Raw genomic sequence first — 57671 nt, 5'->3', positions numbered from 1 at the left:
AGGCGAAATCAAACGCTTCTTCGACGAGGAGCCCCTACAAGTAAAAACTCCGCGTAAAGTGGCGCAATTGCCGGTTTCCTTGCCGAAATGTATGATTGGCTTCAAAGAAAAGCAAGTGGGTCTGGAAGGCGAGTCTTTGCTCCGAAACGAAGTGACGACAAAGCTGATGCTTGAGACGCTTATTGGCTCAAGCTCCGCATTGTATCAATCGTTGTACGATCAAAACTTGATTTCCGATTCTTTCGGCCACGAATATAATTCGAGCCGCGACTACGGTTTTTCTGTTATAGGCGGAGATACTCCTGACCCTGATGCATTGATTGAAGGGCTGCGGGTGGGCATCGAGGAAAAAAAGAAATCCGGAATCGATCCATCGGCATTCGAGCGTTCCAAAAGAAAAAAAATCGGCAGTTATTTGCGTATGCTGAACTCCCCCGAATCCATTGCGGGCGAATTTACCCGTTACCGGTTCCGCGACAGCGATTTGTTCGATGTGCTTGCCCTATACGAAAACTGCACGCTTGAAGAGGTTAACGACCGTTTGCGCGAGCATTTCGATTTTGGCCAATTGGCCGTCTCCATCGTGGAGCAAGCGGCAAAGAAATGAAAACGCTGAAGGAAACGACTGTATTGATTACCGGGGGGAGCCGCGGCATCGGCGCAGGCATTGCGAAACGATTTGCCGCGGAAGGGGTCAATATTGTCCTTCATTATTTGGAATCGCATGAACGTGCAAACGAAACGGCGAGAATGTGCATGGCGCTTGGCGCCAATGTGATGACCATTTCTGCCGACCTGCGCTCGAAGGAGCAATTGCTTCGGATGAGGGATAAGCTTGACAGCCATAACATTAAACCGGACATACTCGTCAATAACGGCGGCATTTCGCATTACGGAATGTTGTCGGATGTATCGGAGCAGGAATGGGACGATGTGATGGCTGTTAATTTAAAGGGGATGTTTCTCAGTTCTCAAATTTTTATACCGCATATGATTTCGCAAAAATATGGCCGCATTATCAATGTTTCATCCGTTTGGGGGATATCTGGGGCCGCTTGCGAAGTTCTTTATTCCACCACCAAAGGCGGCATGAACGCATTTACGAAGGCGCTGGCTAAAGAGCTGGCGCCGTCCGGCGTAACCGTCAATGCGGTCGCTCCGGGTGTTGTCGACACGCCTATGATGGACGGATTCAACTCCGAGGAGAAAGCGGCTTTGGAGCAGGAAATACCGGTCGGCCGATTCGGCTCCGCCGATGAAATCGCATCGCTTGTTTATTTTTTGGCATTGCCGGAATCATCTTATATTACAGGTCAAATTATTAGCCCGAACGGGGGCTGGCATACTTAGGAGCCGGCAGAAGCTTGCATCCGTCCGTATAAACTTGTCTCTCCATGTGCAAAATAACGACTGTTGATGATTCTTTTCCACACTACACTAGGAGGCGAAGAGGCATGTCAACTGTCCTTTCAAACTTCACGACATGGAAACATTTTTTGGCGGAGCGCGTATCGCAAGCAAAAGAAATCGGGATGTCTGAAGACACCATTTCTAAACTGGCGTTCGAGATCGGATCTTTCCTCGATGAAAAAGTCGATCCCAAAAATGAAGAGCAGCGTGTTTTGAAGGAATTGTGGGATGTAGGCGACGAATCGGAGAGACAAACTGTGGCAAAACTGATGGTTAGGCTCGCCGAAAAATCGTAGCACTCATAAGTAACAGAAAAGCCTCCTAAGGGGAGGCTTTTCTGCAATGTTTCGCATCGTTGCAGGATTGTGACGAAAATTGTAGAATAGATGATTATGGTATACATAACTTGATTTTTGTTATTATTCTATTTATCATACAAGTTTAGGACGGTGACAGCCTTGGAAACAAAGCAGTGGTACATGGAATACAAAATACATAAGAACCGCCCTGGTCTGCTTGGTGATATTGCTTCTCTGCTTGGTATGCTGGAAGTTAACATCATGACCATTAACGGTGTGGAAGACCGCACTCGCGGCATGCTTTTGCAAACAAACGACGATGAAAAAATCGAGCTGCTCGGCAAAATGCTGCAAAAGGTGGACAACATAACGGTTAACAAGCTGCGCACTCCAACGATCGTGGATATTTTGGCCGTGCGGCATGGACGATATATTGAAAGGGATTCCGACGATCGGAAAACATTCCGTTTTGTAAGGGATGAACTAGGTATTTTGGTCGATTTTCTTGGCGAGGTGTTTAAACGCGACGGTAATCAGGTTATTGGACTAAGAGGAATGCCGAGAGTAGGAAAGACGGAATCCATTATCGCAGGAAGCGTATGCTCCAATAAGCGGTGGACGTTCGTTTCTTCTACTTTGCTTCGTCAAACGGTTCGCAGCCAGTTGAGCGAGGAAGAAATGCAGCCTAACAATATTTATATTATTGACGGGATTGTCAGCACCATTCGTTCCAATGAAAAGCATTATTCGCTGCTGCAGGAAATTATGGCGATGCCATCCACTAAAGTAATCGAGCATCCCGACATTTTCGTGAAGGAATCTCATTATGACTATAGTCATTTCGATATTATTATCGAGCTTCGAAATACGCCGGATGAAGAAATCTCCTACGAATCGTTTACAGCCAACTATACTGACGACTTTTAGAGGAAAGGAGCCCATTCGATGTCTGATTTAGGCGCATTGCTTCGAAAGGCAAGAGAGGAACGCGGTTTATCGCTTGATGAAATACAAGAACTGACCAAAATTAGAAAGCGCTACTTGGAAGCTTTGGAAACGGGTGATCATAGCATTTTGCCCGGCACCTTCTATGTTCGAGCTTTCGTTAAAAACTATTCCGAGGCGGTCGGCCTTGAGCCGGAAGAAGTGCTGCGCCTTTACCAGCATGAGGTTCCGGCCGCTCCGGTATTGGAGCAATCCGCAGAAGCTATTCCCGTCAGGAAACCGAGAAAGGTCAGATCCAGCACTTCCGACCGGTTCGGAAAAATCGGGTTTAGCTTGCTGATGTGGTGTTTTCTCATTTTAATCGTCGTTCTCGTATGGTATTATGCTTTTAGCAAGGATTCGGAAACAACCAAAAAAACCGACGAAACGCCAATTACCGAAAATACGCAGCTTCCGGAGCCAACAAGCGGAGGTTCTACAAGCACGCCTTCTGCATCTGTACCGCCTACGCCAACTCCGTCGACACAAGCGCCTGCTACAGTTACGTTCAGCAGCAAAGTGGGCAAAGCGGATAAATACGATATTGGTCCCCCTGGCGGTGTACATAAGATTGATCTGAAAGTAAGCGGCGGCCGCAACTGGGTTGAAGTGAGAGCCGGCAGCGCTTCTGGGGAAAAGCTTTTTTATACGACCGCTGAAGACGGGGCAATTCAAAGCTACGAGCTTACAACGGAGCCGATTTATATTAACGTAGGCCGTGCCGACTTGGTTGAAGTTTCGGTAGATGGCGTTATCGTTCCGGACGGCGACCGCGCAACTTCCAAAAAGCTGCTGCTTAATCCGCTGCAAGCGGAGGGCGGAGCGGTATCGCCTACACCGACACCTACGCCGGGAACGGAAAATAATGGTGCGGGAGAATCCATTACAAGCGAATAACGATATTTGAAAGCAAGGAGTGTAAGCCATGAGTTCGGAAAGTTTTTTTGATATTGTCTCCAAAGTGGATATGCAGGAATTAGCCAATGCCATTACACAAGCGGAGCGGGAAATCGAAACTCGTTTTGATTTTAAAGGAAGCAAAAGCAGCATTGCGCTGGAGAAAGACGAGCTCGTAGTCGGCTCGGATGACGATTACAAGCTGAAAAGCGTAATTGACATTTTGCAAACCAAAATGATTAAACGCGGTGTCCCGATTAAAAACTTGGATTACGGCAAAGTTGAGGGCGCTTCCGGCGGAACCGTCAAGCAGCGCATCAAGCTGAGACAAGGAATTGAGCAGGACGTCTCCAAAAAAATCAATATTCTGATTCGCGATTCCAAGCTGAAGGTGAAAAGCCAAATTCAGGGTGATCAGATCCGCGTAACAGGAAAAAGCCGCGACGATTTGCAAGCGGTCATCGCTTTGCTTAGAGGTGCGGATTTGCCTGTGGATCTCCAGTTCACCAACTATCGTTAGGTTTCATGGCGAGACCGAAGTGAATTTGGTGCGTCTTAGCGAGTTTGTATTTTTAAAAGAAATAAAGTTTGATTTGATCGGCAAGGAAATTGAAAGTGTAAGTGGAGCGATATGACGGACGCAGCGATATCTACGTGGGCAGATCCATGTATGATGCCCCTGAAATTGATGGTGAAATGTTTATCTCCAATTGTCGTGCTGAAATCGGCTCCATTCAGAAGATGCGTGTAACGCACGCATACGAGTTCGATCTGTCTGGGGAGGGAATTAAGTGAATTTAGCGAATCGAATAACGCTGGCAAGAATCTTCTTAGTACCCGTCATCATGTTTTTCCTGCTTATCAAGCTGGATCTTGGCTCTTTGAGGTTCGCCGATTTTGAGATTACTTACAATCAAATTGTAGCAGCGATCATTTTTATTATCGCGGCAAGCACCGATGGCCTCGACGGTTATATCGCGCGCAAAAACAAAATCGTCACGAATCTTGGAAAGCTGCTCGATCCGCTCGCGGATAAGCTGCTCGTAGCCGCTGTTCTTATTTCTTTGGTCGAAATGGGCAAGCTGAACGCGCTTATCGCGATCATTATTATTAGCCGCGAATTTGCGGTTACCGGACTGAGACAAATTGCCTTGCTGGAAGGGTCCGTTATGGCCGCGAGCGCTTGGGGAAAATGGAAAACGGCGATTCAGATTACAATGATTATCGCGCTGCTTCTCAATAACTTCCCGTTTGTTTTAATCGACGTGCCATTTGACCTGATCGCAAGCTGGGTAGCGGCAGCGATTACCGTTTATTCCGGCATTGATTATTTTGTGAAAAATAAACATCTAATACCTGTAGAATAAACAAAGAGCACTCCTCCGTATGCGGAAGAGTGCTTTTGCCTATCGTAAGAGGATACCCCAAAGGAGGCCGTCATTAGGATGAAAGCGGAAATCATTGCAGTAGGCACGGAATTGCTGCTGGGTCAGATCGTCAATACAAATGCGCAGGCTATATCGGAAAAACTGGCGGAGCTCGGAATTGATGTTTATTTTCAAACGGTAGTCGGCGACAATGCGGCTCGGCTGTTAAACGCAATAGAAGTTGGCAGAAGCCGTGCCGATTTGCTGGTGTTTACGGGAGGACTTGGACCTACACAGGACGATTTGACCAAAGATGTGCTCGCAAGTTATTTGAATCGCAAGCTTGAAATTCATGGACCTTCCATGGAAGCGATTGAAACGTTGTTTTCGTCCAGAGGGATAGAGATGGTGGAGAGCAACAAGCGCCAGGCGAATCTCATTGAAGGCAGCTTGCCGCTTATGAACGAAACGGGACTTGCGGTTGGCAACGCGCTTGCAGCGGATGGCACATATTATATGCTGCTGCCTGGGCCGCCAAAAGAAATGAAGCCGATGCTCGGTGGCCCCGGTCAAGCATGGCTGAGAGAAATTATGGGCGAGGAGCGGCCGCTGTTTTCCCGTTTGCTGAAGTTTGTGGGCATCGGCGAGTCGACTTTGGAGGCGAAGCTGATCGATTTGATTGAAGCGCAGTCCGATCCTACCATTGCGCCCTATGCCAAGGAAGGCGAAGTATCGATTCGAGTCTCGACAAAGGCTAAATCGGCAGAGGAGGCGGGCTCCCGTATTGACGCTACCGTAGCGGATATAAAGCAGCGGGTCGGCGCTCATTTGTATGCCCAGGAGGACGTTCCGATCGAGGTGGCTATCGTTAAGCTGCTTAGAAGCTCAAGACGGCGCATGGCCAGCGCAGAAAGCTGTAGCGGGGGGCTGTTCGCGGAGCTGATTACAAACGTGCCGGGCAGCAGCGGCGAATTTGCCGGAGGAGTCGTCACTTATACCAATGTTATGAAAAACAAGCTGCTTGGCATTCCGATGTCGCAACTGGAGGGCGAGGACGCTCCTGGAGCCATTAGCGAGTCGACCGCGGCTCTTATGGCGGAAAATGTGCGGCAGCTGGCAGACGCTGACTTCGGCGTATCGCTGACGGGTGTTGCAGGTCCGGCTGAATCGGAGGGCAAGCCGGTAGGTCTTGTTTATTTTGCAATTGCGGAGCGGGGAAGAGGGACGGTTGTCCATACGACTCATCTAAGCGGGGGGCGTTCCATGATCCGGCTGCGAGCTGTCAAAGCCGCCATGTTCCGTCTGTGGCAAGCTTTGAAGGACGAATAGTCGTCGCAAAAAATTCGGTGTTCGCTGTTGTCAAATGTCGAAGGGGCGGCTATAATAGGATTAACTATCGGAAGAACCGTGGCGAAGATTACTTTGCTGCGGTTTTTTTATGTCTATATGCCTAAGGAGTGATGTTAGTAAAAAATACGAATGTGTGTTCGAAAAAAAGGTTGGCAACCTGCAAAAAATGAGGTATCATACTAATAGATTAATATTAATCGTGAAGGATGTGGGTAAGTTGGCGGATCGTCGCGCAGCTTTAGATAATGCTCTTCGTCAAATCGAAAAGCAGTTTGGTAAAGGCTCCATTATGAAATTGGGTGAATCGACACATATGCAAGTAGAGACCGTGCCAAGCGGCTCGCTTGCCCTAGATATTGCACTTGGCATTGGCGGATTGCCGCGCGGCCGTGTTATTGAAGTGTACGGACCGGAATCTTCCGGTAAAACGACTGTCGCTCTCCACGCCATTGCGGAAGTTCAGCGTATCGGCGGACAAGCCGCTTTTATTGATGCCGAGCATGCGCTTGATCCTCTCTATGCAAGCAAGCTTGGCGTCAATATCGACGAGTTGCTTCTGTCGCAGCCGGATACGGGCGAGCAGGCGCTTGAAATTGCAGAGGCGCTTGTGCGCAGCGGAGCAGTCGATATTATCGTTATAGACTCTGTAGCGGCGCTAGTGCCTAAGGCAGAGATCGAAGGCGATATGGGTGACTCTCACGTAGGTCTTCAGGCGCGTTTGATGTCTCAAGCTCTTCGTAAGCTATCGGGAGCCATTGCAAAATCGAAGACGATCGCGATCTTCATTAACCAATTGCGCGAGAAAGTTGGCGTGATGTTCGGCAACCCGGAGACGACTCCAGGCGGACGGGCTCTTAAATTCTACTCCAGCGTTAGGCTTGATGTGCGCCGTATTGAGACGCTGAAGCAAGGAAACGATATGGTCGGCAACCGTACGAGAATCAAGGTTGTTAAAAACAAAGTGGCGCCTCCTTTCAAACAAGCGGAAATCGATATTATGTACGGCGAAGGAATTTCCAAAGAGGGCAGCTTGATTGATATCGGCGTTGAAATGGACATTATCCAAAAGAGCGGCGCTTGGTTTTCCTATAATGGCGAGCGTCTTGGACAAGGCCGGGAAAATGCGAAGCAATATTTGAAAGACCATGTTCAAATGTCCGGCGAAATTGAAAAGCTAATCCGTGATGCAAGCAACCTGTCGGCTACGGCCTCTCCGGCCAACTTCTCCAAGGATGACGAAGACGAGGATGAATTTGAAGATCAAGATTAATAGATGGCTTCGCCGCTCTCTTTGAGAGCGGCGAAGCTGTTTTTGCAGGAAGGAATGGCGGGATTGAAGGATGAAGAGCTGGAAGCCTATGGCGAGGGATGGACGATTGAGGCTGTGCGCCGCGATAAAAAGGAGAAGCGTACTTATTTAATTTTTGCCGATTTGGAGGCAGAGTTGCCGCAGATAGCCGTACATGAGGATATTATGATCCGCTTTCGCTTAATGAAGGGGCAATTCGTAACCATTCGGCAAGCTGAAGAAATCCGCATGGAGAACAGCCGGTACTTGGCCTATGCACAGGCTGTGGCGTATTTAGGGGCGAAGCCAAGAACGAGCAAGGCGATCGCGCAATATTTGGCGAGAAAAGAGTTTGAGGAAGAAAGTATTCAATATGCGGTACAGCGTTTAGAAAGCGAACAACTTGTGGATGATGAACAATATGCGCGCCAGTTCGCGGCAAGCCGGATGCAAAGCGGCTTAAAAGGCAGGCTTATGATTAAGCAGGAGCTGCAGCAAAGAGGAGTGCCCAAAGGGATAGCCGCTGAGGCTCTATCCGGGCTGGATCGCGGGAGCGAGCTTCAAGCCGCCATAAAGCTCGCCGAAAAAAAATGTCGCTCCGTAAAAGGCGAAGCCAAACAAAAAAGAATGAAACTAATGGCGTTTTTGCTCAGGAGAGGCTTTCCTGGCGATATCGTCAGAGAGGCGATAAAAGGATTGGACTTACGTTCAGCTGAGCAGAGCGATGAGGAAGATGATGGCGTTTTGCTTGACAACTGATTTTATGTAAAGCTAAAATGAGGTTGTATTCCTTTCTATTTGAATCAGGTTTTCTTCCAAAAGTTGATTCAAAGCGTTTTTTTTCGTCAAAATGGTACACGATGAAACGGTATGGAAACCGGTTAAAAAACCTAATATCATCCCAAGCAATAGCCTTGGTGTATGCAGCAAGGAGGTGAACAAGATGGGAGATGTAAACATCTGGATCTTGATTCTGGTTAGCATCCTTGTTGGCGTAATTTTCTTTGGGATTGGTTATGCTTATCGAAAGTCGATTGCTGAAGCCAAAATTTCTAGCGCTGAGCAAGCCGCTGCTCAAATCGTAGAAAATGCGAAGAAGGAAGCGGAAGCGCAAAAGAAAGAAACGGTGCTTGAGGCAAAGGACGAAGTCCACAAACTACGTGCAGAAGCTGAAAAGGACATCCGCGAGCGGCGCAATGAAGTGCAACGTCTAGAGAGACGCCTGCTACAGAAAGAAGAGTCGCTGGATAAAAAATTAGAGGCGCTAGAACGCAAAGAAGAAACGGTAGCCAACAAGGAGAAAAGAATCGAAGAAACGCAAGAGCAGATTGACTCCATTTACAAGCAGCAGCTTAGCGAGTTGGAACGTATTTCAAGCTTGACGATGGAGGATGCCAAATCCATTATTTTGACCAATGTCGAGCAGGAAGTACGTCACGAAACCGCGCAAATGATCAAAGAGATCGAGCAGCAGGCGAAGGAAGAAGCCGACAAAAAAGCGCGAGACATTATATCGTTAGCGATTCAGCGTTGCGCAGCCGATCATGTGGCCGAGACGACGGTATCCGTTGTAACGTTGCCTAATGAAGAAATGAAAGGCCGTATCATTGGACGCGAAGGCCGTAATATCCGTGCTTTGGAAACATTGACTGGTATCGATCTCATTATCGACGATACACCGGAAGCGGTCATATTGTCTGGCTTTGACCCGATTCGCCGTGAAATTGCCCGAACTTCCTTGGAGAAATTGGTGGCAGACGGTCGTATCCACCCTGCGCGGATTGAAGAAATGGTTGAAAAGTCCCGCAAAGAGATCGACGAGCGCGTTCGCGAATATGGCGAGCAAGCGACGTTTGAGGTTGGCGTTCATGGCTTGCATCCGGATTTGATCAAAATACTTGGACGACTGAAATATCGGACAAGCTATGGTCAAAACGTGCTGAAGCATTCCATGGAAGTGGCGTATTTGACCGGCCTTATGGCTGCAGAGCTAGGGGAAGACATTACTCTGGCGAAGCGAGCGGGATTGCTGCATGATATCGGCAAAGCGCTTGACCACGAGGTGGAAGGCTCTCACGTAGAAATTGGCGTAGAACTCGCCAAAAAATACAAAGAGCATCCGGTCGTTATTAACAGTATCGCTTCTCATCACGGCGATACGGAAGCGACATCCGTTATCGCGATGCTCGTAGGAGCGGCAGACGCTTTGTCGGCTGCGCGTCCGGGAGCTCGCCGGGAAACTCTGGAAACGTATATCAAACGTCTGGAGAAGCTGGAGGCCATTACAGAATCGTTCGACGGCGTCGAGAAGTCGTACGCGATTCAAGCGGGCCGCGAGGTGCGCGTTATGGTTCAACCGGAGAAGATCGACGATACGGAAGCATTCCGTCTTGCTCGCGACATAACGAAAAAAATCGAGAGCGAACTCGATTATCCGGGACATATTAAAGTTACGGTTATTCGTGAAACGAGAGCAGTGGAATACGCAAAATAATAAGATACGCAATTTGGAGAAGTGGCTGCATGTCAGCCACTTTTCTTCATTAATGCGTAAACAAATATAGGCATCAAAAGGATGGGTAACACATGAACGTATTGTTTATCGGCGATATCGTCGGCAATGTGGGGAGAAGCGCGCTAAAACAGGTGTTGCCTTCCCTCAAAGAAAAATATAACCCGCACATTATTCTTGTAAATGGAGAAAATGCGGCTGCGGGAAGAGGCATTACAAAAACGATCGCAAGAGAGTTTTTCGAGTGGGGAGTCCACGGCATTACGATGGGCAACCACACTTGGGACAACAAAGATATTTTTGAGTGGATCGACGATGAGCCGCGGATCGTAAGGCCGGCCAACTTTTCAGATGAAGCGCCAGGCAAAGGCATGGCTTTTATTAAAGCGAACGGCAAAGAGCTGGCTATTATTAATTTGCAAGGCAGAGCTTTCCTGCCGCCAATCGATTGCCCGTTCCGCACGGCGGATGCTTTGATCGAAGAAGCTCGCGATCGGACCAAAGCGATTTTGGTCGATTTTCATGCCGAGGCCACTTCCGAAAAAATCGCGATGGGCTGGTATTTGGATGGAAGAGCTTCAATTGTACTTGGCACTCACACCCATGTTCAAACTAATGATGATACGATTTTGCCGGAAGGTACCGCTTATTTGACGGATGTCGGGATGGTTGGCTCCAAAGAAGGCGTACTTGGCATGGAGCGCGGCGCTGTGCTTCACCGCTTTTTGACGCAATTGCCGGCGCGGTTTGTCGTGGATGAAGGCAAATGGCATCTGCATGGCTTGTTTGCTCAAATCGACGATTCGACGGGCAAAGCGACGAAATTAACAAAAATTAAATTGACCGAAGAAGAATGGCTGCTCATGTAGCGCCGTTTTTTGCCGATAAAAATCAGATAATTCAGAACTGTTAGGAAAGTTGACTTTAGAAAAGCAGGAATCTTTCTCCTTCTCTCGAATAGTATTTTAGAAGTGGAATCCATCCAACATTCCAGGGGAGGTACTTTTTATGGACGTATTAAAGGTATCAGCCAAGTCCAATCCAAATTCCGTTGCAGGCGCGTTGGCGGGAGTTTTACGGGAACGCGGCGGAGCCGAATTGCAAGCCATTGGCGCCGGTGCGCTCAATCAGGCCATTAAAGCAGTAGCGATTGCTCGTGGTTTTGTCGCTCCAAGCGGCGTGGATCTCATTTGTATTCCCGCATTTACGGACATCGTCATTGACGGAGAAGATCGCACAGCCATTAAACTAATCGTCGAACCCCGTTAATGGGACGGCACACGATATCAAGCTGACATCTTTGGCCTGTTTACCCCGTAGACAGGTTTTTTGCTTTGAGAGAACTGGGAAGGAGGCTTCCGTTTGAGGGTTATTGATTTTCATTGCGATGCGTTATATAAAATGTTGAATGACGGAAATTTGGCTTTTGAAAATGGCAGACCGGGCGTGCTCGATGTCACGTATGAGCGGCTGAGAGGATCGGATGCGCTGCTGCAAGTGTTTGCGGTATTTATTTCGAGTGATCGCCCCGACCACGGAACGATTCACCCCATTTTGGAAAGCGTGGATCTGCTGTACGAAAAAGTGCTGGCATGTCCGGACATGCGGCTCATCTTAACGGTTTCCGACTTGGAGGAATGTATTCAAGACGGTAAAACGGGAGCCTTATTGTCGCTCGAAGGAATTGATGGGCTAAGAGGCAGCTTGTCAGCGCTGCGCAATTTGTACAGACTAGGCGTCCGGGCTGCCGGCTTTACATGGAATCATGCCAATTGGGCGGCTGACGGAGTGATGGAGCCGCGAGGCGGCGGCCTCACTGCTCTAGGAAAAATTTTTGTGCGAGAATGCAATGAACTGGGCATTGTGGTTGACGTGTCCCATTTATCGGAGAGAGCGTTTTGGGATATGGCGGCTTTATCGAGCAAACCGATTATCGCCTCCCATTCCAATGCAAGATCGGTTTGCGATCATCCCCGCAATTTGACGGATTTGCAAATTAGGGCGATCGTGGAAGGGAAGGGGAGAATCGGTATTACATATGTTCCCGCTTTTGTCCATTCCAGCGGTAACGCCGCAATTTCCAATCTGATTGCTCATATCGAGCACATTTGCGAACTTGGGGGGGAGCGTCATCTGATGCTTGGCTCCGACTTTGACGGGATTGACAAACATGTGCAAGGTTTGACTCATCCCGGACAAGTATATGCGCTTATCGAAGAGCTTCTGAAAAGGTATTCGCAGGAACAGACGGAAGCTTTTGTATACGGAAATGCGTTATCTTTTTTGAGAGGACAACTCCCTTTGCACTAGCAAAAAGGTTCATCTCTCTTCGATATGATAACCATCTAAACAAACTATCATTTCATCTAAGCGTTTACATCTTGCAAATCGGCAGACTCAATCATAAAATTGTTGTGACTATTAACAATTCTATTATATAATGCACTGAGTGTCGAAAATCATGCACCTTCATGATGCAGAGGAGATGGGCGTTTTGATAAGTCAATTGTCTTGGAAAATTGGCGGACAACAAGGCGAAGGCGTTGAGAGTACCGACCGCATTTTTTCAACCGCGCTTAACCGGCTAGGTTATTATTTATATGGTTATCGTCATTTCTCGTCGCGAATTAAGGGCGGGCATACGAACAATAAAATTCGGATCAGCACGGAGCCGATTCGTGCCATATCCGACGATTTGGATATTTTGGTTGCATTCGATCAAGAAAGCATTGACCTCAATGCGCATGAGCTGCGCCCAGGCGGCGTTGTGGTGGCGGATGCGAAGTTTAATCCCGTTATTCCAGAGGGCATCGATGCTAAATTGTTCCCCGTTCCAATTACGAAAATAGCGGAGGATCTCGGCACGTCCCTTATGAAAAACATGGTTGCCTCCGGCGCGTCTTGGGGGCTGCTTGGTCTGCCTTTGGAAGTATTCAACAAGGCGGTGGAAGAGGAGTTCGGCCGCAAAGGCGCAGCGATCGTGGAGAAAAACATTGAAGCGGTCAAACGCGGCTCGGATTATGTGCTTGAGCTGGCAGGCGGCCCGCTTGACGATTTCAAGCTGAACGAAGCGGATGGCAAGCAGAAGCTGTTTATGATCGGCAACGAGGCGATCGGGCTAGGCAGTCTTGCAGCGGGATGCAGACTCATGTCGGCGTATCCCATTACACCGGCTTCGGAAATTATGGAATACTTGATCAAAAAGCTGCCTAAGTTCGGCGGTACCGTCGTTCAGACGGAAGACGAAATTGCAGCGGTGACGATGGCCATTGGCGCCAACTACGCGGGTGTTCGAACGATGACAGCATCGGCGGGACCTGGCCTCTCTCTAATGATGGAGGCGATTGGCCTTGCCGGCATGACGGAAACTCCGCTTGTTATCGTCAATACGCAGCGCGGCGGCCCTTCTACAGGCTTGCCGACCAAGCAGGAGCAGTCCGACCTGAACGCAATGGTATACGGCACGCATGGAGAAATACCGAAAGTCGTTATTGCTCCCGCGTCCATTGAAGATTGCTTCTACGATATGATTGAGGCGTTTAACCTGTCCGAGCAATTTCAAGTGCCCGTTATCGTTATGACGGATTTGCAATTGTCGCTAGGCAAACAGTCTTGCGAACCGCTTGATTTGCAAAAGATATCGATTGACCGCGGCAAACTTGTGAAGGATGTCCCAGCGCTTGAAGGTCATGAACTGTTTAAGCGTTATGAATTAACAGAAGACGGCGTTTCTCCAAGGGTACTGCCCGGGGAAAAAGGCGGCTTGCATCACGTGACGGGCGTTGAGCATGATGAAGTAGGACGTCCTTCCGAAAACTCCGGCAACCGCAAGCGGATGATGGATAAGCGTCTTCACAAACTGGATGCTTTGAACATAAGAGATGCTATCCGGGTAGACGCTCCGCATGCATCGCCTGATTTGCTTATCGTCGGCATGGGTTCGACAGGCGGCACAATCGATGCGGCAAGAGCTATACTTCAAGAAAGCGGCATCACATCTAATCATGTTACGGTGCGCCAAATTCATCCTTTCCCGACGGACGCGCTGACTCCTTATTTGGAAAAGGCAAAAAAGGTAGTCGTTATCGAAAATAACGCAACCGCGCAGCTTGCTGGACAAATCAAAATGAATGCAGGTTATGCTGACAAAATCAAGAGCCTGCTTAAATATGACGGCAACCCATTCCTTCCGCTTGAAGTATACAAAGCTTGTAAGGAGTTGAGCTAAAAGATGGCAACGTTTAAAGAGTTTCGCAACAATGTAAAGCCAAACTGGTGTCCCGGCTGCGGCGACTTTTCCATTCAAGCGGCCATTCAGCGGGCTGCGGCCAATGTTGGTCTAGAACCGGAGCAACTGGCGGTCATTTCCGGCATCGGCTGTTCCGGCCGAATTTCGGGTTACATTAACGCATATGGCCTGCACGGCATTCATGGCCGCGCGCTGCCGATTGCGCAAGGCGTCAAGCTTGCCAACCGTGAGCTGACCGTTATCGCTTCCGGCGGCGACGGCGACGGCTTTGCGATCGGAATGGGGCATACCGTTCATGCGATCCGCCGAAATCTTAACATTACGTATATCGTAATGGACAATCAAATATACGGTCTGACCAAAGGCCAAACCTCGCCGCGCAGCGCCGAAGGCTTCAAAACGAAGTCTACGCCTGAGGGATCGATTGAGTCGACTTTGTCCCCTCTTGAAATCGCGATGTCGGCAGGGGCAACCTTTGTCGCCCAATCGTTCTCCAGTGATTTGAAGCAATTAACGAGCTTGATCGAGCAAGGCATTCGCCATGAAGGCTTTTCATTAATCAACGTGTTCAGCCCATGCGTCACCTTCAACAAAATCAACACGTATGACTGGTTCAAAGAAAATATCGTCAATTTGGAGCAATTTCCGGATTATGATCCGGCAAACCGCGTAACCGCCATTAATAAAATTATGGAAACAAACGGTTTGCTCACTGGTCTAATTTACCAAAATACGGAGCGCAAGTCGTATGAGGACTTAATTAGCGGATTTAAGCCGGAAGGATTGGCTCAGCAAGATTTGGAATTGACCGAAGAACAGTTCAGCCAGCTTGTAGCAGAATTTAAATAAATGCTATGATAAGAGCATACGGCATAATATGCCGTATGCTTTCTATTTCCACCTAAAACCATACATAGAAAACGGAGAGTGCAACATCATGAGTAAACAGGTGCCGGTAGGCGTATCAGCAAGACACATCCATTTGTCTCAGGAGCATGTTCAAATATTGTTTGGCGCAGCTTATGAGCTGACCGAAATGAAGCCGTTGTCGCAACCAGGGCAATATGCGGCCAATGAAACGGTTGCCGTTGTCGGGCCAAAAGGTTCTTTTGGCAAAGTCCGCATTTTGGGACCCGCTCGTAAAGCAACACAGCTGGAAGTATCCCGCACAGACGCATTTGCGCTTGGCGTGAACCCTCCAGTACGTGAGTCCGGGAATACGGCCGGCTCCGCAGGCATTACGATTCAAGGCCCTGCGGGCGAAGTCGTTATTGAAGAAGGGGTCATTGTGGCGGCGCGTCACATTCATTTCCATACAAGCGACGCCGAGCGTTTTGGCATTGCAGACAAGCAAAAGCTGAAAGTTCGCGTTGGAGGAGAGCGCGGTGTTGTTTTCGAACATGTCGTAGCACGCGTTTCCGAGGACTTTGCTCTGGATATGCATATCGATACGGATGAGGCTAATGCTGCCGGAGTGAAAAACGGCGATTTGGCCGAGATTGTAGAGTAGTGTAGATGTATTGGACGAAGAAGATGAGTCTTCTTGCGCCCGTAAATGTCGATTTATTATTAGATAAATAAGGGTAAAGAATAAAACATGTAAAAAAAAGCTGTATGGCTACTGGGCCATACAGCTTTTTTGCATCCTTTATCGGGAACACCCTGCCACGCAGGCTATTTGATAAGAGACTCCTCCACCTTCACAACCTCGACCCGGTTGGAGAAGAAGGTAGCTCCGCCGCCCATATCGGCAAGGCGCTGCGGAGTCAGAGCATTGACGGCGGAACGGCCGTTTTGCGCGTCATCCCACCACAGCCCTTGCGTAACAAGCACGCCTGGCAGCACATCAAGCCCCAACTTGACGGGGAGCTCGACGGCACCTCTGTCGTTGCGGACGACGACCCGTTCGCCATCGGTCAGCCCAAGCGCAAGCGCATCGGTTTCGTTCATATGGAGAATAGGGCCTTTTTCCAGCTTTTGCAGCTTTAACTGGTTGGCGAAGGTTGAGTTGATGTAGCTATGATTAGGCCCGGTCATAAGCAGAAACGGATAATGCTCAGGCTCCTTTAGAGGAGTGTAGGTCGGAACTGGCGAATGACCCGCCGCTTTCATCGATTTCGAGAACAACTCGATTTTGCCGCTTGGCGTAGGCAGCATCTCCAGCATAGCAATTTTGTTGCCGCCGCCGGCCTTCATCCAATCGTTTTCCATTAATGTCTCAAAGGTTATGCCGCTAAGGAGCGGGTTGCGCTTATTGTTTAGCGCCTCGCGAATCATGTCTTCTTCGCTAATGTTGAACAGCTCGGGTTCAAATCCCATTCGCAAAGCGAGCTCTTTAAACAAGGTGAAATTGGATTTGCTCTCGCCGGCCGGAGGCAAAATAGGTTTGTTGATTTGCAAATAGAAATGCCAATACGATTTGTACAAATCCAAGTTTTCAAAATGGGAGGTGGCGGGCAGCACCAAATCCGCGTATTTGCACGTATCCGTCAAAAACAAGTCGTGAGTTACCGTAAACAAATCGTCCCGAAGCAAGCCTTGTCTTACTTTGACCTGATCCGGTGCGACGATGGCCGGATTGCTGTTGTAAACAAACAGCATTCTAACGGGAGGGTCCAGCTCAAGCAACGCATCGCCGAGCTGATTCATATTGACTTTGCGAACACGCTTGTCCGGCAGCAAATCCTGTCTCTCCAAGGCGCTATTATTGATCGAGGAGTACCAGCTGTTGCCTTTCATTGCGCCGCCGCCCGTCAGCGCCCATTGCCCAGTGAGAGCGGGCAAGCAGGAGATCGTGCGGATAATCATGCCTCCGTTGTCGTGATGCTGAAGTCCATTGCCAATCCGGATAAAAGAAGGAGCGGTTGTGCCGTAAAGCGTAGCCAGCTCTTCAATTTTTTCGGCGGGTATTCCAGTCAGCTCGGATGCTACTTCCGGTGTATAATTTGCCGCTTCAGCCGCCAGCTCTTCGTATCCGATCGTATGGCTAGCGATAAACTCCCCGTCGACAAGTCCGTCGCGTATAAGGACATGCATCATGCCTAGCGCTAGCGCTCCGTCGCTGCCTGGCCGCAATAAAACAAACTCGTCTGCCCAGGAAGAGGTGCGGTTGCGATGAACGTCGATATGAATGATTTTGGCACCCTGTTTGCGGGCCTCGGTAGCCAGCATCGTTTGATGCATGTTTGTCGAGACGATGTTGGCGCCCCATATGAGGAACAGCTTAGAATGTACGGTCGTTTCGGGATCGATGCCGATGGACCCGCCCATCGTGTAGCTGTAGCCTTTGGAGCCCGCCGCGTTGCATATGGTGCGATCCAGCCTGCTTGCTCCAAGCCGGTGGAAGAAGCGGCGATCCATGCCCTCGGCATTCAAAATACCCATATTGCCGTAGAAACTGTAGGGCAGTATAGCCTCTGCTCCGTAAGCAGCGGAAATATGCCGCATTTGCGATACAATCGTTTTGTAAGCCTCATCCCATGTGATGCGCTCAAAATCGAGACTCCCTTTAGGGCCGACTCTGCGAAGCGGATATAAGACGCGGTCGGGATGGTGAACACGATCAGGGAGCTGTCTTACTTTGTTGCAGATCGCTCCTTTGGTTACGGGGTGATCAGGGTCTCCCGTTACCGAAACGGCCTTCCCATCGTTTAAGGTAACATGCAAGCCGCAAGTATCCGGGCAGTCAAAAGGACATACGGAGCGGACGACGCCGTTTGTGGCGAATGGTTTCATAAGGATCAACTCCACTTGTGTTTTCTGGCTGTTTTCATTTTCGGCTGGTTGTTCACATTAGTTCTATTATACCTGCACAGGCCGTTCATTTAAATAATGCGAAGGCGGAACGCCAAACGTTTTCTTGAACATGCGCTGAAAATAAGAAACGTCGGAATAACCCAAGTAGTCGGCAATTTCCGTTATGTTAAGCAGCGATTCCGTCAGCATATAGGCGGCCGTTCTCATTCGGATAGCGTGAACATATTCGCTGATGGTAACGCCAGTGACACGTTTAAATAACGTCGCAGCATGGTTCGGGCTTCGGCCGATAATGTCGCCAAGCAACTCCTTTGTCATTTTGCCGCGATAATGGTCGTGGATATAATTTTTCATTCGTTCCGCATGCTGAAGCGAGAGGCTGGAAGGCTCGCCGCGATCCAGCTCCCGGCCCCATAGGGCAATCGCTTCAAGCAAAGCGGAAGAGGCGCGCAAGCCGGCATATGGAACGGGCTCGCGCCACTCTTTCCAAACGGAGCGTATTTTCTCCAATATAAAATCGTAGCAGCCCGCCTTCGATTTTACGAACTTGCCAGTTTTCATTAGAAGGGGGAGGTCCGCCGTCTCGGGAGCCATAGTAAACTCGATCACAAACTTTTCGTGAAAGACGGTTGGCACGCTTTTGCCATAAAATACGGATCCGGGCGGAATGAGCAAAAAATCTCCTTTTTCCAAAATCGTTTTTTCCCCGCCGATCCAGTAAATGCATTTACCGTACGTGACGATAATAAACTGTGCATTCCCGACGGCGGACATTTTTTGTTCCTGAAACCAGCCCATCCCTTGATGCAGATTCATTTCAACAACCGTCAGCATGTTGCACCCCGAATCATACTATAATGATTCCATCATACTATAGTTCATGTACGTTGTCCCTTTTTTCAACTACAATAAACGAAGCGAGCTATGGAGGGAAACGACAATGAGTTTAACAAAAATCGTATGTACGATGGGGCCGTCCAGCAATTCGGTCTCCATTTTGAAACAAATGATGCAAGAAGGAATGAACGTAGCTAGATTGAATATGGCTCATGGAGAACTAAGCGACCACAGCAACCGGATTGCCTTGATTCGCGAGGCGGCAGCCGAGGCGGGCACCGTAGTGGCGGTTATGATGGATATAAAAGGTCCGGAAATTCGTATCGGCACGCTTGAGGAAAGCAGTTACGAATTAAAAACGGGAGGCAAGCTTACGCTTACGACGCGGCCGGTTGTTGGCACGGGGAGTTGCGTAGGCGTCAGCTACGCCAATTTGCCGAATGTATTGCCAGTAGGAAGCAAGGTGCTGATCGATGACGGTTTGATCGAGCTGTCGGTCGATTCGGTGGAAGCGACGGAAATTCATTGCAGCGTGCTCAATGGCGGGCTTTTGAAGCCTCGCAAGGGAGTCAACTTGCCGGGTATCCGCACAACGCTCCCGGGCGTCACGGACCGCGATATTCATCATATCGCTTTTGGAGTGAAGGAAGGCGTCGATATCATTGCCGTTTCTTTTGTCCGCAAAGCGGAAGATATTTTAAAAGTACGTCAATTGCTTGAAGACGCGGGCGCCAGCCATATTCAGATTATTTCCAAAATTGAGAATGAAGAAGGCGTCGAAAATTTGGATTCCATTATTGAGGTATCCGATGGCATTATGGTGGCGCGCGGAGACCTCGGCGTTGAAATTCCGGCGGAAGACGTTCCTACGATTCAGCGGGAAATGATCCGCAAATGCAATCTCGCGGGCAAACCGGTCATCGTTGCGACGCAGATGCTGGATTCCATGCAAGTCAACCCAAGGCCGACGAGAGCGGAAGTGAGCGACGTGGCAAATGCGGTATTGCAAGGCGCCGATGCCGTTATGCTGTCCGGCGAAACCGCTGCGGGCAAATACCCGTTGGAATCGGTACGTATGATGGCGATGATTGCGGAGAGGGCCGAGTCGACCATCGATTATGCGGAGCTGTTCCAGCTGAAGCTGTCCGTGCCTTCTTCTTCCGTAACGGAAGTGATCAGCCAAGCGGTTGTCAGTTCGTCTCTGCAACTGAATGCAAAAGCGATTTTGACGCCGACCGAAAGCGGCTTTACGGCGCGGATGGTGTCGAAATACCGTCCACAGGCTCCCATTATCGCCATTACGGCGCATGATGAGGTGCTGAAGCGGTTGACGCTAGTGCGAGGAGTCATTCCAGTCAAAGGGGAAGCGACACAATCGACCGACGACATGTTTAAATCGGCCATTCGCAATGCAAGCCGGACGAAGCTGCTGAACAAGGGCGATTATGCCGTTATTTCCGCAGGCGTTCCAAGCGGCCGGGCAGGGGCGACCAACTTGATCCAGATTCACCAAATGGGAGAGTAATAAATGTTGCTTTTTTCAAATTCATGCCCTCTCTCTATTGACAGAAAAGCGATGAGATGCAACAATAGGTGAGGTTGTTTAACAATAGTGATCAAACGATGCTTAACTAATCATGATTCGTATAACCTCACATAACCGCTTAAGGCACAGGGTGGGGGTCTCTACGGGAAGCCTTACTTCCTTGCTACGAATAGCGCAGCTTATTTTAACAATAAGACGCGCTGTCCGTAGCTTTTTTGCGTCCGGAGCAAAGAAACGGGGCATGGACGTTAAGAGATGAGAAGAAAGGAATGAAATGATGAAATATATTACATCGGTTTTTATTGGGGCGGCAAGTTACGGGATTTTATCGACCTTTGTTGTACTCGCGTATGACAAGGGCTATACATTGGGTGAAGTAGTTGGCACTCAGCTTTTAGTTGGTTTTGTTTTGTCATGGTTGTTCGCTGCTTTTATGGAGCGTAAAAATGCAAAAAAGCAAGCGGCAAGCGAGAGTGGGGCATCTAAGACGGTCGCGGCCAAAAGCGGCGCTTTGACTTGGAAGCAAAGACTGTTTCTGATGGCTTCGGGTTTGCCGACAGCGATTACCGGTTTGGTTTATTATGAGTCGCTTCGGTATATTCCGGCTTCTCTGGCGATATTGCTGCTGTTCCAATTTACGTGGATCGGCGTCCTGATTCAAGCTGTTAGAGAGAAAAAACGGCCTAACCGCATTATCTATACAACGCTAGCGATTTTGCTTGGCGGAACGTTGCTTGCAGCAGGCATTATCGAGCAGGGGACGGACAAATTCCATATTTGGGGCATTGTTCTTGGTTTCCTCGCCGCGATTAGCTATTCGATGTTTATTTTGTTCAGCGGCAAAGCGGTTCCTGAAGCAAATGCGGCAACACGAAGCAAATGGATGGTTACCGGCGGCATGCTGTTAGTGTTCATATTGTTTCCGCCACAGTTTTTGTGGAACGGGGAAATTTTCAGCGAGTTGTTTATTTACGGCGCTTTGCTGGGATTGTTCGGAGCGTTTATTCCGCCGCTGCTGTTCGCTTACGGCGTTCCGCATATCGGCGAAGGAATGGCGGGCATTTTGGGAGCGGCCGAGCTTCCGGTTGCGGTTCTGCTTTCTTCTATCGTGCTGCATGAAGAAGTGTCCTGGCTGCAATGGGTTGGCGTAGCGATTGTTCTTGTCGGCGTAGCTTACCCGGAAGTGCTTAAAATGATGAAGCGAAACAATAGAACGTTATCGGCACACGGCGGAGTATAAGCTGGTAAAGTTTAATTTATAGCTGTTTTGTTCCTTTCATCCTTCCATGGAATGGCATTATACTGATGATGTCGGGCCGACGGAATACGTGAAGGAAAGGAGCTGATCCGAGTGATTCACAACCTAGAGGTGGTCTCCGTTTAACGGAGACCGCATGAAAGAAGAGGCCCCCGGGCCTCTTTTTATTTTCTGCTGAACAACAAATGATTGTCGTTTGATAGGGTTTTCATTATAATGGAAAGTGACGCTTCATAAGAAGCACGGGGACCACCCCAACAATAATCCTAGAAAGGGAGGCGCTAAACATGCAAAAGGCATTTAACGCAATGATGAATTTGACGCAAGAAGCAAGCCAAGTAAAACGTTTAAACATATTCGAGGAGGACCTATACCGTGAATTACAAAAATGGAAGAGACGTGCTTCCCCCTAGTCTCCTGTTGGAGCTGCAAAAATATATTCAAGGCGATTTGATCTATATTCCTAAACCGTCCAACCAGCGCGCAAGCTGGGGCGAAGTCAGCGGAACACGGAAGCTGCTGGCAGACCGCAACAAAGAAATTTTCCAGCATTACAGCAACGGAGCGACCGTGGCGGAACTGGAACGCAAATACCACTTGTCAAGCGAAAGCATTCGCAAAATTATTGTGAAGGCCCGTTAAGATGGCAAGGCTGATACGGAAAAATAAAGAAGAACCTCCCTGCTTGCAAAGCGAGCGGACGGAGGTTCTTCTTTTTTATTCGTTATGAATTAATGAAGGGAGGAAGTCGGCAGCGGAAGTTTCGTTCTTGGATATTTATAATCGTCTCTGAAGCACTCTGTATCTGTATCGTATGCGGATTGCGAGAGGCGATGCGACACTTCGAAGATCGGCAGGTCAGGGTTCACATGAAGAGCGGAACCATAAAAAGAACAGCCTTCGAAATGGAAATCCAAAGTCGTAATGATAATGACGCAGTTGGTAAAACTGCAATTTTTAAAACTGAATCCGTCAAACGCAATCGTTTCGTTGTTGAAATTTTCGTTCATGATCAATCTCACAGGGCAGCGCTCCTTTGCTAGATATAGGCGACATGACTATCATCCTACCAGATCGGAGACGCAATGTTTGTCACAACGTGACTGTCAGCAACGAAAACTTATCGACATCTCTCCCAATCCTCATCTGCAAGTGAACGATCGATGGCGACACCTGCCTCATAGCCGTCGCTGGCGGCTCCAACGAGCCCGGAAAAACCAGTTCGGGCGTCTCCGATGACATATAATCCTCTTACCGCCGTTTCGCCATGTCCGTTCACGATGGGCAGCCCTTTGTCGTCTAAGCGAAGTCCGACATCGTTAAGCAAATGGGAGGCAGGATGCTCACAGGGAAAGGCAACAAAACCTCCAGACCGAGGAAACGACTGTCCATTCTGAAGAATGACGGCTTCCAAAGTCCCGTTGTTACACTGAATTCGCTCAATAGGATCCTCTTCCACCCGAATCGCTCTCAACTGGAGCTCCCGACGTTCAGAAAGGGACAAGAGCGAAGCTTCTCCGTTTGTAAAAGCGATTAAATCGCGGCTCCAGGTGTACATTTTTTTGATAGAGGAAAAGATCGTTCTTGCGCTGCCGATGACGGCAAGCGGCATATGGCGATGCTCCCAGCCGTCGCAATATGGGCACGGAAAAAGCGAAATTCCGTATGCTTCTTGCAATCCGGGAATTGGTGGGAGGCTGTCCTTGACGCCGGTCGCCAAAATAAGTTTGCGGCTGCGGTATGTGTTGCCTTCAGCATCAACCGCAATAAACGATTCATGTTCAATTTTAATTGCGGCAGCGATCCCTTTTTGAAAGGATATCCCCTCGTATTTAAGCAACTCCAACTGCGCAAGCTCTCGCAGCTCGATGGGCGGCGTTCCGTCTCTGGTCAAATAACCGTGAGAGCTGCGCGATATGCCGTTTCGCGGTTTACCTTCGTCTAGAACAACAACGGAGCGCGTTGAGCGTGCAAGGACCAGTGCCGCGCTCAGGCCCGCTGGTCCTCCTCCGGCTATGAGGACATCGCAGATGATCATAGGACTTACGCCCCTCCCTTCAAAATAGTGCTGTACCATAGGACAGAAACCGCTGTTATAATTGGACTAGCATGGAAATGGATAGAATGAACATTATTATGGCAGTTGGAGTTGATCGTTATGCCTGACAACGGATTGGAACGGTTTCATCCTGTACTGGCCGCTTGGTTCCGCGAAACGTTCGGAGAGCCGACGGATGTTCAACAGCAAGCATGGGCTTCAATAATAGAAGGGAAACATACGCTAATTGCCGCTCCGACAGGCTCAGGCAAGACGCTAGCTGCCTTGCTGCCTTGTGTGAACGCTATTATGAAGAAGAAGCTGGATTCGGCGGATTGGACAAAAGGCGTTCGACTTTTATACATAACCCCGTTAAAAGCGTTGAACAACGACGTTCAGCATCATATAGTGACGTTTATGGAGCGGTTGGAAGCTGCGGCGCTTGCAATGGGCGCAAAATGGCCGGGGCTAAAAAGCGCCGTCCGGACGGGAGATACTTCCGCTTCCAAAAGAGCCTCCATGGTGAAAAATCCCCCGGACATGCTTGTCACGACGCCGGAGTCGCTTTTTATTTTGCTCACTTCAGAACAAGGGCGCGGCATGCTGCGGCATGTTGAGCACATCATCGTGGACGAGATACATGATCTGGCGGCGGACAAGCGCGGCTCGCATTTGTCACTGTCATTAGAAAGGCTTGAGCGGCTGACGGAGCGACCCGTCCAGCGGATAGGCGTATCTGCGACGCAGAAGCCGCTGTGGCGGGTAGGCTATTTTTTGGGCGGATGGATGAAGGCGGAGTCTAGTGAGTCGGAAACGTTTTCCGCAGAGGGCAGTAGGGAAGGTCCCGCGGAAGAGGAGCATTCGCTTGGATTTCAAAGGCGTCCCGTTCATATTGTAGAAAGTTTGATGCAAAAGAAAATGAGCGTATCGGTTACGATGCCGGACACGAGCGTACCAGTGCAATCGCGGGAGGCGGTTTGGTTTCCTATTTTGAAACGAATCGTCGATTTAATGGAAGGCTGCAAGTCAGCGCTTCTGTTTGTGAATAGCCGCCGATTATGCGAACGGTTAGTGCTGCGGCTAAACGACTATACGGGCACTGAAATGGCGAGAGCCCATCACGGAAGCATGGCTAAGGAGAAGCGGCTCGAAGTAGAGGACATGCTCAAAAACGGCGAGCTGCGCTGTCTTGTTGCCACCTCGTCGCTGGAGCTCGGCATCGATGTGGGCCACATCGATCTAGTGCTGCAAATCGATTCGCCGCTGGAAGCTGCCTCCGGCATCCAGAGAATCGGACGCGCCGGCCATTCTGTAGGGGATATTTCTAAAGGCGTTATTATTATTCGGCAGCGGGGAGCGCTCCCGGAAGCGGCCGTTCTAGGCGGGTTGATTGCCAAGCGGGAAATCGAACCGATTGTCATTCCGGATTGTCCGCTTGACGTGTTGTCACAGCAAACAATTGCGATTATCGCTTCGGAATCGATGTTCGTTGACGATTTGTATGCTTTGTTGATCGGAAGCGACAGTTTCCGTTCGCTCAGTCTTCCGTCACTGCGCAGCATGCTGGCCGTATTAACAGGGCTGTATCCTTTTTCCAGAGCCATATTGGATTGGGACAGAGCAACGGACTATTTGACAAGGAGGGGGAATACGGCGATCGCCGCCATGACAGGGGCAGGCACGATACCATCTTCCTCCGAATACCCCGTACATCATATTGAGAGCCGCACCCATCTGGGCGAAGTAGACGAAGAGTTTGTCCATGAAAGCCGGGTAGGGGATGTTTTTTTGCTCGGCACAACCTCGTGGATGATTAGAAAAATCGAAAAGGATCGGGTTTATGTAACGGAAGCATCCAACAGCTTCAGTGAAATTCCGTTTTGGAGAAACGAAGGGCTAGGACGCTCACTTGGGCTTGGCATGAAAATAGGCGATTTTTTGGAGCAGCTGCGGGACAAGCTGGAGCTTGACAAAGCGCCTGACAGGGTGCGGTCGCGTCAGTGGAGCGGCTTTGGAGCTTCGGGCAAAGGGGACGGTCTGGTTCAGGACAAGGTGGAGGAAGCGACGTTGTGGTTAGGCAACGATTATGGCCTCGACGAATACACTTCCGGGGAGCTCATTGGCTATGCCGCCTCCCAGCATGCCTTCAGCGAGCTGCCGACCGCGCGGCAAATAGTGGTGGAGTATTACCGCGATATGATGAACCAAACCCATGTCATTTTGCTTAATCCTTATGGAAAACGGGTAAATCGGACATGGCTGCTGGCCATTCAAAGACAGTTCGAAACGGTCCTTCCCTATTCATTATATGGCAACGCCAAAGACAACGGAATTGAGTTTGTGCTGCCGGAGTGGGATGCGTCATGGCTGAAAACGCTTTGGGACGTAACGCCGGGCAATGTAGAGCCGCTGCTCACGGAAGCGGTGACAGGGTCCCCGCTGCTTGCGATCGCATTCCGCAGAATTGCTGAGACATCGCTGCTACTGGCAAGAAGCTTTACCCGCGTGCCGACATGGCAGAAGCGGCTTCGAAGCGAGGAATTGCTGCGTGAATCGTTGCCCTATGCGGAATCGTTTCCGTTTTTGACGGAGGCGATGAAGGAGTGTCTTTATCGGTATTTGGATTTGGAATCTCTGAAGTCGGTTTTGAACTCTATCCGAAGCGGAGACATCAAAATCGTCGTGCGGGAGACGGAGTATCCATCTCCGATGGCTACGCAGTTTTTGGCCGATTATGTCAGCATGCGAATGTATGAAGGCGATGGGCTCGACGCCGCAACAAAGGCGGGACTGCTGCATATGAGCAAGGAGCTTGCTGCCGAGCTGTTCGGAAAAGAGGCGGTAAGCGGCGGAGTGTCCAGCGGGGTAATGAAGCAGATGGAAGACCGGCTTGAGGAGCGCATAAAGCCGGCTCAATCCGCGGAGCAATTATGGGCGAGGCTGAAACGGGGCGGAGATGCCAGTACCAGTGAGCTGATGAAGGAAAACGGAGAAGCGGCGGAGGCTTGGCTGAAAGAGCTTGAACAAGCTGGCCGCGTCAAAGGAATCGATGTTCGTAGGCCTGGTACGCTTGAGCAAGTGAAGCGGTGGATTGCTTCGGACGAAGCGGAACTTTACGCTGGTTTTCCTAGAGAGGCTGCGTCGGTCGTCTTTGTAGCAGGCCGCTTTGCCGAAGGCAGAATGTCGTATACGGAGGTCGAGTTATGTGAGCGGTATCCCTTTCTTTCTTTAAACGAGGCAAAAGAAATAACAGATCGTCTGCTTGAGTCGGGTCTTATCCAGCAAGCGCCGTTTGCGGCTTATCCAGAAGAACGGATTTGGACCGCCAGCAAAGTGGCATCCCAAATGATACGGCTTTCAATCGGAGAGGCAAGGAGCCATGCGGCTGCCTCCATTAAGCCCGGGCAATGGTGCAATGATTTGGCTAAGCGTCAGCATGCGCTAAGCGATGGCCGGCTAAAGGGGAGGGAAGGGCTGCTCGTCGTGATCGGCCGACTTCAAGGATTGTTTTTTCCAGCGGCTCATTGGGAAAGCTTTCTTCTTCCTTCCAGATTAACGGATTATCGAAAAGAGGATTTGGACGCCTTATGCGCAGCGGGAGAGATCGTTTGGCTCGGCAGCCGGACTCCCGGTCAAAAGGAAGGGAAGATCGCTTTTTTCCTCTCTTCGAGTACAGAGCTTATTTCACCGTATGTCGAAAAACCGCTCAAAGAGCAATTGAAACATTCTGAGCTGCTTGCTTTGCTAAAGGCGGGTGGGGCAAGCTTCCTGACCGGGCTAAGCCGACAATACGGCAAGCCGCCAAGCGAAACGATGAGTGACTTGCTCGATCTGGTCTGGGAAGGCCATGCCTCTAACGACCAGTTTGCTCCGCTCCGCTTAAGTGTTGCGAAACGGGGACATGATATGGCGAAATTGGGGTCTGGATTTGGCAGATGGTATTGGACAGGGACGCTTGGCGCCGCCTCCATTCATGCTGAAGCGGATACGGATTATGCGGGGCGGGAGCCAGCTTCAGGGGGCGCTCCTCAAATGCCTCGCTCCTCTTATTGGATTCATCAGCTGCTGGACTGTTACGGCATTGTCACGAAGGAACTGGTGACGGTCTTTACGCCGTTTCGATGGGAAGAAGTTCTTCCGGTTTTAAACAAGCTGGAGGAGTGGGGAACGGTTACTCGCGGGGTGTTTGTTGAAGGGGCAGCTTCGATGCAATTTACAACGCCGGAAATCGCCGGTCAGTGGAGCGCTCAGCCGGACGGGCAGGATGACCCGCCAGTCACGGTGCTTCCGGCTCAAGATCCGGCCAATCCTTATGGATTATTTATTGATTGGCCTTCGCGGGCAGCGTCAGGGGGCAATATTTCTTTTGCGCGCAAGCCAGGCAGCTATGTGGTGCTTAAAGGCGGAGAATGGCTTTATTGGATCGAAGGTAACGGGAAAAAAGTATATGATTTGTCTGACCTTCCTCAAGCGGAAGGGCAGGATCCGAAGCGAGCCGCGAATTTGCGGGCGATGTTTGGCACTATTTTGCGTCAGCAAGGTTTGACTAAAATTGTAGTGGAACGATGGAATGGAGAGCCTGCTGCAAGCTCTGCGGCGGCAAGCCTGCTGACGGGAATAGGGGCGGAGCGGGACCGCAGCTCTTATGTTTTGTGGATGAGCAAGCTTTAAAATTGGAAGGATATCCTCTAACTTGGCGGATATCCTTTTTTTGTTGTGCCGTCGAAACGGAAGGGGAAGGCGACGCTTATTCGGCAACCTTTTGCGGCAAAATAAGGTGTTTGAATCGGCAGTGAGGAGAAGCTTGACATAATAGATGTTCCCGATTAATATATTTAAATAGTTTAAATATATAGTACTGAAGTATATATTACTAAAGCATTTACTGCTAAAGTATATAGTACTAAAGCAAAGTGAAACGGGGGTGTCCTCTTCATGCCAACGCTCTTCAGTCGTTTCCAGCGCTCGGTGACGATGCTTAACCGACTATTCGCTTCGGAGCTTTTGGAACGGTTGCCTGCGCAAATAACCGGAACTCAAATGTATATGCTTCATTATATCTGGGTGAGTAAAAGATGCCGGATTACGGAACTAGCGGAGAAACTCGATGTGAAGCCGAGCGCGGTGACGGTTATGATTGATCGGTTGGCGAAATCAGGTTACGTTCAGCGCGTACACGATTCGGCTGATCGAAGAGTGATTTGGGTAGAGCTGACGGAAGCGGGCCTTGTCATTTTGGAGGAGGCTCAAAGCTTGCGCGAGGAAATTATCGGGGCTTATATGGAACGTCTCGAACCGGAAGAGGGACGGATTGCAACCGAAGTGTTAGAGAAAATGGTCCTCATAGCACAGCAGCAAAAAGAGAAATAGGACCCTATTTGTTAAAGGAGAAGAAACCCATGGAACATTTATCGCACAAACGAAAACTTACAATCATGATGGCTATTATTATGGCGATGTTTTTTTCGGCCATTAACCAAACGATCGTAAGTACAGCTATGCCGCGCATTATTGCCGAGCTTGGCGGTATGGAATATTACAGCTGGGTGATCACGATTTATATGCTGACGTCCACGCTGTCGACCGTTCTGGTCGGCAAACTATCGGATATTTACGGGCGCAAGCCGTTTATGCTGATCGGGATTGTCATATTTATGATCGGTGCGTTTATGACCGGTTTGTCAAAAGATATTATTGAATTGATTTCTTATCGCGGTGTTCAAGGGATTGGCGCAGGCATTATTATGGCTTCCGTATTTACCGCAGTAGGGGATTTGTTCTCCCCTCGCGAACGCGGAAAGTGGACTGGTGTCATGATGGCCGTATTTGGCTTCTCCAGCGTACTCGGTCCAACACTTGGCGGATGGTTAATCGACAACTTCGCGTGGAAATGGCTGTTCTGGGTGTTTTTGCCGATCGGCGTTATCGCCTTTTTTATGATTTTGTTCTTGTTCCCGAAGGTCGAAAGAAGGCCTGCCGAAAAAATCGATTATTTAGGCTCGCTGTTTCTCAGCCTGACGATTATCGCATTGCTGCTAGGCTTTTCGTGGGCCGGCACACAATATGAATGGGGATCGCCTGAAATATTAGGCTTGTTCGCAGCAGCGATCGTCTTTTTGCTGATCTTCTTGTTTGTGGAGACAAAAGCGACGAGTCCCGTACTTCCTTTATCCTTGTTCAAAAATGATATTGTCACCATCTCGAACGCAATCGGCTTTATTATGAATGCGGGCATGATGGGCGCGCTTATTTATTTGCAGTTTTATGTACAGGGCGTTGAAGGGATATCGGCTACCCATGCGGGCTATGTCACGATGCCGATGTCGATTGCGATGGTAATTATGAGTACGGTTATCGGCCGTTCCATTTCGAAAACGGGCAAATATAAGCGTTATGCGATACTTGGACTGCCGATTATGATTGCTGGCATGCTGATCATGGCGTTTATGAACAGCGTTTGGCTCGCGGTTTTGGCGATGGTTGTGTTCGGTATTGGCCTTGGCGTGGGCATGCCTGTATTTTCGCTTACGGTGCAAAATGCGGTCAAGCCGGCCGATCTAGGCGTTGCCACTGCGTCTTCGCAGCTTTTCCGCAACCTGGGCGGCACAATCGGCATTGCGGTCATGGGAACGATCATGCAATCGAGCCTTGCTAAAAATATGGAGAAGGAAGCGGCGTCCGGCGAAGGCTTTGATTTTGACAAAGTCGATCCGGAGCTGGCTAAAAAGCTGGAAGCTTTCCAAAACCCGGAAATGCTTCTGAGTCAAGATAAGCTGGAGCAAATTAAGATGTCGCTGCCGGAAGACGTTCAGCCTCTAATTACGAACCTGATCGATACGCTGCGTCATGCGCTGAGCGCATCGCTTACAACTGTGTTTTTGGCGGGTACCGCACTGGTCGCAGTCGCTTTGGTGCTTTCCTTCTTCCTGAGAGAAATCCCGCTACGCACATCCAATCAAACGCCGGAGCCCGCAAAAGAAGAAGCATAAATTATTGATTCTATTTATGAGTAGAATAGCATTCAAAAAGCCGTACCTAAAGGTGCGGCTTTTTGAATGAAGAAATAAAAATAAGAACACTTGTTTGTATTGGAGATTGATGGTAAAATGATAGAGGCTGAATTGAACCGGCTAATGAACGACTGCCTTTTAAGCAGTTTCAGCAAAGGACGGTGCAAAGTGAAAACGACGGCAAGTTGTGATTTGGATCATATTTTAACCTATATCCATCAGCATCTTTATGAACCGCTTACGCTCGCTGGACTGGCTGCCAAGGCGGCTTACAGTCCCTATCATTTTACCCGCCTGTTTAAATTGCGGATGGGCATTTCCCCTTTGTATTACATTTCCGCATTGCGGCTGCAGAAGGCAAAGGACTTATTACTGAGAACAAACTATAGCGTTAGAGATATCGGAATGGAAATCGGTCAGCAAAGTCTAGGCACCTTTACGACTAGGTTTACGGAACGTGTCGGCATGACGCCGACCCAATTTCGTAATTCCGGGGGAGAGGCCAGCCGTCAGCTTGAAGCGCTCCGGCATCTCGAAAATTGGCAGCCTCCCAGCCACTCGCACCCATATAATACTACCATTAGAGGCACAGTTCGTTCCGACTATCCGCTTCATGGCGTCGTATTAATCGGACTGTTTCCCAAGCCGATCCCCGAAGGTTTCCCGTTATATGGCACATTAATTTCTTCACTTGGCGATTTTGAACTTGATAATGTAGAACCCGGTATTTATTACATAATGGCAACGACGATATCTTGGGGAACAGGGGCTATGGACATGCTTTTGCCTCAAGAAACGTTAAGAACCAGAAGCAGGGAGCCTTTCATTGTAACGTCCGACCGCGAGGCTCAGCATGTGGATGTCTCCCTGTTTCCGCCTAGCCTCAGCGATCCCCCGATTCTCATTTCGCTTCCTCTCTTAATGAACCAATTTTTGGAGAGATTTGACGGCGGACAAAACATGTTGCAAAAAGGATAATGCCTAAATCATCTTCTTGTATTGAGTTGAACGGCATTTAACGCTTATAATATAGCGAGTAAAGTATCGACTCTAACAGAAAAGGTGTTTTTCATGAGCATATTAAATGTAGAACGGTTAAGCCACGGCTTTGGAGACCGCGCCATCTTCAACGACGTATCCTTCCGCTTGCTGAAAGGCGAGCATATCGGCCTTATAGGGGCCAACGGCGAAGGCAAGTCCACTTTTATGAACATTATTACCGGGAAGCTTCAGCCTGACGACGGCAAAGTGGAATGGTCCAAGCGGGTTCGCGTCGGCTATTTGGATCAGCATGCCGTATTGTCGAAAGGCATGACGATGCGCGATGTTTTGAAGGGTGCATTTCAGTACTTGTTTGATTTGGAGCAGGAAATGAATGAAATGTACGGCAAAATGGGCGACGTTTCTCCGGAAGAGCTGGAGAAGCTGCTCGAGGATGTCGGCACCATTCAAGATACGCTTACCAATCAAGACTTTTATTTAATTGATGCAAAGATCGACGAAACGGCAAGAGGTCTCGGTTTGACCGACGTTGGCCTTGACAAGGACGTTCACGATTTGAGCGGCGGCCAGCGGACGAAAGTGCTTCTCGCGAAGCTGCTGCTTGAAAAGCCAGATATTCTGTTGCTTGACGAGCCGACGAACTATTTGGACGAAGTTCATATTGAATGGCTGAAGCGGTACTTGCTAGAGTACGAAAATGCGTTTATTTTGATTTCTCATGATATTCCTTTCTTGAACAGCGTCATTAACTTGATTTATCATATGGAAAATCAAGAGTTGACACGTTATGTAGGCGATTATGATCATTTCTTGCAAGTGCATGAAATGAAAAAGCAGCAACTGGAATCGGCTTACAAGCGCCAACAGCAAGAAATTGCTGATCTTAAAGATTTTGTAGCCCGCAATAAAGCGAGCGTTGCTACCCGGAATATGGCAATGTCGAGGCAGAAAAAGCTGGACAAGATGGACGTCATTGAGCTGGCCAAGGAGAAACCGAAGCCGCAATTCAATTTCAAGGAAGGCCGGACGTCCGGCAGAGCCATCTTTGAAGCAACTGACCTTGTAATCGGTTATTCCGAGCCATTATCGCGTCCACTCAACCTTAAGATGGAGCGCGGGCAAAAAATCGCCCTTGTTGGTGCCAATGGTATCGGTAAGACGACGCTGCTGCGCAGCATTTTGGGCGAAATACCGGCCGTGTCCGGTTCAGTGGAATTGGGCGACAACTTGGAGATCGTTTATTTTGTCCAAGAGGCGAAAGATGCCAACTACAATACTTGTATCGAAGAGATTTGGAAAGAGTTCCCTTCGTTTACGCAATTTGAAGTTCGGGCAGCGCTTGCGAGATGCGGATTGACGACCAAACATATCGAAAGCAAAATTACGGTTTTGAGCGGCGGCGAAAAAGCTAAAGTACGCTTGTGCAAGCTAATTAACCGCGAGTCAAATTTACTGGTGCTTGACGAGCCTACCAACCATTTGGACGTAGATGCCAAAGAAGAATTAAAGCGGGCGCTGAAAGCCTATAAAGGCAGCATTTTGCTCATTTCTCACGAACCGGAATTTTATCTGGATGTAGTGACTGAGACTTGGAACTGCGAGTCTTGGACGACAAAAGTATTTTAATTGTAATGATAAGGAAAGCCTATTTCGCTCTTTGATGCGAATAGGCTTTTTCTATTTCCAAAAAATGATTGGTTCTATATAATGGAGGAAGCATGACTTTTGTCATATTTTTCAAAAATGGAATAGAGCATTGGGGGTGAACTGACTAATCGGACGAAGAAATGGTTATAAGTTAAGGGGCGAATGCAAGCAGCATCAGCAAAGATACTAGTATAAAAGTATGAGCCGGATAACGGAAGCAGATGGAAAATGAATGATATAAAAAGCGATATTAAAAAGAGAGAAAATATAAATCTCGAATGGAAAAAATACCCTGTTTGTTTTTATTTACTCTAGTTACGAGATACTTAAAAACCATGGGAAAGATATAAGGTGATTAGACCCGCCGCGGAAAGGCCAGTTTCATTAATGGGAGCATGAGAACTAGGAGCCGGCAGCCAGCGGAGGCGGTCGGTCTTGTCGGAGGTTGCAAATCATGGGGGCTTGGGGATTTGGGGTTTTTGAAGATGACTTTACTATGGATATAAAAGACGAGTTTGAGACGTATATTGGGGAGGGCGTAGGGACAGATCAAGCGGTTGCTAGGCTACTTAGAAAATTTTCGGAAGAAATAAACGATGAGGATGACTCCCCTTTGTTTTATTTTGCGCTCGCTTCTATTTTAATGAATCGAAATGAGCTGCCAGAGTCCATCCAACAAGAGGCGCTTACACATATTGTTCAGAAAACCAACTTGAGAAAATGGAAAGAGTCAAGTTTTATAGAATATTTTTTTAGAAAGCTGACTTTGAAATCGTTAAAAAAACAGTTGGAGAAAACAACGGTTCATTCAAGCAATGGGTCTATTGATGAGGCAGATTTGCTCCACCCGCGGTTTTTGCCCCAAAACAAAAAATATTCCGTTTACCGGCTGTTGGATGAAAAAACGGGTCAGCCCTATTATGTCGGGAGAACGATTCATCCGGAGCTGAGATCGGTTTATTTTCAGCAAAACCCTTTGCGTAAATAATCGTTGAATCTAGCCGCCTAATGCGGCTTTTCTTTTTATAGATAATGTTAAAACTCTACTTTTTCTTGGATAGTTTCTTAAACAAATAAACGATTGGAAACCACAAAATTATGCCGTGTATAAGTCCCATTAACGAAGAAGTCAAAATGCAGACTGGAGCGGTTATCAAACCTGCTTTAATGCCGCTAGCAACAATCTCATCACCGTTTTGAACAACGACTTTATCCGTAAAGAAAGAAGCAATCAGCAGTCCAATTCCGAGAATGGTACCAAAAATAGTATAAATGAAAACGGTTTTTCGTATGACTTTTTTCAACATTTCAAATGCTGACTCCATTCTTTATGACGCCTGAGTTTGGCGTTCGTACTTACCATAACAATGCGGCAACATCAGTTTAACATAAGCTTTTTATAAAAAGTGCATGCTTCATTCATATGGGTTATAATTCCACTACATAGAAGAACAGCAATTAAAGAAAATAAGCATAACAATCAAACAAGACAGGTGATGGAATTGAACGCAAAGAAGGCGGCAGCGGAAAAAGCGGTTGAATTTATTAAAAACGGCATGGTCGTAGGATTAGGAACAGGCTCGACCTCCACCTATGCCATACATCGGATTGCAGAGCGTATCGCTGAGGAAGGGCTCCAGATTAGTGCGGTAGCCAGTTCGGCGAGTTCCGAACGTTTGGCGGTGCAGCTTGGCATTCCAATAGTGCCCTTTTCGAAAGTTGAAACGATCGACGTTACGATTGATGGGGCTGATGAAATCGATGGCCATTTTAATGCGATAAAAGGTGGCGGCGGGGCGCTGCTTCGGGAAAAAATATTGGCGGCACACAGCCGGAAATGGATCGTCATTGTCGATGAATCGAAGGTGGTGCCAGTGCTCGGACATTTCCCGCTGCCGATTGAAACGGTACCGTTTGCCATTGAACTCACTTTGCTGGCTGTTAAACGTCTCAGTTTTGAAGCTGCTGTCCGAAAGGTAGAGGGACTTCCTTTCCTTACGGATAACGGAAACTATATTTTGGACTGTGCAGGCGGACCCATTACGAATCCAGGCGATCTGGCAAGTCGGTTAAAAACGATACCTGGAATCGTGGAGACGGGACTGTTTGTGGGCATGACGGATACGGTTGTTGTAGGGAAAGAAGACGGTACCGTTATCTTTTTATAACTAAACAAGTATAGAAGAAAGCGATCAGTTGCAGCCAAGGAGGATCTAATGCCAAATAACTATTACATGATAACGGGAACGTCGCGGGGAATCGGCGAGCAGTTGGCGGTTATGCTTTTGGAAAGAGGCTGCTTTGTGTATGGTATTGCAAGAGGTCAATCGGCTTTGCTGAGCACATACGACAGATACATCTCCATTTCATTCGATTTAAGCAAAAGTCAAGGAATAGAAGAGATGCTTAAAGGCATTATTGGCCAAATTGATTTTGCAGAAACGGAAATGATAGCTTTAATTAACAATGCAGCGATGGTAGAGCCGCTAGGGGCAATTGAAAATGCGAAGGAAGAAGAAATAAATCAAAGCTTGCAAATCAGCTTAAACGCTCCAATCGCTTTAACTTCGAGCTTTATCAAGTTTACAGAGCAATCGGCAGCAGGCATAAGAAGAAAGGTCGTTTCCATTTCGTCGGGTTCAGCTAAGTATGCGGCGCCTGGTATGAGCGTGTATTGCACGGCTAAAGCCGGAATAAACATGTTTACGCAGTGTGTCGGGTTAGAGCAAGCCGGACGTCCATATCCGGTCGAAGTCATTGCTGTAGATCCCGGAATGGTGGAAACGGATATGCAGCTGACTGCAAGAGGGAAAAGCGGCTTTGAGCTGGCCGGATGGTTTAAACAAGCCCATGAAACGGGACAACTGCAGTCTGTCCAACAGGTTGCCAAACAACTGCTTCATATAATTGATCTCAAGCAGCAGCCGGGGGAGCTTCTTCATGTTGAGCGGTTCGCCGAGGGGGATGCCGGACTTGGAGTTTTTTAGAACGGATAATGATGGGCATATTGCCAAAGCGAAGCGGCTCTTGTATACGCAATTGTTTAAACCGATTCATCCCTCTGCCGTTCGTCAATTGAGGCAGGAAGAGTATGGTGCCGAGCATTATTTTGTCTGCTCCCTAGATCAAGAAATTATCGCGGTAATGGTTTTAACGGTTGAAGGAGACGGAGCGGAGCTGCATCATGCCATTACCGACAAAAAGTATCGAAGCCGTGGAGTTGGCAAAAGGCTTTGGGAACAAGTCAGGCAATTTGCGGAGGGAGAAGGTTTTTGTTCCGTTGAGCTGTATTCCAGAAACACGGCTATCGAATTTTGGCAGTCTATCGGATTTTATCCGCTAACGGAGGAATGGCTGGAGATCGAGCCTTTTTTAAGACACAGCATTCGCCACAAAAAAATGGCTATTCAATTCACTCCAATCTGTGAAAGCGGTGAACCTGGTTGATGATGGCAGAAAACAAACATATTGTATTTGATTTTGACGGCACATTAGTCGATTCGATTGAAGCTATTGTACTTTCCTATAATGATCTTGCAGACCTCTATCGGTTTCAGAAAATAAATCGGGACGATTATCCCGTCTTCATCCGGCTTCCGATTCGGGAAAGGCTGAAAGTGCTGGGGGTTCAACTGCATCGTTTTTTGCTGTTCAGGAAACTAACTAAACAATTTAAAGTGCAGTACCGCCAGCATCTGGGAGGAATCGTTTTTTACGATGGGATGCTGGATGTGCTGCTGGAGCTGAAAGCGCGTGGGTATGTCTTATCCATTATCAGCTCAAATGCGGAAACGAATATTCGATTATTTTTAGAACAAAACGAAGTGAACCTGTTTGACCATGTTATAGAGTCTAATGGGCTGTTTGGCAAACATCAAACGATCAAGCAATATATGAGGAAGCATAGGGTATCAAGCCGGGATATGGTTTATTTGGGAGATGAAGTGCGAGATATCGAGGCGTGCAGAAAAATGGGCGTCAAAATCATTGCGGTCGCTTGGGGGCTTGATCACGAGGACCTTTTAAAAGGAGAAAAGCCCGATTGTTTAATCCATCGGCCGCTTGATATTTTATCGAACATTTAGCGATATGGAAAGGATTGCTTATATGATTAATTACAGTGAGGACAAGCTCCAGCAAGCTAAAGATGTTGCGGAAGTATTTCGCCGTTCCACGATAAAGCGGCCGGTGGATGATGTGGAGCGGATTCAAACGATGATCGACCATTCGGATATTTTGATTTCGGCATGGCATGAAGGAAGGATGGTTGGGGTAGCGCGGGCGATAACCGATTATTCGTATTGCTGTTATTTATCCGATCTTGCGGTCGATCAAGCTTACCAGAAGCATGGAATAGGGAGGGAGCTTGTTCGTAGAGTGCAGGCCATCATTGGGGAGCAATGTTCGCTTGTGCTGCTGTCCGCACCTGGAGCTGTCGACTATTATCCTCGAATCGGATTTGAACGGGCGGAGCAAGCTTTTGTCATTAGACGGAAGAAATAGTTCCACAAAGGAACGATTAAATTAGCTAAGAAGCACAACAAATGTTGTGCTTTTTTTATTGCTTGCTTGGCTCGCTGTGCAAACGATGTGATACACAAATGCTTTTATATGAGTATTATTTAATATTTATATGTTGCACATATTTTATTTATGTGTCATATTTATTTATATAATACACACTAATTAAATTCTAAAAGGCGGGGTCATTATGATGGAAATCGGAATCGGTATTAGCGGAACAGGAAGAATCGGCAGACTGCTTATACGCAGAGCTTTTTCGGACAATAGAAACGGCTATCGGGTACTAGCGGTTAATTCTACGTATCCCGTCGACACGATTGCTCATTTATTAAAATATGACACCGTACATGGAACATGGGACGCGGATGTATCCGTTCAAGACGGCAAGTTGGTCATTAACGGACATCGAATCCATTATTTGATGGAGAGAGATCCTGCGCTTCTCCCATGGAAACAGCTAGGCGTAAAGTTGGCTATAGATGCAACCGGCAAGTTCAATCATCGCGAAGGCGCTTCCAAACATTTGGCGGCTGGTGCGGACAAAGTAATTCTTACTGCTCCTGGCAAGGACGTCGACCTGACGGTTGTGATGGGCGTCAACGATCATCTTTACAATCCGGCCCAGCATAATATTGTTTCTGCTGCTTCTTGTACGACCAACTGCGTCGCTCCCGTGCTATCCGTTTTGGATCAAGAGTTTGGCGTTAAGCAAGGCTGGATGACGACGGTTCATTCTTATACGAGCGACCAGAATCATATGGATAATCCGCATAAAGATTTGCGCAGAGCCAGAGCGTGCGGGCAATCGATAGTTCCTACCTCTACAGGCGTTGGGAAAGCGCTTGTCGATGTACTTCCTCATCTTGCTCCGGTTGTACAAGGGATTTCGTTAAGGGTGCCGACACCTAATGTTTCGCTTGTTGATCTGACTGCGCAACTGATGAGAACGCCAAACGTGGATGAAGTCAAGCAAGCTTTTACGGCTGCGGCTGAGGCACGTCTCAGTTGCTACATGGAAGTTGTCGACGCGCCTCTTGTTTCGTCCGATTATATTGGAAATTCGCATTCAGCTGTTATCGATGGCCTCTCCATCATGGCAAGCGGCGATCAAGTGAAAGTGCTGGCTTGGTACGATAATGAATGGGCCTATTCTTGCCGAGTGATGGATCTTGCGAATCGGATAGGCGCAGCTGGTCTGCAAGCGGTTAAAGAAACGGTGTTTGCTGGTTAGAGACGATTAATAATAATAGAAATATAGTTGTTTTCAAAAGAAAACAATAACTGCACCCTACTTTTGTCTAAGCGAACCGGATTAGTTCGTTTTAGACGGACAGGGGTGCATTTTTTATTTTCAGAATCTATGTAGGAATGATATAATTTTACCAAAATATGAAATTCTATCTGATTGTCATCGAATATCATTAAGTTGATGTCAGATCGTTAGTAAGCGAGGGTCTTCCGAATGGTTACCGATTCCGAAAAATATCCGATAGGATCGTTTCAAGCCAACTTTCAGCCGACCTTGCAGGAGCGGCAAGATGATATTGATCAGATTTCCGAACTAGTCGTACATTTAAAAGAAGCCGTTTATTCGTTTCACCCTGACGATTGGCAAAAATCTTATCGCGATGGAGGATGGACTATTCATCAGATCGTCCATCATCTGGCGGATAACGATATGAATGCTTATCTTCGGTTCAAGCGGGCATTAACGGAACAGAATCCCATTGCCGCTTCTTATCGCGAGGAGTTATGGGCGGAGCTTGCCGATTATAGCGATGTGCCTCTCCAGTTATCTATTTCGTTGCTGGAGGCGCTTCACAAACGGTTTTATGTTCTGCTTGCCAGCTTGCAGCCTGAGCAATTTAGCAAAACGCTGGTTACTTCGGCTTTAGGAAGCATTACGCTGGATATTGCCCTGCAACGGTTTATTTGGCATCATCGGCATCATTTGGCTCATATCGTATCAGTCAAGGAGCGCTACAGCTTATAAAACATGAAAGGAGCAAGAAAAATGCCCACCATTGTGAAGGCGGAGGCTGCCGACTTGGAACAGATTTTGAACTTGCAGCATCTTGCTTACCGGAGCGAAGCGGAAATCTATTCTGATTTTACGATACAGCCTTTGACGCAAACGTTGGACCAAATAGAAGAAGAGTTTTTGCAGTGGCACTTCTATAAGGTTGAGCTAGACGGAAAGCTTGTAGGGTCAGTCCGCGCGCAAATGAAGGAAGGGACTGTTGCTATCGGCAAGCTGATCGTGGACCCAAGCTATCAAAATCAAGGCTTCGGAACAGCGCTAATGACATATGCGGAGCAACAATTTGAAGCGGCGGAACGTTTTGAATTATTTACAGGCAGCAAAAGCATTCGCAATTTAAGCTTGTATAATAAATTAGGGTATTTACCATTTTATGAAAAACAAATTAATGAACAGCTGTCTTTAGTATTTTTACAAAAGAAGCGAGCAACGAAGAGGAGCAATGAGGATGACGCTGCAATATAAAAGGCTGAATGCAGAAGTAGATGAAATTCCTTATGGATTACTAGAGCTGGCGGACCCGTCCAAGTCGATGGTCGAGGACTATATCCGGCGAGGACAATGTTATTTGGCTTTTTTGGAAAAAGAACGGGTGGGTCAATTTGTTTTACTCCACACACATCCCAAAACGATAGAAATTGTCAATATTTCCGTGGAGGAAAGCTTTCAGGGGAGAGGGTTTGGCAAAGAGCTTGTTCTGAAAGCCATTGAAACGGCTAAACAGCTTGGAGCGCGATCTATAGAAATCGGTACAGGAAATTCGAGCATTCAGCAGCTCCGCTTGTATCAAAAATGCGGATTTCGGATAGCAAGCATCGACCATGATTTTTTTGTCCGTCATTATGAGGAGGAAATAATCGAGGATGGAATCGCTTGCCGCGATATGATCCGGCTAAGGCTCGATATTTTTTAAGGGGATTTGGGTTTGTAAATGAACAGGAGGGATGAAGCGATGTATGAATACATTTTTGTCGACACCTCTTTGGGAGGATTTTTTACCGAGGCTACGCATCGAGAAACGATTGAGCAATACGCCAAGGAAGGATGGCGGTTAGTTCAAGTTTTGCCTACGGAATATAATGGCCATGGTAAGCCTACCTATTATGAAATCATTTTTGAAAGACCCGTTAATGGTGATTCGACAACCACATAATAGACAGCACAGGAGGAATCGACCCGATGATTACAATAAGAACGATTTTGACTCATGAGACGGAGCCGTTTTGGAATTTGCGCCTGGAAGCTTTGAAGTCGAATCCGGAAGCTTTTGGCAGCACATACGAGGATGCGGCCGCCGCATCTCAGGAGACCATTCAAAGCAGGCTAACGTCGAATGAAAACCAGTATGTGCTGGGAGCCTTTGCTGAACATGACCAACTTGTTGGAATGGGCGGTTTCTTACGAAAAACAAACACAAAAGAGAGACATAAAAGCTTTGTATGGGGCATGTATGTGACGCCCTCCCACCGAAAACAGGGCATCGCCCGGTTATTGCTCCAGGAAATGATAAATCGCTCCTTTCCCATGGAGGGTCTGGAGCAAATTCAATTATCCGTCGTCACTTCCAATGTGGATGCGCGCAGTCTCTATCTATCTTTAGGTTTTGAACCATTTGGATTGGAACGGGAAGCGCTGAAGCATCGCGGAGTCGCTTACGACGAAGAGCATATGGTGTATTGGGTGAGAGGAAAACAGGATGATCATTTGGATTAATGGAGCGTTTGGTTCAGGCAAAACGGGGACCGCTTATGAGCTTCATAGACGATTGCCAAACTCCTTTGTATACGATCCCGAAAATGTAGGGTTTTTTTTGAGAAAACATATACCGAGGACGATGATAGGCGATGACTTTCAGCAGCTTCAAGCTTGGAGGTCATGCAATTTTTCTATTCTAAAAATGATTGCCGAGGGGGCGGAAGGACCAATCATTGTGCCAATGACCGTCGTCGATCCATTGTTTTTTGACGAAATTGTAGGGGAATTGCGCAGAGCGGGCATTGAGGTCAATCATTATGCGCTTTGCGCATCCAAGGAAGTATTGCTGGGCCGCTTAAAGAAACGGTTTGATGGACCGGAATCATGGGCGGCCAAACAAATCGACCGCTGTATGGAAGGGCTGTCCAAAGAGGTATTCAGACTTCATATCAATACGGACCATCTATCGATTGACCAAGTTGTTGAACACATTGCGGGACATGCTGGATTGGAGCTTTTGCCGGATAAAAGAAGCGAAGCCCGCAAATTGATAGATAGACTCTGGACTCAACTGAAGCAAATCCGCTTTTAGCTAGATTCGTTTATACAAGTGCATAACTTTTAGGAGGCCGTATACGTATGATATTGGAAGTTGCCGTTTTAAATATAAAAGCGGGAATGACGACACAATTTGAGGCCAATTTTAAAAGGGCGTCCGCTCTTATTTCTAGTATGAAGGGGTATATCAAGCATGAGCTTAAGCGTTGTTTAGAAAACGATCACCGCTATTTATTGCACGTGGAGTGGGAAACGTTGGAGGACCATACGGAAGGCTTTAGGCAATCCCCGGAATACTTGGAATGGAAGGCGCTGCTGCATCACTTTTATGATCCATTTCCACTCGTTGAGCATTATGAAGTCGTCATGTAAGGCCTGAAATGGGAGACAAAACATCATAGAGCACTTACACCTGAACATTTTATGGATTATATATTAAATAATTTATGGATAAAAAAGGATTATTAAAATATAATTAAGGGGAGCTCTGCGAGTGGTTACTGATTTAAATGTCATTATTGAGAAGGATTTAAGATTTAGAAACAAGCTGTTAATTACGGGGTTAACCGTTATATTGTTTTTAACTCTATTTTCTTATAGCGGAGTGGAAATAAACTCATCTGTGCTTCTTAACATAGGTTTAGAGATTTTTGGATGTGCGGGCATTATTTTTTGGTTTGTCGCTAAAAAAAGCGATCGTTTATTAAGATGGGTCATTGTCACTTTCGCCGCGCTTGTGATGCTAAGCATGACGATTGTTTTACCTGATTTTTCTAACTTTAATATCGCGTATCTCATTTTAGCTTTTGGAGCCTTTTATAAAGATATAAAGGTTTATGTTTATTCCTTTGTTTTGGGTACGGCGCTTGCTTTCCATCTGTTGCTCAATGAGCAGGACGTGATGGACGTATCCAATTCAAAACAAGCGCTGTCTTATGACATGACTGGCATTTTCATAAATTTGGCTCTGTATTATTTAGTGGTCGGCGTCATGTTGTTTTTTTTAGTTTTTAGCGACAAATTATTTACTAAAAATTCTTTTGCCGTATATATGAGAACAGAGGAACTATCCGTTGATTTGGAACAAAAAAATCGAAAGATTTCTTATGGTGTCGAACATATTAGCAGCAACTCCAATAAGATTGATGAAATTAGTCAAATACATAGTCAATCCTTCGAAGACATGACAGTTGCCTTCAGAGAGCTCGGCACTGCCGCAAATGAACAATCGCAATCGATCAATGTGGTCAATGAGTCCATGATGGATGGACGGGCTCATTTAAAGAACCTCAAAGCCTATTTGGACCGTCTAGACTCGCATATGGGAATTACTCAGGAGGAGAGCAGCAGGGGCAAAGGGCTTATTGATGTGATGGGCGACAATATGGGGGGACTTGGCGAAAGTTTTCAAATGTTAAGCCATGATGTAGCCACACTGCAAAGCGATTTAGGTAAGTTGTCAAAGGGCAATTTGGAAATCCAATCGATTGCAAAATCTACGAATGTATTGGCTATTAATGCTAGTATTGAAGCCGCTAGAGCCGGACAAGCGGGCAGGGGATTTGCAATCGTGGCGGAAGAGGTTAGAAAACTGGCTTATGAGACCGATACTCTATCCAAATCTATTGTGGAGAGCGTCGCCTATATTTCTCAAAACTCTTTAAGAACAAGCAAATCGTTGGACGAGAATTATGGAAAAGTAAAAGAGGTTTTGCACTTAGTGATCACGACTACAGAGTCTTTTGATTCCGTTCGATCATTTGTCGGGGAGCTCAGACTTATGCTTACGGAAATGAATCAATCTGTAGACGTAATAAATGGCAAGGTTGACCAGACTAGTGAATCTTTAAAATCGTTCCTGGATACGGTGGAACTTAATACGGCAACTGTAGAGGAAGTATTGTCCACCGTAGAAATGTTATCGGAGCAAAACAAGCAAGTAGCTGCTGGAATTGCAAGTGTAGCTGAATCTGCGAGAACTTTGACGTCATCTTAGGAGGAACCCGATGAAAAAAATGTTGTTATCCACCACGAGTTTGCTGCTGGTTGCAAGTCTTGCTGTGCTAGGAGATTCTCCGGTTCAGGCGGGTAAGGAAAATCATCATCCTCCGGCCTGCAACAAGCCCTTCAGCACCATACAAAATCCTGAAAGCTTGTTCACCGTCTTTGATCCTGGGCTCGCCAATGAGCACTTTAAAGCGATGGATGCCATTATGCCTTATCATATTATTAAGTCTGGCAATCATTCGCCTCAGCCAAAGGTCAAGCTGAATAAAGGGCTGCTAAACACTCGGTATACATTTAACGGAACGACAGCTGCCGTTTCAAGCTTGCTTGACCGGACGAACACCAACGCCTTTATCGTTTCCAAAAAAGGCAAGATCGTCGCGGAGCAATATTTTAACGGATATAACGCGTGTTCTACGATTACTTCATGGTCAATTGCCAAATCGTTCCTGTCCGTCGCTTTAGGCGTGGCAGTGGAAGAGGGCAGCATTTCAAGCCTAAACGATTTGGTGACGAAATACGTTCCATCGCTAGAGTCCTCCGGCTATAACGGGGTTACGATTAAGCAGGTTTTGGAAATGTCCTCCGGAGTCAAATTTAATGAGGATTATACCGACTTAAACTCCGATATTAATTTTCTGATCCCTTATATGGTGTTGGATAACGGAAGTGTGGATGAATTTACAGCTGCATTGCCAAACGAAGCTCCGGCGGGGATTCACAAATATAAGTCGATTGATACACAAGTGATTGGTATGATTATTAAAGGCGCAACAGGAATGAATGCTTCCAAATACATAGAACAAAAAATTTGGAAACCGTCGGAAATGTCGGCGGATGCTTTCTGGAATACAGATTTAAGAGGCAATGAAATCTCTTTTGCGATGCTGAATGCCAAACCGAGAGACTATTTGAAATTTGGACAATTGATGCTGGACGGTGGAGAGTACAAGGGGAAGCAACTAGTTTCAGAGGAATGGATTGAACAATCGGTTACTCCTGGCCGTCCGGAATTGTATCCGGGCAATGCCGATCCGTATTTTGGCTACGGTTATCAGTGGTGGATTCCAAATGGAGCCGATTACGGCGAAGAATTTGTAGCTATTGGAATTTACGGACAGTACATTTATATAAATGAGGAAGAAGATATCGTCATTGTGAAGTTTTCGTCAGACCCTGCCATTATAATGAACGACGCGGAAGTGGTGGAAGCCTTTCGAGCCATTGCCAAAAAGAGCTAGCCATGATGGCTAGTTATGATGGAATGAGGTGGGAGGAGCCACAGGTTCCTTCCGCCAAAGGACAAGAAAACGGAATCTATTTTGGAATGGAAGCGGAGAAAGTAAAAGTATGAAGTTTATTTGGAGCTGGATCCCTTATTTGCTTTGGTTTGTGATGACGGTTGTGTTGATAGAAACAGACTTCCTGACGCGGCCGTTACCTTTTTTTCTGTATGGCTTATACTCCATTGTAGTCGCTCTCTTTTTGGAGATTATAAGAAACCGAGTGACGCAAAGGTACATACGTTTGCACAGCTGGAGAATTTTGCTTTATTTCTCGATTAATATCGCGATAGGCATCCCATTAAAGGTTATTTTGTTCTACACCAGCCTTCCTTCGCATGCCAATTTGTATTATATGTACGGATTGCGTTCGGCGGAGCTTATCGCTGACCAACAATATGGGCTGCTCCTTTATGCATGCGCCTGGTTTGCAGCCAATATGATTTTGCTTAAACCGGCACGGCTTAGTACGGCAGCATTGTTCGTCGCCAGTCCGATTATTTTATATATCACATCAGTGTTATGCGCTCCTCTGCTCTTTCAGTTATTGTTCCGTTGATGACGGGGATAGAAAGGTAGGTCCATTCATGATTCGAGTATGCGAAGCAAGCGAGCTTGAAACTATTTGCGAAATTATTAACGATGCAGCCGTCGCTTATAAAGGAATTATTCCAAGCGATCGGTATCACGAGCCCTATATGCCGATGAAGGAACTGGAGTCGGAAATAAGGGACGGGGTTGAATTTTGGGGATGTAGCGATGAGTCCGGTGAATTGATCGGCGTGATGGGTTTGCAGGATAAAGGAGAAGTTTGCTTAATCCGGCATGCTTATGTTAAAACGAAAATAAGAAACCGGGGCATAGGCGGAAAGCTGCTATCCCATTTGGCGCAGGCGACTGACAAACCGATTCTAATCGGGACGTGGGCTTCGGCAAGCTGGGCGATCAGATTTTATGAGAAGCATGGATTCGAGCTTGTCTCGGCGGAAGAGAAAGAACGGCTGTTGCGTCTCTATTGGAACGTGCCGGATCGCCAAATCGAGCTTTCCGTTGTTCTCCGAAATGGTGTCAAAGTGAATGGATGATTAATCGAAATCGAGGTGCTTTATGCCTTTTCAAGCTTTAGTGGAGACATTCCGGCAAAACGGCAACGAACAGAATGCGAAAAAAATGGACGCCTACATGAAAAACCATTTTGTTCATTTAGGAATAAAGGCGCCAATACGCAGACAATTGACAAAAGAGTTTGTGAAGGAACACCCCTTTCAAAAAGAATGGGTATCTACTTTATGGGAGCTGCCGGAGAGGGAGTTCCAGCATGTGGCGACCGATTGGCTCTGCCTTGGTCAGGTGAAAAAATCGCTGACAGCCGATGATTTGCCGCTGCTTGAGCGGCTTATTACGACTAAATCATGGTGGGATACTGTAGATGCCTTAGCGGCACACCCAGTGGGAGCCATTTTCCGCAGTGACGAACAAGCACGCGACGAATATGTCAAGCGATGGAACGAATCCGACAATATGTGGTTGAATCGGACAGCCATTCTTTTTCAGCTGCATTATAAAAAAGAAACGGACGAGTCCCTTCTGTACAGCACGATTGCGAGGCATATGGATTCCAAGCAGTTTTTTCATCAAAAAGCGATTGGATGGGCGCTGCGTGAATATGCAAAAGTGAATCCGCAATCGGTAATAGCGTTTGTTGAAGCTAATCCGCTGAAGCCGCTTAGCCGGAGAGAGGCGCTCAAACATCTGAAACAAAAGGTATCAGAATAAAGCAATTAGGAATGAAACGTCACGGGTTTGGCCTGTCCAAAAGGCTTTTGTTTCGGTTATAATGAGTGAGGAAAGTAAAAAGAAGAAAGTGGGAGCAGCATGGGTCGTAAATGGAACAATATTAAAGAAAAGAAAGCGTCCAAGGACGCCAATACAAGTCGTATATACGCCAAATTTGGCGTTGAAATTTATGTAGCGGCGAAGAAGGGCGAGCCGGACCCGGAATCGAACCGCGCGCTAAAAGTTGTTTTGGAGCGTGCCAAAACATACAATGTGCCTAAAGCGATCATTGATCGCGCCATCGACAAGGCAAAAGGCAGCGGAGATGAAAACTATCAAGAGCTTCGTTATGAGGGATTTGGTCCTAACGGCGCGATGGTGATCGTCGATACGTTGACCAACAATGTAAACCGTACGGCTCCCGCCGTTCGTTCGGCGTTTAATAAAGCTGGTGGCAGCATGGGCGTAAGCGGCTCTGTCGCATACATGTTTGACGCAACGGCCGTTTTCGGTCTTACTGGCAAATCTCTTGACGAGGTGATGGAGATTATGCTGGAAGCCGACGTGGGTGTGCGCGATATTGTGGAAGAGGACGAGTCGGTTATCGTATACGCGGAACCGGATCAATTCCATGCCGTGCAAGAAGCGTTCAAAGGAGCGGGCATTACTGAATTTACAGTGGCCGAGCTGACGATGCTGGCTCAAAACGATGTTGAGCTGTCTGGCGACAGCGTTGCTCAATTTGAGAAGCTGATCGACGCATTGGAAGATTTAGAGGATGTTCAGCAGGTTTACCATAATGTAGAGCTGCCGGAGTAACGCATACAAATGAAAACAAAAAGCCGCGACTGTAGAAGCCGCGGCTTTTTGTATAGGAGGAGGCTGGAGGGATGAAGGCCATATTGCAGCAATCGCAGTCGAAAACTCTTTATATCGGCGAAACCGAGGAGCCAAGTTCGGCATTCGGCGACCTTGTGGTACGCGTAAAGGCGACTGCGCTGAACCGTGCCGATTTGCTTCAAAAGCGCGGGCTATATCCGCCGCCGCCCGGAGCTTCTCCTTTGCTCGGCCTTGAAATGGCGGGCATTGTCGAGGAAGGGAGCGGCCCGTGGAAACCGGGCGACCGCGTCATGGCTTTACTGCCAGGCGGAGGTTATGCGGAGCGGGTCAGACTTCCGGCAGGCATGGCGATGGCCATTCCGGAAGGGCTATCCTTTGCGGAAGCGGCGGCCATTCCGGAAGTTTTTTTGACGGCCTATTTAAATTTGTTTTGTCTCGGTGGATTGGAAGCTGGGCACCGTGTGTTGATTCACGCTGGAGCAAGCGGAGTAGGGACGGCGGCTATCCAATTGGCAAAAGATGCGGGCTGTTTCGTCGTAGCGACGGCTGGCACAGAGAAAAAAAGAGCGGCTTGTCTTCAACTAGGCGCCGATTTGGTGCTGGATTACCGAAAGGGGCCGTTTCTGCCGGAGGTGCTTGACGCAACATGCGGCCAAGGCGTCCAACTCGTTTTTGATGTTATTGGGGCGGCTTATTGGGAGCAGAACATCGCGGCGCTTGCGGTGGACGGCAAATTAATCGTCGCGGGTTTGCTGGGCGGCGGAAAAGCGGAGGGGCTTCATTTAGGCCACTTGTTGTCCAAGCGGCTGCAAATTATCGGAACAGCACTGCGCAATTTGCCGCAAGAGCGCAAAGAAAAACTGACCGCGTCGTTTGCCGCTGAACAATTGCCAAAATTTATGTCAGGCAAACTTCATCCCGTCATCGATTCCATTTGGCATTGGAGCGAGGGCGAAGGGGCGCATCGCAAAATGGAGGAGAACCTTAATATTGGAAAAATCGTCTTGACCTTAGATTAACTCCAACCCACAGCCTTATTGGTGACATGCAAGCTGTCACTAATAGGCTGATATACTGAGCTTGACCTAAAGGAGGACTTCTCGCTTGAAACGATCGGATCGGCAAATGGCCATTGTTATGGCGCTCCAGCAAAGAGCGGAGACGGCGCAATCGTTGGCGGAGAAGCTGGAAGTATCGAGGCGAACGATTCTTCGCGACATGCAGTCGCTTGCCGAAATGGGCATTCCTATTTATGCGTTGTCCGGCCCTGCGGGCGGCTACCGACTAATGGAAGGCTATACGCTTCCTCCTCTGCAACTGGATGCCGAAGAAGCGCTTACCGTACTTTTTGCGCTAAACGCGCTGACCAAGCTTTCGGATTCGCCATTTCAGCAAGCTCGCTGGACCGCCGCCGACAAAATAAGGGCCGCGCTTCCGAAGGGAGTGCTGGCAAAGGTGGAGCCGCTGCTCACACATCTGGAAATCGAAATTCCCGATCGGCTGCAAAAGTCGCCATTTCTCGAGAAGCTGATCCAGTCTGCCGCTTCTTCAGCTTGGCTGCGCGTCTTGTACCGTTCGGAGCGGCAACAACGTTGGCTTAGGCTAAAGCCGCATAGAGTGTATACGGCGCATGGCTTTTGGTATTGCGAAGCTTTTTCAGCGGAACATGGCGAGGACCGCAGCTTTCGAGTCGACCGCATTCGGGAATTGGAGCTTGCTGTGGAGCCCGAACACGAGATTTCGGTACCGCCGGGTGAGCATTCGTCTGGCAGAGTAAGCTCAGAGGATAGAATCAGCATCGTAGCCAAATTGACCTACCGGGGAGCGCTGCTCGCCGAGCAGGATTTTCATTTCGGTCATCTTGTATCCCAACTGGACGATACGGAATGGGAGCTTCGATTTTTATGCCCGGCAAGCGAGTGGAAATGGACCGTCTCCTTTTTTTATTCGCTTGGAATGGAAGCTCTTGTGTTAGAACCGCAGTCGCTTAGAGATGAGCTGTACGCCATGGGAGAGAAGCTGAAAGATCGTTATGCAAAGAGCTAGTCTGCTCCACAAATAAGGTTGGAGGGTGATGGAATGGAGTCAAAGGAAAGGTTTGAGCGCGCGCGTACCTTCATTTACGAAAATGCTCGGCTCATTGACCGAAAAAGGTTTGCTTATTTATTTGAGGGAGGAAAAGCGGAGGATGTATGGTCTGCGCTGGGCTCTTATCAAAACAAGGATGGCGGCATTGGGCATGCATTCGAGCCGGACATTCGATGCCCGCAAAGTCAGCCTGTACCGACGGAAATGGCTTTGCATGTGATGGATGAGACAGGCCGATTCGATCCCCACTTGATGTCAGGCATTTTATCTTATTTAAAATCGATCACTTTGCCGGACGGCGGTTTTCCGTTTGCTTTTCGCAGCTTGATGGAATATCCGCATGCTCCTTGGTGGAAGACAGAGGATGATGGAGCGCCTTCGATTAATCCGACCGGAAACATATTGGGATTATTGCTGAAAAACGGCTATTTAGCGGAGTTGTCTGAAGAAGAATGGTTTTCCAAATCGATGAAGTTTATGTGGAAGGCTATGTTAGAGAGCGAGCTGAACGGATATCACGATGGCATTCAATGGATACACTTTTTGCAGTTTGCGCCGGAGACGGAGCATACAACTGAACTAAAGGGGAAACTGGATGAATGGCTCGCATCACCAGGCGTGATCGAACGCAACCCGCATGCGGAAGGATATGTTCATAAAGTGCTGGATTGGATAACGGACGAGGGCAGCTACGCGATCAAGTTTGTTGCGCCAGAAGAGCTGAATGCCCATTTGGATGAACTGGTTTTACAGCAGCAGGAAGATGGAGGCTGGCCGATTAGTTTCCCGGCTGTGAGCCGGCTTGGCGAGCTGGAATGGCGGGGAGCGGTAACCGTGGAACGGCTGAAAACGCTGAAGGCGTTCGGTAAAATGTAGTTTACAACAAATTGATGCAAATCTTTAGCATATTCCTTCATTTTCCGTTGCCCTCTTTTGGTTTAAAATAGGCTTATTCGAACGAGCAGCATATACATAAGAGGGAGCGAGAGCCATGGACTATAAATTTCCTATTGGGAAATTCGAGCATGACGGCAGTATAACAGCGGAACAAAGGGAGAAATGGATCCGCGATATTGCCGAATTACCGGCCAAGCTCCGTGCGGCCGTTGCCGAAATGACGGAGGAGCAGCTCTTGACGCCATATCGCGATGGAGGCTGGACGGTTCGCCAAGTGGTGCATCATGTCGCGGACAGCCATTTGAACAGCTATACCCGCTTCAAGCTGGCCTTAACGGAAGAGCATCCGGCAATCAGACCTTATTATGAGGATCGTTGGGCAGAGCTTCCTGACACGTTCCAAGAACCGATTGAAACGTCGCTTGATCTTCTGGACGCCCTTCACCGGAGATGGATTGCATTATTGTCTGCGATGACGGAAACGCAATTTGCAAAAACCTTTTTTCACCCCGAATCAAAAGAAATCGTTCGGCTCGATACGAACCTCGGCATTTATTCTTGGCACGGAAGACATCATTTGGCTCATATCACCTCTTTAAAAGACAGAATGAACTGGACTTAGCCGAAATGGAGTCAAAAAACCTCGCAGTACGCATCGTCACAATGCGTCTTGCGAGGTTTTATGTTCATTATTTGAAGGTTGCAAGCCAATTGGTCAAGTTGACAATTTCCTCTTCGGTTAGCTTGCCTTCAAATGCGGGCATTCCGCCGCCGCCCTTCGTAATCTTTTTGTAAATCTCTTCACGGGACAACACGGAGCCTACCGTTTTGAGGGCTGGTCCCATCCCTCCTTGATAATCAGTTCCATGACACCCCATACAATTGCTTTTGTAAACGGACTCCGCTTTGGCTGTATCTACGGGAGTGTTCGGAATTTCAACCGGTGCAGGATTTTCCGCTGTCGGCGCTTTTTCCGGTAGTTGGAAAAGAAGGAGATATACCGCCAGCAATCCTGCCAGACCCACTGCGCCTGCCATGATCCATTTCAATTTGCCCACTCTCCTTTCCTTTGTTTTCAAATTGTAAGCCAACCGGCCCGGTCATGCATGACTCCTTCGGGCTATTCGGCATGGGAAACGATGACAATCCTTTAACATTTTGACCCGGAGTGTGACAAATAATCATAATATTTGATAAAATGCCACGAAATCTCATGTTGCCGCTAGACGGAGCAATTCATCATCTATTAGAATAAATTTCTAACATAATTGAAAGGCGGGAAGAGAGATGAAAGAATTGGTTAGCGGTTGGAGAATCATTGAGGGAGCGCTTGATGCAACCCCTGAAGAGGTTGACATGGATTCCTCGCAATTAAACAAGCTTGACGGACACCTCGGACTTTTGATGCAAGAACAAAAAATTCAAGCCGGAGGCTATTTGATTGCCCGACACGGAAAAATTGTCGCGTGGCGAACAATGGGTCCGTTAACGGGAACAACGGGCGAAGGAGAGCTGCTGCCGGACTCCATTCGAAAGCTGTCCTCCATTACAAAGTCGTTTACCGCTGTAGCCATCGCCAAGCTGATTGAAGACGGAAAAATGTATATCGATCAGCCGGTGTCCACTATTTTAGACGAATTCAACAATCCGACTCATGGCGACATTACCATTTTTCATCTCCTCACCCATACTTCAGGTATTATGCCCGTGCCCGGATATTTTAATGAGCCTTATCCGCGAGAAAAAGGGGGGGCAACAGGAACGGACGGATGGATCCGCAAAGTGCTGCAAGGTCCGCTCGTTTGCCAACCGGGAGCGGCATACAATTATTCGACGGAAGGATTCAAGCTGCTGGGTGAAATCATTAGCCGTGTCTCTGGACAAAAATATGAGGAATTTATTACAGAAAGCATTTTGAAGCCCCTTGAAATGCGTCGAACCTTCTTCGATGTGCCCCCGCATTTACACTCTGAAGTGTTGACCGTAGATCAACACGATCTAAATATGATAAACAGCCTACATGAGGATGGAACCGAAAATCCGCCGCGTTCCGGTTCTGGGTTATATGCTTCTATGTACGACCTTTGGAAATTTGGCCAAATGCTGCTGAATGGCGGGACTTTCGAAGGCGCGCGCATTCTGGGCCGGAAAACGGTCGAGTTGTTCACAAAGCGCCATCTATTTAACATTCCCGCTTATCACTGGGGTAGCAAAATAAAAGATAAAGGTCATGCGCTCGGGCTTGATCTTGCCATTGACCATTTATCTTTTGAATCGATTGGCACGTTCCAATTGGAGGGCGCCGGCCGGACTGCATTTTTTGTCGACCCTGTCGAAAAACTAGTCGTTATCTTTTTTGTTCCGTCCGTGTATTCATGGGTACCGCGATCGGTACTGGGCACTAAACAAATTATTTGGTCAAGCTTAAAATAACCACATAGATGAAACAACAAAAAACTCGCCGCTTAAGCGAGTTTTTTTGCTTCTTCAATAAGGGGAGCAAGCGGCGCCTCATCCATATGAGGCAATATGATGTTAGTCCCCGCCGCTGCGGTTATCAAACGTAAAGCCGGGAAATTTGACCACCGGCGATTTTTCCTTGTGAAGATGATCCATCCATTCCGAACTTGCGTTGACGTTTGATTGAACCAGCTCTGGCGGTGTCAGCGCCATCCATTGATTTAACGATACATCCTGGAAACGATCGCTTTTGAACATTTCCAAAAACCATAGTGTATCGGTTCCTGTGTTTTGAATGTAATGGCCAAAAGCAAAAGGCACATAACCGACGTCGCCTGCCCGCACATCAAATGTTCTTGCATTTCCTTCGCCGCCAAACACCGTCATCCGGCCTTGGCCTGTCAAAAAGTATTGCCATTCGTCATTATTGGGATGCCAGTGAAGCTCTCTCATCCCTCCGGGTTTAATTTCGACGAGCGCGGCCGCAATCTTTTTGGAAATGGGGAAGTTGGTGGAATCGACAATGCGCACGCTCCCGCCGGACGTTTGGATGGGTGGTTGAGCTAGCAATTTGTGGGCAAAAGGAAATGGGATGGTTCCGTAAGGGGAAGGAACGGCATCAGTAGAGACGGGACCCGGCACTGTGGATTGATAAATGTAAACTTGTTCTTTGGGTATATTCGCAAAGGCGGCCTCAGGGACGCCAAAGTTGGCAGATAACACTTCCTTAGGCGTATGAGCGATCCAATCGGTGATAGAGAGCGTGTTTAAATCCGAAAAGCGGCCGTCGTCAAACACGAGCAAAAATTCACAACCGCCTTCAAGTCCTTGAATGGAATGGGGGATGCCGGGAGGAAAATACCATAAATCGCCGGGGCCGACATCGGCTATAAAGTTCCGGCCATTTTGATCCACTGCTGTAATGCGCGCTTTGCCTACAAGCATATAGGACCATTCCGCCTGCTGGTGCCAATGCAGTTCTCTGACTCCCCCCGGGGTCAAGCTCATATTTACGCCAGCGAGAGTAGTGGCGATTGGCAATTCTCTTACCGTCACTTCCCGTGACCAACCGCCGTGGCTTAGCACCATATGGGCATCCGAAAACGAAAAACGCATATTCGGGATAAGCCCGTTGTCCGTTATAGGCGGCACAAGCATATCCGGGTTTTGAATATCTCTCAAAATATCGCGCGGTCCAAGGTCGACGCCTCCGGCTCCGTCGCTTCTAATGGGCTGAGGAACGCGCTGGGCGCCTGCACCGCTCGCAGATTCTGGTTGTTGCCCCATCTAGTACCCTCCATTCGGTCTTTTGTAAGGAAATGAAATCCACGACTTGCGGAACCAATTCTTGCAGTTTCCGTATTGTTATGAAAGGGTATAATGAATTAGAATCCGTTTTTCAATTTAAGCTAGAAATGGATAGGGAGAGGGTCAATATGAAAAAGATTGCTGCCGTTTTATTTTTTGTTATGACGTTAGGATTGGCATCCGGCTGCGGAATTTTGGATGGAGCTCAACAAAGCGTAAATTTCGCAACCGAGACGACCAATTACATGAATAGCTTGACGACTTTCGGCCAAGACATGAACGGTCTTGCAGAACAAGCGCTTACTGATATTGAGGCACGTACCGATTTGAAGGCGCGGCTGGTGGAGCTGAAAGAACAAGTTGTCCAATATGCAGACATTCAAGTGCCGGACTACGCTAAGGATTTGCACGGTTCTATCGTTCAATATAATGAGAAGCTCCAGCAGGGGCTCGATCAAGCCCTAACTAATATTGAGCAAGGAAGAGCGGCGTTCGAATCGACCGGCATTCCGGATACGATAACGAAAATCAACGACCTGCTTGGACAAATCAACCAATTGGGCGGCTAATTAAATTAATAGAATATTCAAAGGTTGATAACCTTGTACGATCCCGATACAATGTATGTTTGGAGGCTTAATAGCCTCCATTATTTTTTTGCAGGGAGAGTGCAACAGTTTTGTCATCATTGTCTCATACATCAGCTTCGCTTTCTTCGAAAACCCGTTTATTTACGCTGCTGCTTGTTGTCGTTGTTGCGGGACTAAGCCAAGGACTTTTGCTTCCGCTTTTGTCCATTATGCTGGAGAAGTCGGGCGTTTCTTCGGATTTAAACGGCATCAATTCTGCGGCTATGTACATCGGCATTTTTTGCACGATGTTTTTTATTGAGAAGCCGGTTGCTAGATTTGGATACAAAAAGGTCATTATTGCGGGAATATCGCTAGTAACCTTGTCTACGCTGCTGTTTCCGCTTACTCATTCTTTGACCGTCTGGTTTGTGCTTCGGCTGCTTGTGGGGGTAGGGGATAGCGCGCTTCATTACGCAACACAATTGTGGATTGTCAGTTCAAGTCCCGCCGACCGCCGCGGCAAATTTATTTCCCTTTACGGAATGTCTTATGGACTAGGCTTCAGTTTAGGACCGCTTGGCATTAATTTGATGCCATATGGAAGGGCCGTGCCGTTTTTAGTGACAAGCGCCTTTTTTATTTTGGTGTTGTTGCTTGTGCTGCGGATGAAAAATGAATATCCAGAACGGATTTCCCGAGAAGCTGCTGCGGAGAACCGGTATGTTAAGACGTATCGGATCGCATGGTTTGTGCTTATCCCCGGCTTTTTGTACGGCCTTATGGAAGCGTCCATGAACAGCAATTTCCCGTTATACGGCCTTCATATAGGGCTTGATCAGCACTGGATTTCGTTGTTGCTGCTGTCGTTTGGCATTGGTAGCTTGCTGCTGCAGCTTCCGCTTGGCATCCTGAGCGACCGAATTGGACGGAAGCCTATATTAATGGCTTGCGGTATTATAGGAGCTGCCGTCTTTTTCTACATTCCCCATGCGGGTGACAATGTCATGCTTTTATTCCTTTGTTTTATCGTAGCTGGCGGCATGGTGGGGTCCTTCTTTTCCCTTGGACTTGCTTATGCGGCCGATATTTTGCCAAGACCGATTTTGCCGGCGGCAAATGTCATTGCGTCGATTCATTTCAGCATCGGCAGCATTGCCGGACCGACCGTGGGCGGCTTCGGAATCGCCTACATTTCGTATGACAGCATCTTTTTACTTTTGAGCGGCGCATTTTTATTATTTGCTTTGCTTGGTCTTGCCTTCCGTCCGAAAAAAGGGGAAAGCGCCGCAGCCTGATTGGAGTAACCGACTAAAGAGCTTTAACCGTCATGATATTAAAATAGCGAAAAGCCCGCCGAATGAGAGTCATTTGGCGGGCTTTTAAGTATGTGCAGGCAAATGGTATACATACCTTAACGCCGCAAGACGACTCGGGCTCGGCTACTCCATAAGGCCAACTTCTATGCAAAGTTCGACGAGCTTGTGTACGCCGTCATATTGAGCGCGGTTGCGCTCGTTTATGGAGACCAGAGCTTGCTCCGCTACTTCCTTCGCTTTATCCACGTTATGGTGCTCAACCGCTTTTACAATATCTCGTATGCTTTCTAAAAAATACACCGTTCTGCGCAATGTTCGAATAAGCAAAATTTGACGAATGTGAACAGAGGTGAACATCCGGTAGCCATTGTCGGCATCGCGCTCGGGCTGAATGAGCCCTTCCTTTTCCCAATGGCGAATGGCGGACGCTTGCACCCCAGTATAAGCAGAGGCTTCGCCGATGTTCATTTTTATTTTCTTTTTCCCGTGGAAATGGGGGAGATCAGGCTCTTGCAGCAATTTCATCGTTTGGTCCGCTACCGTTTTTTCATGATGGAGAGCCGCCTGCTCCTGGTTGACCAGCCAAAAAGCGGCGTTCCGGTCTCCGGCTTGCACATATTTAAGAACTTGGCATGTTAGACTGACGCCAAATCCGATAAACATAGTCCGCAAGCAGCGAAAATAAGCAAGATGGACGGAGGTGTATAGCCGATAGCCGTTCGGAGCGCGTTCCGGGGCGGGAATCACTCCCCAAGATTCATAATGGCGCAGTGCGCTTGTACTAATGTGAAGCTCTCTTGCAATGTCAATCGGCTTGTAATAGCGCAACGTTTCAACCGCCCTCCGTCAAAAGTGA

60 protein-coding genes and 1 pseudogene (1 of these 61 cut by a window edge) are annotated in these 57671 nt (G+C 47.9%); 53 read left to right on the top strand and 8 right to left on the bottom strand.

The window, feature by feature from the left end:
* The 18 genes and pseudogenes from yfmH to ACFQZE_RS05770 form a co-directional block, all read left to right on the top strand.
* Window positions 1-607, top strand: partial view of an EF-P 5-aminopentanol modification-associated protein YfmH gene (yfmH, locus tag ACFQZE_RS05855; protein ID WP_379354606.1) — the 3' end only. Its footprint begins 683 nt before the window's first position; only the last 607 of its 1290 coding nucleotides appear in the window; the start codon falls outside the window, past its left edge; the stop codon is at window positions 605-607.
* Window positions 604-1350, top strand: coding sequence for an elongation factor P 5-aminopentanone reductase (ymfI, locus tag ACFQZE_RS05850; RefSeq protein WP_379354604.1), 747 nt, complete (start codon window positions 604-606; stop codon window positions 1348-1350). Before yfmH ends, ymfI begins: the two co-directional genes overlap by 4 nt.
* 104 nt (window positions 1351-1454) lie before the next feature.
* Entirely contained in the window at window positions 1455-1706 is a 252-nt protein-coding gene (locus ACFQZE_RS05845; RefSeq protein ID WP_379354602.1) for a DUF3243 domain-containing protein, read from the top strand.
* Between the two features lie 162 nt (window positions 1707-1868).
* Window positions 1869-2636: a DUF3388 domain-containing protein gene (locus ACFQZE_RS05840; protein WP_379354600.1), complete on the top strand. Its 768-nt coding sequence runs from the start codon at window positions 1869-1871 to the stop codon at window positions 2634-2636.
* Window positions 2637-2654: 18 nt separating this feature from the next.
* Window positions 2655-3590, top strand: coding sequence for a helix-turn-helix domain-containing protein (locus ACFQZE_RS05835; RefSeq protein WP_379354598.1), 936 nt, complete (start codon window positions 2655-2657; stop codon window positions 3588-3590).
* 28 nt (window positions 3591-3618) lie between these two features.
* Window positions 3619-4110, top strand: a complete 492-nt coding sequence (locus ACFQZE_RS05830; RefSeq protein WP_379354596.1) for a YajQ family cyclic di-GMP-binding protein — start codon at window positions 3619-3621, stop codon at window positions 4108-4110.
* Between the two features lie 101 nt (window positions 4111-4211).
* Window positions 4212-4385: pseudogene (locus ACFQZE_RS05825) on the top strand (30S ribosomal protein S12 methylthiotransferase RimO); the annotation flags it as partial.
* Window positions 4382-4957 (top strand): CDP-diacylglycerol--glycerol-3-phosphate 3-phosphatidyltransferase, encoded by a 576-nt coding sequence (pgsA, locus tag ACFQZE_RS05820; RefSeq protein ID WP_379354594.1) that lies wholly within the window; start codon window positions 4382-4384, stop codon window positions 4955-4957. The pseudogene ACFQZE_RS05825 and the gene pgsA, both read left to right, overlap by 4 nt.
* Before the next feature lie 78 nt (window positions 4958-5035).
* Window positions 5036-6286, top strand: a complete 1251-nt coding sequence (locus tag ACFQZE_RS05815; protein ID WP_379354592.1) for a competence/damage-inducible protein A — start codon at window positions 5036-5038, stop codon at window positions 6284-6286.
* Between the two features lie 238 nt (window positions 6287-6524).
* Entirely contained in the window at window positions 6525-7577 is a 1053-nt protein-coding gene (gene recA / locus ACFQZE_RS05810; protein ID WP_379354590.1) for a recombinase RecA, read from the top strand.
* 3 nt (window positions 7578-7580) lie between these two features.
* Window positions 7581-8354: a regulatory protein RecX gene (locus ACFQZE_RS05805; RefSeq protein ID WP_379354588.1), complete on the top strand. Its 774-nt coding sequence runs from the start codon at window positions 7581-7583 to the stop codon at window positions 8352-8354.
* Between the two features lie 184 nt (window positions 8355-8538).
* Complete coding sequence (gene rny / locus ACFQZE_RS05800) at window positions 8539-10089, top strand: ribonuclease Y (protein ID WP_379354586.1); 1551 nt, start codon at window positions 8539-8541, stop codon at window positions 10087-10089.
* Between the two features lie 92 nt (window positions 10090-10181).
* Window positions 10182-10976, top strand: a complete 795-nt coding sequence (locus ACFQZE_RS05795) for a TIGR00282 family metallophosphoesterase (RefSeq protein WP_379354584.1) — start codon at window positions 10182-10184, stop codon at window positions 10974-10976.
* A gap of 139 nt (window positions 10977-11115) precedes the next feature.
* Window positions 11116-11376 carry a stage V sporulation protein S gene (locus ACFQZE_RS05790; RefSeq protein WP_006036664.1) on the top strand — a complete coding sequence of 87 codons (261 nt, stop codon included), beginning with the start codon at window positions 11116-11118 and terminating at the stop codon, window positions 11374-11376.
* 93 nt (window positions 11377-11469) lie between these two features.
* The gene (locus tag ACFQZE_RS05785; RefSeq protein WP_379354582.1) at window positions 11470-12417 is read left to right on the top strand and encodes a dipeptidase; all 948 of its coding nucleotides are present in this window, start codon (window positions 11470-11472) and stop codon (window positions 12415-12417) included.
* Window positions 12418-12601: 184 nt separating this feature from the next.
* Complete coding sequence (locus tag ACFQZE_RS05780; RefSeq protein ID WP_379354580.1) at window positions 12602-14335, top strand: 2-oxoacid:acceptor oxidoreductase subunit alpha; 1734 nt, start codon at window positions 12602-12604, stop codon at window positions 14333-14335.
* Window positions 14336-14338: 3 nt separating this feature from the next.
* Window positions 14339-15205 carry a 2-oxoacid:ferredoxin oxidoreductase subunit beta gene (locus ACFQZE_RS05775; RefSeq protein WP_379354578.1) on the top strand — a complete coding sequence of 289 codons (867 nt, stop codon included), beginning with the start codon at window positions 14339-14341 and terminating at the stop codon, window positions 15203-15205.
* 88 nt (window positions 15206-15293) lie between these two features.
* Complete coding sequence (locus ACFQZE_RS05770; protein WP_379354576.1) at window positions 15294-15866, top strand: phosphate propanoyltransferase; 573 nt, start codon at window positions 15294-15296, stop codon at window positions 15864-15866.
* A 164-nt stretch (window positions 15867-16030) separates the two neighbouring features.
* Here the strand turns inward: ACFQZE_RS05770 and ACFQZE_RS05765 are convergent, their stop codons facing one another.
* Both ACFQZE_RS05765 and ACFQZE_RS05760 read right to left on the bottom strand, forming a co-directional pair.
* Window positions 16031-18091 (bottom strand): molybdopterin-containing oxidoreductase family protein, encoded by a 2061-nt coding sequence (locus tag ACFQZE_RS05765; protein WP_379354574.1) that lies wholly within the window; start codon window positions 18089-18091, stop codon window positions 16031-16033.
* Between the two features lie 66 nt (window positions 18092-18157).
* Window positions 18158-18946: a helix-turn-helix domain-containing protein gene (locus ACFQZE_RS05760; RefSeq protein ID WP_379354572.1), complete on the bottom strand. Its 789-nt coding sequence runs from the start codon at window positions 18944-18946 to the stop codon at window positions 18158-18160.
* A gap of 106 nt (window positions 18947-19052) precedes the next feature.
* Between ACFQZE_RS05760 and pyk the strand changes: the two genes are divergently transcribed.
* The 3 genes from pyk (at window position 19053) to ACFQZE_RS05745 (ending at window position 22395) form a co-directional block, all read left to right on the top strand.
* Window positions 19053-20474, top strand: coding sequence for a pyruvate kinase (gene pyk, locus ACFQZE_RS05755; protein WP_379354570.1), 1422 nt, complete (start codon window positions 19053-19055; stop codon window positions 20472-20474).
* 295 nt (window positions 20475-20769) lie between these two features.
* Window positions 20770-21735: an EamA family transporter gene (locus ACFQZE_RS05750; protein ID WP_379354568.1), complete on the top strand. Its 966-nt coding sequence runs from the start codon at window positions 20770-20772 to the stop codon at window positions 21733-21735.
* Window positions 21736-22128: 393 nt separating this feature from the next.
* Complete coding sequence (locus ACFQZE_RS05745; protein WP_379354566.1) at window positions 22129-22395, top strand: CD3324 family protein; 267 nt, start codon at window positions 22129-22131, stop codon at window positions 22393-22395.
* A gap of 89 nt (window positions 22396-22484) precedes the next feature.
* Here the strand turns inward: ACFQZE_RS05745 and ACFQZE_RS05740 are convergent, their stop codons facing one another.
* Together ACFQZE_RS05740 and ACFQZE_RS05735 are read right to left on the bottom strand one after the other, a co-directional pair.
* Entirely contained in the window at window positions 22485-22775 is a 291-nt protein-coding gene (locus tag ACFQZE_RS05740; RefSeq protein ID WP_379354564.1) for a hypothetical protein, read from the bottom strand.
* A 98-nt stretch (window positions 22776-22873) separates the two neighbouring features.
* Window positions 22874-23791, bottom strand: coding sequence for an NAD(P)/FAD-dependent oxidoreductase (locus ACFQZE_RS05735; protein WP_379354562.1), 918 nt, complete (start codon window positions 23789-23791; stop codon window positions 22874-22876).
* Between the two features lie 120 nt (window positions 23792-23911).
* On the opposite strand from ACFQZE_RS05735, the gene ACFQZE_RS05730 reads away from it, so the two are divergent.
* The 6 genes from ACFQZE_RS05730 (at window position 23912) to ACFQZE_RS05705 (ending at window position 34438) form a co-directional block, all read left to right on the top strand.
* Window positions 23912-28462: a DEAD/DEAH box helicase gene (locus ACFQZE_RS05730; RefSeq protein WP_379354560.1), complete on the top strand. Its 4551-nt coding sequence runs from the start codon at window positions 23912-23914 to the stop codon at window positions 28460-28462.
* A gap of 264 nt (window positions 28463-28726) precedes the next feature.
* Window positions 28727-29161: a MarR family winged helix-turn-helix transcriptional regulator gene (locus ACFQZE_RS05725; protein ID WP_379354558.1), complete on the top strand. Its 435-nt coding sequence runs from the start codon at window positions 28727-28729 to the stop codon at window positions 29159-29161.
* A 29-nt stretch (window positions 29162-29190) separates the two neighbouring features.
* Window positions 29191-30780, top strand: a complete 1590-nt coding sequence (locus tag ACFQZE_RS05720; RefSeq protein ID WP_379354556.1) for an MDR family MFS transporter — start codon at window positions 29191-29193, stop codon at window positions 30778-30780.
* A 117-nt stretch (window positions 30781-30897) separates the two neighbouring features.
* Complete coding sequence (locus ACFQZE_RS05715) at window positions 30898-31779, top strand: helix-turn-helix transcriptional regulator (RefSeq protein WP_379354554.1); 882 nt, start codon at window positions 30898-30900, stop codon at window positions 31777-31779.
* Between the two features lie 93 nt (window positions 31780-31872).
* Window positions 31873-33429, top strand: coding sequence for an ABC-F family ATP-binding cassette domain-containing protein (locus tag ACFQZE_RS05710; RefSeq protein ID WP_379354552.1), 1557 nt, complete (start codon window positions 31873-31875; stop codon window positions 33427-33429).
* A gap of 475 nt (window positions 33430-33904) precedes the next feature.
* The gene (locus ACFQZE_RS05705) at window positions 33905-34438 is read left to right on the top strand and encodes a hypothetical protein (protein WP_379354550.1); all 534 of its coding nucleotides are present in this window, start codon (window positions 33905-33907) and stop codon (window positions 34436-34438) included.
* A gap of 55 nt (window positions 34439-34493) precedes the next feature.
* Here ACFQZE_RS05705 and ACFQZE_RS05700 read toward each other — a convergent pair whose 3' ends face one another.
* The gene (locus tag ACFQZE_RS05700) at window positions 34494-34775 is read right to left on the bottom strand and encodes a hypothetical protein (RefSeq protein WP_379354548.1); all 282 of its coding nucleotides are present in this window, start codon (window positions 34773-34775) and stop codon (window positions 34494-34496) included.
* Between the two features lie 177 nt (window positions 34776-34952).
* On the opposite strand from ACFQZE_RS05700, the gene rpiA reads away from it, so the two are divergent.
* From rpiA to ACFQZE_RS05585, 23 genes are all read left to right on the top strand, one after another.
* Window positions 34953-35618, top strand: coding sequence for a ribose-5-phosphate isomerase RpiA (gene rpiA, locus ACFQZE_RS05695; RefSeq protein ID WP_379354546.1), 666 nt, complete (start codon window positions 34953-34955; stop codon window positions 35616-35618).
* A 48-nt stretch (window positions 35619-35666) separates the two neighbouring features.
* The gene (locus ACFQZE_RS05690; RefSeq protein WP_379354544.1) at window positions 35667-36437 is read left to right on the top strand and encodes an SDR family NAD(P)-dependent oxidoreductase; all 771 of its coding nucleotides are present in this window, start codon (window positions 35667-35669) and stop codon (window positions 36435-36437) included.
* The gene (locus tag ACFQZE_RS05685; protein WP_379354542.1) at window positions 36424-36897 is read left to right on the top strand and encodes a GNAT family N-acetyltransferase; all 474 of its coding nucleotides are present in this window, start codon (window positions 36424-36426) and stop codon (window positions 36895-36897) included. The genes ACFQZE_RS05690 and ACFQZE_RS05685 overlap by 14 nt, the downstream gene beginning before the upstream one ends.
* Window positions 36897-37535, top strand: coding sequence for an HAD-IA family hydrolase (locus ACFQZE_RS05680; RefSeq protein ID WP_379354540.1), 639 nt, complete (start codon window positions 36897-36899; stop codon window positions 37533-37535). Before ACFQZE_RS05685 ends, ACFQZE_RS05680 begins: the two co-directional genes overlap by 1 nt.
* A 22-nt stretch (window positions 37536-37557) precedes the next feature.
* Window positions 37558-37953 carry a GNAT family N-acetyltransferase gene (locus ACFQZE_RS05675; RefSeq protein WP_379354538.1) on the top strand — a complete coding sequence of 132 codons (396 nt, stop codon included), beginning with the start codon at window positions 37558-37560 and terminating at the stop codon, window positions 37951-37953.
* 211 nt (window positions 37954-38164) lie between these two features.
* On the top strand, window positions 38165-39205 hold the full coding sequence (gene gap, locus ACFQZE_RS05670) for a type I glyceraldehyde-3-phosphate dehydrogenase (protein WP_379355526.1): 1041 nt from the start codon (window positions 38165-38167) through the stop codon (window positions 39203-39205).
* Window positions 39206-39436: 231 nt separating this feature from the next.
* The gene (locus ACFQZE_RS05665; RefSeq protein WP_379354536.1) at window positions 39437-39967 is read left to right on the top strand and encodes a YfiT family bacillithiol transferase; all 531 of its coding nucleotides are present in this window, start codon (window positions 39437-39439) and stop codon (window positions 39965-39967) included.
* A 21-nt stretch (window positions 39968-39988) separates the two neighbouring features.
* Entirely contained in the window at window positions 39989-40480 is a 492-nt protein-coding gene (locus tag ACFQZE_RS05660; RefSeq protein WP_379354534.1) for a GNAT family N-acetyltransferase, read from the top strand.
* Window positions 40464-40928: a GNAT family N-acetyltransferase gene (locus ACFQZE_RS05655; protein WP_379354532.1), complete on the top strand. Its 465-nt coding sequence runs from the start codon at window positions 40464-40466 to the stop codon at window positions 40926-40928. The genes ACFQZE_RS05660 and ACFQZE_RS05655 overlap by 17 nt, the downstream gene beginning before the upstream one ends.
* A 39-nt stretch (window positions 40929-40967) precedes the next feature.
* Window positions 40968-41168, top strand: coding sequence for a DUF4177 domain-containing protein (locus ACFQZE_RS05650; RefSeq protein WP_379354530.1), 201 nt, complete (start codon window positions 40968-40970; stop codon window positions 41166-41168).
* 26 nt (window positions 41169-41194) lie between these two features.
* Complete coding sequence (locus ACFQZE_RS05645; RefSeq protein WP_379354528.1) at window positions 41195-41728, top strand: GNAT family N-acetyltransferase; 534 nt, start codon at window positions 41195-41197, stop codon at window positions 41726-41728.
* Window positions 41712-42302 (top strand): AAA family ATPase, encoded by a 591-nt coding sequence (locus ACFQZE_RS05640; protein WP_379354525.1) that lies wholly within the window; start codon window positions 41712-41714, stop codon window positions 42300-42302. The genes ACFQZE_RS05645 and ACFQZE_RS05640 overlap by 17 nt, the downstream gene beginning before the upstream one ends.
* 47 nt (window positions 42303-42349) lie before the next feature.
* The gene (locus ACFQZE_RS05635; RefSeq protein ID WP_379354523.1) at window positions 42350-42640 is read left to right on the top strand and encodes an antibiotic biosynthesis monooxygenase family protein; all 291 of its coding nucleotides are present in this window, start codon (window positions 42350-42352) and stop codon (window positions 42638-42640) included.
* A gap of 121 nt (window positions 42641-42761) precedes the next feature.
* Entirely contained in the window at window positions 42762-44264 is a 1503-nt protein-coding gene (locus ACFQZE_RS05630; RefSeq protein WP_379354521.1) for a methyl-accepting chemotaxis protein, read from the top strand.
* A 10-nt stretch (window positions 44265-44274) separates the two neighbouring features.
* A complete protein-coding gene (locus ACFQZE_RS05625; protein WP_379354519.1) occupies window positions 44275-45516 on the top strand; it encodes a serine hydrolase domain-containing protein in 1242 nt (413 codons plus the stop codon).
* Between the two features lie 109 nt (window positions 45517-45625).
* On the top strand, window positions 45626-46117 hold the full coding sequence (locus ACFQZE_RS05620) for a hypothetical protein (protein WP_379354517.1): 492 nt from the start codon (window positions 45626-45628) through the stop codon (window positions 46115-46117).
* A 28-nt stretch (window positions 46118-46145) separates the two neighbouring features.
* Window positions 46146-46643, top strand: coding sequence for a GNAT family N-acetyltransferase (locus tag ACFQZE_RS05615; protein WP_379354515.1), 498 nt, complete (start codon window positions 46146-46148; stop codon window positions 46641-46643).
* A 22-nt stretch (window positions 46644-46665) separates the two neighbouring features.
* Window positions 46666-47334 carry a DNA alkylation repair protein gene (locus tag ACFQZE_RS05610; protein ID WP_379354513.1) on the top strand — a complete coding sequence of 223 codons (669 nt, stop codon included), beginning with the start codon at window positions 46666-46668 and terminating at the stop codon, window positions 47332-47334.
* 99 nt (window positions 47335-47433) lie between these two features.
* A complete protein-coding gene (locus ACFQZE_RS05605) occupies window positions 47434-48153 on the top strand; it encodes a YebC/PmpR family DNA-binding transcriptional regulator (RefSeq protein WP_379354511.1) in 720 nt (239 codons plus the stop codon).
* A 71-nt stretch (window positions 48154-48224) separates the two neighbouring features.
* Window positions 48225-49193, top strand: coding sequence for an NAD(P)H-quinone oxidoreductase (locus ACFQZE_RS05600; protein ID WP_379354509.1), 969 nt, complete (start codon window positions 48225-48227; stop codon window positions 49191-49193).
* An 85-nt stretch (window positions 49194-49278) separates the two neighbouring features.
* On the top strand, window positions 49279-50220 hold the full coding sequence (locus ACFQZE_RS05595) for a helix-turn-helix transcriptional regulator (RefSeq protein WP_379354507.1): 942 nt from the start codon (window positions 49279-49281) through the stop codon (window positions 50218-50220).
* A 33-nt stretch (window positions 50221-50253) separates the two neighbouring features.
* A complete protein-coding gene (locus ACFQZE_RS05590; protein ID WP_379354505.1) occupies window positions 50254-51138 on the top strand; it encodes a hypothetical protein in 885 nt (294 codons plus the stop codon).
* A 115-nt stretch (window positions 51139-51253) separates the two neighbouring features.
* The gene (locus tag ACFQZE_RS05585; RefSeq protein ID WP_379354503.1) at window positions 51254-51781 is read left to right on the top strand and encodes a YfiT family bacillithiol transferase; all 528 of its coding nucleotides are present in this window, start codon (window positions 51254-51256) and stop codon (window positions 51779-51781) included.
* Window positions 51782-51848: 67 nt separating this feature from the next.
* On the opposite strand, the gene ACFQZE_RS05580 is transcribed toward ACFQZE_RS05585, so the two are convergent.
* Window positions 51849-52208, bottom strand: coding sequence for a c-type cytochrome (locus ACFQZE_RS05580; protein ID WP_379354501.1), 360 nt, complete (start codon window positions 52206-52208; stop codon window positions 51849-51851).
* Between the two features lie 238 nt (window positions 52209-52446).
* On the opposite strand from ACFQZE_RS05580, the gene ACFQZE_RS05575 reads away from it, so the two are divergent.
* Window positions 52447-53592 (top strand): serine hydrolase domain-containing protein, encoded by a 1146-nt coding sequence (locus ACFQZE_RS05575; protein WP_379354499.1) that lies wholly within the window; start codon window positions 52447-52449, stop codon window positions 53590-53592.
* 102 nt (window positions 53593-53694) lie between these two features.
* On the opposite strand, the gene ACFQZE_RS05570 is transcribed toward ACFQZE_RS05575, so the two are convergent.
* On the bottom strand, window positions 53695-54906 hold the full coding sequence (locus ACFQZE_RS05570; RefSeq protein WP_379354497.1) for an oxalate decarboxylase family bicupin: 1212 nt from the start codon (window positions 54904-54906) through the stop codon (window positions 53695-53697).
* Window positions 54907-55055: 149 nt separating this feature from the next.
* Here ACFQZE_RS05570 and ACFQZE_RS05565 point away from each other — a divergent pair, with 149 nt between their 5' ends.
* Both ACFQZE_RS05565 and ACFQZE_RS05560 read left to right on the top strand, forming a co-directional pair.
* Window positions 55056-55496 carry a DUF6376 family protein gene (locus tag ACFQZE_RS05565; protein WP_379354495.1) on the top strand — a complete coding sequence of 147 codons (441 nt, stop codon included), beginning with the start codon at window positions 55056-55058 and terminating at the stop codon, window positions 55494-55496.
* A gap of 110 nt (window positions 55497-55606) precedes the next feature.
* Complete coding sequence (locus tag ACFQZE_RS05560) at window positions 55607-56794, top strand: MFS transporter (protein ID WP_379354493.1); 1188 nt, start codon at window positions 55607-55609, stop codon at window positions 56792-56794.
* A 144-nt stretch (window positions 56795-56938) separates the two neighbouring features.
* Here the strand turns inward: ACFQZE_RS05560 and ACFQZE_RS05555 are convergent, their stop codons facing one another.
* Entirely contained in the window at window positions 56939-57643 is a 705-nt protein-coding gene (locus ACFQZE_RS05555) for a TioE family transcriptional regulator (RefSeq protein WP_379354491.1), read from the bottom strand.
* Window positions 57644-57671: the final 28 nt, after the last annotated feature.

It is taken from the genome of Paenibacillus sp. GCM10027627, from assembly GCF_042675505.1.
Classification (GTDB): domain Bacteria; phylum Bacillota; class Bacilli; order Paenibacillales; family Paenibacillaceae; genus Pristimantibacillus.
This window is presented reverse-complemented; position numbering and strand designations above follow the sequence as displayed.

Excerpts from the sequence above, each read along its gene's own strand:
- ACFQZE_RS05770 (WP_379354576.1), top strand. The coding sequence starts at position 15,294 with ATGAGTAAACAGGTGCCGGTAGGCGTATCAGCAAGACACATCCATTTG.
- ACFQZE_RS05845 (WP_379354602.1), top strand. The coding sequence starts at position 1,455 with ATGTCAACTGTCCTTTCAAACTTCACGACATGGAAACATTTTTTGGCG.
- ACFQZE_RS05750 (WP_379354568.1), top strand. The coding sequence starts at position 20,770 with ATGATGAAATATATTACATCGGTTTTTATTGGGGCGGCAAGTTACGGG.
- ACFQZE_RS05830 (WP_379354596.1), top strand. The coding sequence starts at position 3,619 with ATGAGTTCGGAAAGTTTTTTTGATATTGTCTCCAAAGTGGATATGCAG.
- ACFQZE_RS05600 (WP_379354509.1), top strand. The coding sequence starts at position 48,225 with ATGAAGGCCATATTGCAGCAATCGCAGTCGAAAACTCTTTATATCGGC.
- ACFQZE_RS05575 (WP_379354499.1), top strand. The coding sequence starts at position 52,447 with ATGAAAGAATTGGTTAGCGGTTGGAGAATCATTGAGGGAGCGCTTGAT.
- ACFQZE_RS05615 (WP_379354515.1), top strand. The coding sequence starts at position 46,146 with ATGATTCGAGTATGCGAAGCAAGCGAGCTTGAAACTATTTGCGAAATT.
- ACFQZE_RS05720 (WP_379354556.1), top strand. The coding sequence starts at position 29,191 with ATGGAACATTTATCGCACAAACGAAAACTTACAATCATGATGGCTATT.
- ACFQZE_RS05715 (WP_379354554.1), top strand. The coding sequence starts at position 30,898 with ATGATAGAGGCTGAATTGAACCGGCTAATGAACGACTGCCTTTTAAGC.
- ACFQZE_RS05775 (WP_379354578.1), top strand. The coding sequence starts at position 14,339 with ATGGCAACGTTTAAAGAGTTTCGCAACAATGTAAAGCCAAACTGGTGT.
- ACFQZE_RS05680 (WP_379354540.1), top strand. The coding sequence starts at position 36,897 with ATGATGGCAGAAAACAAACATATTGTATTTGATTTTGACGGCACATTA.
- ACFQZE_RS05725 (WP_379354558.1), top strand. The coding sequence starts at position 28,727 with ATGCCAACGCTCTTCAGTCGTTTCCAGCGCTCGGTGACGATGCTTAAC.
- ACFQZE_RS05660 (WP_379354534.1), top strand. The coding sequence starts at position 39,989 with ATGCCCACCATTGTGAAGGCGGAGGCTGCCGACTTGGAACAGATTTTG.
- ACFQZE_RS05605 (WP_379354511.1), top strand. The coding sequence starts at position 47,434 with ATGGGTCGTAAATGGAACAATATTAAAGAAAAGAAAGCGTCCAAGGAC.
- ACFQZE_RS05790 (WP_006036664.1), top strand. The coding sequence starts at position 11,116 with ATGGACGTATTAAAGGTATCAGCCAAGTCCAATCCAAATTCCGTTGCA.
- ACFQZE_RS05675 (WP_379354538.1), top strand. The coding sequence starts at position 37,558 with ATGATTAATTACAGTGAGGACAAGCTCCAGCAAGCTAAAGATGTTGCG.
- ACFQZE_RS05640 (WP_379354525.1), top strand. The coding sequence starts at position 41,712 with ATGATCATTTGGATTAATGGAGCGTTTGGTTCAGGCAAAACGGGGACC.
- ACFQZE_RS05590 (WP_379354505.1), top strand. The coding sequence starts at position 50,254 with ATGGAGTCAAAGGAAAGGTTTGAGCGCGCGCGTACCTTCATTTACGAA.
- ACFQZE_RS05705 (WP_379354550.1), top strand. The coding sequence starts at position 33,905 with ATGGGGGCTTGGGGATTTGGGGTTTTTGAAGATGACTTTACTATGGAT.
- ACFQZE_RS05645 (WP_379354528.1), top strand. The coding sequence starts at position 41,195 with ATGATTACAATAAGAACGATTTTGACTCATGAGACGGAGCCGTTTTGG.
- ACFQZE_RS05570 (WP_379354497.1), bottom strand. The coding sequence starts at position 54,906 with ATGGGGCAACAACCAGAATCTGCGAGCGGTGCAGGCGCCCAGCGCGTT.
- ACFQZE_RS05655 (WP_379354532.1), top strand. The coding sequence starts at position 40,464 with ATGACGCTGCAATATAAAAGGCTGAATGCAGAAGTAGATGAAATTCCT.
- gap (WP_379355526.1), top strand. The coding sequence starts at position 38,165 with ATGGAAATCGGAATCGGTATTAGCGGAACAGGAAGAATCGGCAGACTG.
- ACFQZE_RS05835 (WP_379354598.1), top strand. The coding sequence starts at position 2,655 with ATGTCTGATTTAGGCGCATTGCTTCGAAAGGCAAGAGAGGAACGCGGT.
- ACFQZE_RS05710 (WP_379354552.1), top strand. The coding sequence starts at position 31,873 with ATGAGCATATTAAATGTAGAACGGTTAAGCCACGGCTTTGGAGACCGC.
- ACFQZE_RS05730 (WP_379354560.1), top strand. The coding sequence starts at position 23,912 with ATGCCTGACAACGGATTGGAACGGTTTCATCCTGTACTGGCCGCTTGG.
- ACFQZE_RS05795 (WP_379354584.1), top strand. The coding sequence starts at position 10,182 with ATGAACGTATTGTTTATCGGCGATATCGTCGGCAATGTGGGGAGAAGC.
- ACFQZE_RS05635 (WP_379354523.1), top strand. The coding sequence starts at position 42,350 with ATGATATTGGAAGTTGCCGTTTTAAATATAAAAGCGGGAATGACGACA.
- ACFQZE_RS05620 (WP_379354517.1), top strand. The coding sequence starts at position 45,626 with ATGAAGTTTATTTGGAGCTGGATCCCTTATTTGCTTTGGTTTGTGATG.
- ACFQZE_RS05665 (WP_379354536.1), top strand. The coding sequence starts at position 39,437 with ATGGTTACCGATTCCGAAAAATATCCGATAGGATCGTTTCAAGCCAAC.
- ACFQZE_RS05760 (WP_379354572.1), bottom strand. The coding sequence starts at position 18,946 with ATGCTGACGGTTGTTGAAATGAATCTGCATCAAGGGATGGGCTGGTTT.
- ACFQZE_RS05765 (WP_379354574.1), bottom strand. The coding sequence starts at position 18,091 with ATGAAACCATTCGCCACAAACGGCGTCGTCCGCTCCGTATGTCCTTTT.
- ymfI (WP_379354604.1), top strand. The coding sequence starts at position 604 with ATGAAAACGCTGAAGGAAACGACTGTATTGATTACCGGGGGGAGCCGC.
- ACFQZE_RS05690 (WP_379354544.1), top strand. The coding sequence starts at position 35,667 with ATGCCAAATAACTATTACATGATAACGGGAACGTCGCGGGGAATCGGC.
- ACFQZE_RS05610 (WP_379354513.1), top strand. The coding sequence starts at position 46,666 with ATGCCTTTTCAAGCTTTAGTGGAGACATTCCGGCAAAACGGCAACGAA.
- ACFQZE_RS05815 (WP_379354592.1), top strand. The coding sequence starts at position 5,036 with ATGAAAGCGGAAATCATTGCAGTAGGCACGGAATTGCTGCTGGGTCAG.
- ACFQZE_RS05700 (WP_379354548.1), bottom strand. The coding sequence starts at position 34,775 with ATGGAGTCAGCATTTGAAATGTTGAAAAAAGTCATACGAAAAACCGTT.
- ACFQZE_RS05650 (WP_379354530.1), top strand. The coding sequence starts at position 40,968 with ATGTATGAATACATTTTTGTCGACACCTCTTTGGGAGGATTTTTTACC.
- ACFQZE_RS05565 (WP_379354495.1), top strand. The coding sequence starts at position 55,056 with ATGAAAAAGATTGCTGCCGTTTTATTTTTTGTTATGACGTTAGGATTG.
- rny (WP_379354586.1), top strand. The coding sequence starts at position 8,539 with ATGGGAGATGTAAACATCTGGATCTTGATTCTGGTTAGCATCCTTGTT.
- ACFQZE_RS05735 (WP_379354562.1), bottom strand. The coding sequence starts at position 23,791 with ATGATCATCTGCGATGTCCTCATAGCCGGAGGAGGACCAGCGGGCCTG.
- ACFQZE_RS05625 (WP_379354519.1), top strand. The coding sequence starts at position 44,275 with ATGAAAAAAATGTTGTTATCCACCACGAGTTTGCTGCTGGTTGCAAGT.
- pyk (WP_379354570.1), top strand. The coding sequence starts at position 19,053 with ATGAGTTTAACAAAAATCGTATGTACGATGGGGCCGTCCAGCAATTCG.
- ACFQZE_RS05585 (WP_379354503.1), top strand. The coding sequence starts at position 51,254 with ATGGACTATAAATTTCCTATTGGGAAATTCGAGCATGACGGCAGTATA.
- ACFQZE_RS05805 (WP_379354588.1), top strand. The coding sequence starts at position 7,581 with ATGGCTTCGCCGCTCTCTTTGAGAGCGGCGAAGCTGTTTTTGCAGGAA.